The sequence below is a fragment of the Proteiniphilum sp. UBA5384 genome (genome assembly GCF_002410825.1).
Classification (GTDB): Bacteria; Bacteroidota; Bacteroidia; order Bacteroidales; family Dysgonomonadaceae; genus Proteiniphilum.
The window spans coordinates 48736-106406 of sequence record NZ_DHOS01000073.1; the positions used below are offsets into that span (position 1 = coordinate 48736).

A 57671-nucleotide genomic window follows, 5' to 3' on the forward strand; every position below is an offset into this window, starting at 1 on the left:
CCCAACGGCCTTGAAGTAGGAACCTCAGTGATGTCGGGGCCCACAGCGGCTCCTGAAGTTGGAAATGCTCTTCCCTTGTCGGTTATCCCTATCGGTACGGTAGTTCATAACATTGAATTGCGTCCGGGACAAGGAGCAAAGATGGCACGCTCTGCCGGAACATTCGCACAATTGGTATCTCGTGAAGAGAATTATGCCATTATTAAAATGCCTTCCGGTGAAGTTCGCAAAATTTTGTCGGCATGTAAAGCTACTATTGGAAGTGTTGGTAATTCGGACCATGCTCTGGAACAATCAGGTAAAGCCGGTCGTTCTCGTTGGCTCGGACGTCGTCCCCGCACCCGTGGTGTGGTGAAAAACCCGGTCGATCACCCGATGGGTGGTGGAGAAGGTCGCGCGTCGGGAGGCCATCCCAGATCAGCCAAAGGCTTATATTCAAAGGGCTTGAAAACAAGAGCGCCTAAAAAACATTCTTCGAAATACATCGTAGAGAGAAGAAAAAAGAAGTAATCTGATTAATTAATAAACAACTATGAGCAGATCATTAAAAAAGGGTCCGTATATCAATCTGAAATTAGAGAAAAAAGTGAACGCCATGAATGAGAGCGGCAAGAAAACCGTGATCAAGACCTGGGCGCGCGCTTCGATGATATCACCTGATTTTGTGGGACACACCATTGCCGTACATAACGGGAACAAATTTATCCCTGTATATGTCACTGAAAATATGGTGGGACACAAGCTTGGCGAATTTGCCGTAACCCGCACATTCCGTGGTCACGCAGGTAACCGCAAGAAATAATCAGGGCGCTTAACGAAATAAAAAACAGAAAAAGAGATGAGTGCTAGAAAAAGAATATCAGCCGAACAAAGAAAACAAGAGCGTAAAGAAATTTCTTTCGCGGTGTTGAAGAACGTTCCCAGTTCGCCCCGTAAAATGCGTTATGTAGCAGATATGGTACGTGGCATGGAAGTGTTTAGAGCATTGGGCGTTTTGAAATTCTCCAACAAGGAAGCGTCGGGCAAGGTTGAGAAACTATTGCTCTCGGCTATTGCCAACTGGGAACAGAAGAACGAACGTAAGGCCGAAACCGGCGAACTGTATATAAAGACCATATCCGTAGATGAAGGCGCCACGCTGAAACGTCTTCGTCCTGCACCACAGGGACGCGGCTATAGGATCCGCAAACGCTCCAATCACGTGACGATCGTGGTAGATACATTCAAAAAAGAAGAACAAGAACAAAACTAAGAAGATGGGACAAAAAGTAAATCCGATAGCAAATCGTTTAGGGATCATCAAGGGATGGGACTCTAACTGGTACGGCGGAAATAATTATGGTGATATTTTGCTGGAAGACAGCAAGATCCGCAAATATTTGAATGCCCGTCTTGCCAAAGCAAGTGTATCCCGCATCGTGATTGAGAGAACACTGAAACTGGTGACTATCACCATTTGTACGGCCCGTCCCGGGATTATTATCGGTAAGGGTGGACAGGAGGTCGACAAGTTGAAGGAAGAGTTAATGAAGATCACCGATAAAGATATCCAGATCAATATATTCGAAATCAAGAAACCGGAACTTGACGCAGTGATCGTTGCCAACAACGTAGCACGCCAGATCGAAGGTAAGATTGCCTATCGCCGTGCCGTAAAGATGGCCATCGCTTCCACCATGCGGATGGGAGCCGAGGGAATCAAGATTCAGGTGTCAGGCCGTTTGAACGGAGCTGAAATGGCACGTTCGGAAATGTACAAGGAAGGAAGGACTCCGCTCCACACTTTCCGTGCCGACATTGATTATGCACAGGCAGAAGCCCTCACCAAGGTGGGCCTGATCGGGATTAAAGTATGGATCTGTCGCGGTGAAATATATGGCAAGAAAGACCTTGCTCCTTCATTCGCCACTTCCAAGGAAAACCGCGGCGGTGGTAATAGCGGCGGCGGTAATCGTGGCGGCAACCGCAACGAAGGCGGTGGAAGAGGTGGCAGACGCAGAAGAAATAAAAACAATGCTTAATTGAAGAGAATATGTTACAGCCAAAGAAAACAAAATTTAGAAGGCAGCAGAAAGGCCGTATGAAAGGTGTTGCCGGACGGGGCAACCAGCTGGCGTTTGGCTCTTTCGGCATTAAATCACTGGAATCTAAATGGATTACCGGACGTCAGATCGAAGCTGCGCGTATCGCCGTAACACGCTATATGCAGCGTCAGGGACAGGTTTGGGTACGTATTTTCCCCGATAAGCCTATCACCAAAAAGCCTGCCGAAGTGCGTATGGGTAAGGGTAAAGGTAATCCGGAAGGATATGTAGCGCCCGTTACCCCCGGAAGAATTATCTTTGAAATAGAAGGTGTTCCTTTCGACGTGGCAAAGGAGGCTTTGCGTTTAGCGGCTCAGAAATTGCCGGTTACCACTAAGTTCGTGGTGAGAAGAGATTATAATTATGAGCAAAAATCGTAAGCCGAGATGAAGAAACAAGAAGAATTAAAAGAATTATCCGATAAAGACCTGAAGGAAAGATTGGATGCTGAAGTGATTGCACTCACGCAGTTGCGTATCAACCACACCATTACTCCCCTTGACAATTCAGGCTTATTAAAGGACAAGCGCAGGAATATTGCCCGTATTCATACGGAACTGCGTGCAAGAGAATTGAAAAAAGATCAATAATAGACAGAATGGAAACGAGAAATTTAAGGAAAGAAAGAATCGGGGTCGTTTTCAGTAATAAGATGGATAAAACCGTCACTGTTGCTGTAAAATGGAAAGAGAAACACCCTATATATGGGAAGTTCGTTAATAAAACGAAGAAATTTCACGCCCATGATGAGAAGAACGACTGTAATATCGGTGATACAGTGCGTATAATGGAAACCCGTCCTTTGAGTAAAACGAAGAGATGGAGAGTGGTTGAAGTAATGGAAAGGGCCAAGTAAGATGATACAACAAGAATCAAGATTAACAGTAACCGACAATAGTGGAGCCAAAGAAGCGCTCTGTATCCGTGTTCTGGGCGGTACCCGAAGACGTTATGCATCGGTAGGGGATGTGATTGTTGTAGCTATCAAGAGCACAATCCCTTCGAGTGATATTAAGAAAGGCGCTGTTTCAAAAGCAATCATCGTTCGTACGAAGAAAGAAATCCGTCGTGCCGACGGTTCCTATATCCGCTTCGACGACAATGCCTGCGTGCTGCTGAACAATGCCGGTGAGTTAAGAGCAAGCCGTATTTTCGGACCGGTTGCCCGTGAGTTGCGTGCAACCAATATGAAGATTGTTTCCTTAGCTCCCGAAGTATTATAATCTATTAATCAATCACAGGCAATGAGTAAATTACATATAAAGAAAGGCGATACGGTTTACGTCAATTCCGGCGAAGACAAAGGAAAGACCGGCCGCGTGCTTGAGGTTCTGGTAAAAAAGAACCGCGCCGTGGTGGAAGGAGTGAACATGGTATCGAAACATACCAAACCCAACGCCCAGAATCCAAACGGAGGAATTGAGAAGAAAGAAGCATCTGTGCATATTTCAAACCTGAATCCGGTAGATCCCAAAACAGGTAAACCTACCCGCGTTGGACGCAAAGAAGATAGTAAAGGCAAATTGGTTCGTTACGCTAAAAAATCGGGGGAGGAAATTAAATGAGTACTACAACATACGAAGTAAGCTTAAAAAAAGATTATAAAGAACGTATTGTTCCTGCGTTGGTGAAAGAATTCAATTACTCCACCGTCATGCAGGCGCCCAAGCTGGAGAAAATCGTCATCAACCAGGGATTGGGGATCGCTGTGGCCGACAAGAAAATTATCGAGACAGCCATCAACGAACTGACCACCATTACAGGACAAAAGGCGGTAGCTACTGTATCCCGTAAGGATATCTCGAATTTCAAACTGCGTAAGAAAATGCCTATCGGCGTACGGGTAACACTGCGTCACGACAAGATGTATGAATTCCTCGAAAGATTGGTACGGGTGGCATTACCCCGTATTCGTGACTTCAAGGGAATCAATGCCAAACTCGACGGAAGAGGCAATTACACGCTGGGTATCGAAGAGCAGATTATCTTTCCGGAAATCAATATCGACAATATCTCCCGTTTGTTGGGAATGAATATCACATTCGTGACCACAGCTGCTACCGACGAAGAGGGATATGCCCTCCTGAGAGAATTCGGACTACCTTTTAAAAATGCACAACAATCGCAATGAATTAAGTGAGCTAAGTGAGCATAGGGCAAGTTTACTTGTACTATGCCATAGCGAGCGATTGACTAAATGAAATTGAACTAAAAATCAGTAGATAATGGCAAAAGAATCAATGAAAGCCCGCGAGGTGAAGAGAGCCAAAATGGTTGCCCGCTACGCCGAGAAAAGAACTAAATATCTGGCGGAAGGCGATTATGAAGCGCTTCAATCCATACCGAAGAATGCCTCACCGGTACGTCTGCACAACCGTTGCAAACTTACCGGCCGCCCCAAAGGATACATGCGCCAGTTTGGCATCTCACGTATCCAGTTCCGCGAAATGGCATCCAAAGGTTTGATACCAGGGGTGAAGAAAGCAAGCTGGTAAATTGAATAAATATTGTCCCGACAGTCGGGATCAATTTAAATTTTTTATATATGACAGATCCAATAGCAGATTATTTGACGCGGCTAAGAAATGCCATCATGGCCAAGCATAGAGTGGTGGAGATACCCGCATCAAATTTAAAGAAAGATATCACTAAGATACTTTTCGAAAAGGGATATATACTGAACTATAAGTTCGTAGAGGACGGTCCCCAGGGCAGCATCATGATTGCCTTGAAATACGATCCGGTAAACAAAGTGAATGCAATCAAAAAACTGGAACGCATTTCAACTCCCGGTTTGCGCCGCTATGTGGGGTACAAGGACATGCCCCGTGTGCTTAACGGTTTGGGTATTGCCATCCTGTCTACTTCAAATGGAGTAATGACCGATAAAGAAGCCCGCGAACAGAAAGTGGGTGGAGAAGTATTATGTTACGTTTATTAATTTGAAGGAGAGAGAGTATGTCTAGAATAGGAAAATTACCCATCACAGTACCTGCAGGAGTTGCAGTGACTGTAGGAGAAGACAATGTGATTACGCTGAAAGGCCCGAAAGGTGAGCTGAGCCAGCCTGTGGGAAGTAATATGAAGGTTGAAGTAAACGATGGTATACTTACCATTGAACGCCCGGACGATGAAAAGGAAAGTCGTTCATTGCATGGACTTTACCGCTCTTTATTGAATAACATGGTGATTGGTGTTTCGGAAGGTTTCCGTAAGGAACTCGAACTCGTGGGTGTGGGTTATCGTGTATCCAACAACGGCCAGGTACTGGAATTATCATTGGGATATACGCATAGCATTTTCATGCAGCTTCCTGACGAAGTGAAGGTGGAAACCAAAATGGAGAGAAACAAGAATCCGCTTATTATCCTGGAGTCCTGTGACAAGCAATTACTGGGACAAGTTTGTGCCAAGATACGTTCATTCCGTAAACCTGAACCTTACAAAGGGAAAGGAATTCGTTTTGTGGGTGAACAGATACGTCGCAAATCAGGTAAGACGGCATCTAAATAACATGTAAACTGAATTCACTATGTTGACAAAGAACGAAAGAAGATTAAAGATAAAGACCCGTGTACGGGGTAAAGTACACGGTACCCCCGAGAGACCCCGCCTCTCGGTATTCAGAAGCAATAAACAGATTTATGCGCAGGTAATTGACGACACTAACGGTAAGACATTGGCATCGGCATCTTCTCTGAAAATGGAAGAGAAACTTCCCAAGAAAGAGATTGCTGCCAAAGTGGGCGAATTGATTGCTCAGAGTGCGCGGGAAGCCGGGATAGAGTTAGTGATATTCGACAGGAATGGTTACCTTTATCACGGACGTATTAAAGAATTGGCAGATGCAGCCCGTAAAGGCGGACTTAAATTTTAACGATCATGGCAGGAATAATAAATAAAGTAAAATCAACCAACGATATTGAACTGAAAGACCGTTTAGTGGCAATCAACCGTACCACCAAAGTGACAAAAGGAGGTCGTACGTTCACATTTGCTGCAATGGTTGTGGTAGGAAATGAAGACGGCATCATTGGCTGGGGTTTGGGTAAGGCAGGTGAAGTTACTACAGCCATCGCCAAGGGTGTGGAAGCTGCCAAGAAGAACCTTATCAAGGTCCCGGTATATAAGGGAACTATCCCCCATGAACAGGAGGCCCATTACGGTGGAGCTGAAGTATTCCTGAAACCGGCCGTCACAGGTACCGGAGTAAAAGCCGGAGGTGCTATGCGTGCTGTATTGGAGAGTGTAGGTATTACCGACGTGCTGGCCAAATCGAAAGGATCATCCAACCCGCACAATCTCGTGAAAGCAACGATTGTAGCGTTGACCGAACTGAGGGATCCCATCACGGTAGCCCAGAACAGGGGTGTGAGTTTAGAAAAGGTGTTTAACGGATAAATAACGATCTTGAAATGGCAACAATAAAAATTAAACAGACAAAAAGCAGGATAGGGGCTCCTAAAGATCAGAAGAAAACGTTGGACGCATTGGGACTCACCAAAATGCAACGCGTGGTGGAGCATGAAGATACTCCCTCTATCCGGGGACTTGTACGTAAGGTACAGCACCTGGTTACGATTGTGGAATAGTAATTAATTGACAATAAATAAAGATAATATACAATGGATTTATCGAATTTAAAACCGGCTGAAGGTTCAACCAAAACCCGCAAACGGATCGGCCGCGGCCCCGGATCGGGAAAAGGAGGCACTTCTACCAAAGGACATAAAGGACAGAAATCAAGATCGGGTTATTCAAAGAAAGTCGGTTTCGAAGGGGGACAGATGCCTTTGCAGCGGCGCTTACCCAAATTCGGATTCAAACCCCTCAGTAGAATTGAATACAAAGCAATCAATCTGGAAACATTGCAGGCATTGGCTGAGGCAAAAAATCTCACCCAAATTAATCCCGAGGTGTTGATGGAAGCAGGGCTTATCTCCCGCAAGCATTTAGTGAAAATTCTTGGCAGAGGTACGTTGTCAGCTAAGTTGGAAGTATCGGCACACGCCTTTTCCAAGACAGCTGAAGAAGCCATTACTTCAGCAGGTGGAACCGCAGTAAAACTCTAATAAAATGGGATTTGTACAAACAATAAAGAATATATGGAAGATAGAAGACCTTAGGAAAAGGCTTATTATCACCATAGGTTTTGTTGCTATTTACCGGTTTGGCTCGTTCGTCGTACTACCGGGAATCAACCCGGAGCAGCTTGTGGCATTACAAGCAAATGCCAGTACGGGTTTGTTGAGTCTTCTCGACATGTTTTCCGGAGGAGCCTTTTCCAATGCTTCTATCTTTGCATTGGGGATTATGCCTTATATCTCCGCATCCATTGTGATGCAGTTGCTGGGTATTGCCGTACCTGCATTCCAGAAGATGCAACGTGAAGGTGAAAGCGGACGTACAAAAATAAACCAGTATACCCGTTACCTTACAGTGCTTATCCTGTTGATACAAGGACCTGCTTATCTTTATGGAGCGGTAGGTAGTGCTATTCCCGGTGGTTTCTGGAATTGGGTGTTGCCTTCTACAATTATTCTCGCTGGTGGTAGCATGTTTGTGCTGTGGTTGGGAGAACGTATTACTGATAAGGGAGTGGGTAACGGTATTTCGTTTATCATTCTTATCGGGATTATTGCCCGTTTGCCTCATGCCCTGGTAGCTGAATACGACCGGTTGATCGATGCTCCGGGAGGACTCATTCTTCTCTTGCTCGAACTCCTGTTCCTTGTGGCTGTTACTGCCGCAGCTATTATGCTGGTACAAGGCGTAAGGAAAATACCTGTACAATACGCTAAACGGATCGTAGGCAACAGGCAATATGGAGGTGTGAGACAATACATCCCGCTGAAAGTGAATGCCGCTAATGTTATGCCGATCATCTTTGCCCAGGCAATCATGTTTATACCCATCACTATCGCACAGTTCTCCGCACGTGAAGGCGGTGGATTCTGGGCTTCGCTGATGGATTTTACCAGTTTCTGGTATAACTTCATTTTTGCCACGCTGATCATCGCGTTCACTTACTTTTATACGGCAATCACTGTGAATCCCGTGCAAATGGCCGAAGACTTGAAAAGAAACAATGGCTTTATACCGGGTGTGAAACCGGGGAAAAGAACGGCTGAGTATATTGATACTATTATGTCGAGAATTACGCTGCCCGGTTCATTTTTTCTGGCTATAGTGGCCATTTTGCCCGCTTTCGCCGGGTTAATGGGGATCAACTCCCAGTTTGCCGCATTTTTTGGAGGTACGTCATTGCTGATCCTTGTCGGAGTGGTACTCGATACTCTGCAACAGATCGAAAGTCACCTGTTGATGCGTCATTATGACGGGTTCCTGAAATCGGGAGCCAAGATAAAAGGCCGTACCGGCTCAATAGCTGCTTATTAAAAACCAAGGTTTATCTGAATAAATGAATAGCAGAGTGATCATATTGAAAACCGATGAAGAGATTGAGTTTATGCGTGAAGCGAACCGACTGGTGGGAATGACGCTCGGAGAGTTGTCTAAACACATCAGGCCGGGAGTTACCACGCTTGAACTCGACCGGATTGCGGAAGAATTTATCAGGGATCACGGTGCTTATCCCACCTTTCTGGGATATGGAGGTTTTCCCAATTCAATCTGTACTTCCGTCAATGAAAATGTAGTACACGGTATACCTGATAATAAGCCTTTGCAGGAGGGCGATGTCATATCGGTTGATTGCGGTACCAAGCTGCGGGGGTTTTGTGGAGATTCTGCCTATACTTTTTGTGTGGGAGAGGTGAACGAGGAAGTGAAAATGCTTCTTCGTGTAACAAAAGAATCGCTCTACAAAGGTATCGAGCAGGCAAAGGAAGGAAACAGGATTGGAAATATCGGTGAAGCCGTACAGACCTATTGCGAAAAACACGGTTATGGTGTGGTACGCGAACTGGTGGGGCACGGAATCGGAAGGGAAATGCATGAAGCACCCGATGTCCCTAACTATGGTAGGCGTGGAATCGGACCGGTCATCAAGAACGGATTGTGTATTGCTATTGAACCGATGATCAATATGGGTGGCAAAAAGGTGATTTTTGAAAATGACGGATGGACGGTGCGGACCAAAGATCGTAAGCCGTCAGCCCATTTCGAACATACTGTCGCTATCCGTAACGGAAAAGCCGATATATTATCGACATTTGAGTTTATTCAGGAAAATAACTAAAACGGAGTATCGATTCATGGCTAAACAAGCAGCGATAGAGCAAGACGGAACAATTATCGAAGCATTATCCAATGCGATGTTTCGTGTGGAACTGGAAAACGGACATGAGATAACTGCTCATATTTCCGGTAAGATGCGTATGCATTATATACGTATACTTCCCGGGGACAGGGTAAGAGTGGAAATGTCTCCCTATGACCTTTCGAAAGGAAGAATATCATTCAGGTATAAGTAAGACCGGGAGATAAGGCGATAAAGAGCGTATTGTAGTGAAAAATACGTAATTTCGTCTTTGAAACCTGAAACAGTGTAAAAAAAGAATAAAAATATAGATAATTTTCTGATCTTTGTGCTCACGATTCGGGGTAAGTACCCTTCGGGAGCCAAAAAAGGTCTGAAAAAATAAAACAGAAATAATCGTATGAAGGTAAGAGCATCATTGAAAAAACGTACGGCCGATTGCAAAATAGTAAGGAGAAAAGGTCGTTTATATATTATCAATAAGAAGAATCCCAAGTTCAAACAACGTCAGGGATAAATCAAAATAATTAAAAAAATATATGGCAATAAGAATTGTAGGTGTCGATCTGCCGCAAAATAAGAGGGGTGAAATAGCGCTCACATATATCTATGGTATCGGCCGTAGTGCAGCTAACACCATTTTGACAAAAGCAGAAGTTGACAAGAATATCAAAGTGAAAGACTGGACTGACGACCAGGCAGCCCGCATCCGTGAGATCATCTCTAACGAATTTAAAGTAGAGGGAGATCTTCGTTCTGAAGTACAACTGAATATCAAGCGACTGATGGATATCGGTTGCTATCGCGGCATTCGTCATCGTATCGGGTTACCCGTACGCGGACAAAGCACAAAAAATAATGCCCGTACCCGCAAGGGAAGAAAGAAAACCGTTGCTAACAAGAAAAAAGCTACTAAATAACAGATAGGTAACATGGCAAAAAGAACAGTTGCAGCAAAAAAGAGAAATGTGAAAGTGAGTGCTGTCGGACAAGCGCACATTTCATCGTCATTCAACAATATCATTGTTTCGTTGACCAATGAGAACGGTGAAGTGATCAGTTGGTCATCCGCCGGGAAGATGGGTTTCAGAAGTTCTAAAAAGAATACCCCTTATGCAGCACAGATGGTTGCACAAGATTGCTCCAAGGTAGCTTACGATTTAGGGTTGCGCAAAGTAAAGGCTTATGTGAAAGGTCCGGGTAACGGACGTGAATCGGCTATCAGGACCATTCATGGTGCTGGCATTGAAGTGACTGAAATCGTGGATGTGACTCCGCTTCCGCACAATGGATGCCGTCCGCCCAAAGCAAGAAAAGTGTAAGTGTAGAATAATTTAAGTTTCATCTTGAAACTTGAGCTGTGATTTGATTACACCACAACTTCTCTGTAATCGCGGCTGCACAGTTTAGGCTTCAGTTTTAAAAAGTTTAATTTGTAAAATGGCTAGATATACCGGTCCAAAATCAAAAATCGCCCGTAAATTCGGCGAACCTATTTTCGGCCCCGATAAAGTTCTCTCTAAAAAGAACTATCCTCCGGGACAGCATGGTAATTCGCGCAGGAGAAAAACATCTGAATATGGTATCCAGTTGCGTGAAAAACAGCGTGCAAAATATACGTATGGCGTACTTGAAAAACAATTTCGCCTTACATTTGAAAAAGCAGTACGTAGCCGTGGCGTTACCGGTGAAGTATTGTTGCAATTACTGGAATCGCGTTTAGATAATATTGTGTACCGTCTCGGTATTTCTCCCACAAGGGCAGGAGCACGCCAGTTGGTGTCACACCGTCATATTGTAGTAAACGGAAAAATAGTGAATATCCCCTCTTATACAGTAAAACCCGGAGATGTAGTTGGTGTAAGGGAAAAATCCAAATCATTACTGGTCGTGGCAAATGCGCTGGCTGGATTCAATCACAGTAAATATCCTTGGCTGGAATGGGACAAAACTTCTTTAAGCGGTAAGGTGTTGCACATACCCGAAAGAACAGATATCCCCGAAAACATCAAAGAACAACTCATCGTAGAATTATATTCTAAACAATAATTTCATGGCAATATTAGCATTCCAAAAACCCGATAAGGTAATCATGTTACAGGAGGATGCGTTCTCCGGTAAATTTGAATTCCGCCCGCTGGAACCGGGATACGGCATTACCATAGGCAACGCCTTGCGCCGCATTCTGCTCTCTTCGCTGGAAGGATTCGCTATTACATCGGTGAAGATAGAGGGAGTGGATCATGAATTTGCGACCATCCCCGGCGTGATAGAAGATGTAACAGGTATTATCCTCAATCTGAAAAAAGTAAGGTTCAAAAGGATAGTAGAAGAGTTCGAAACGGAAAAAGTAAGCATCGCTATTTCGGGAACGGAAGTGTTTAAAGCCGGAGATATTGGTAAACTGCTGACCGGTTTCGAAGTACTCAACCCCGAACTGGAAATCTGCCGGATGAACAAAAAGGCTGATTTGCGTCTTGAGTTGACTATCAACAAGGGGCGGGGGTATGTGCCGGCCGATGAGAACCGCGACCTGGTGGCACCGGACGATGTGCAGACCTTGGTGATCGACTCTATTTACACTCCGATCCGTAACGTAAGTTTTGATGTGGAAGATTACCGTATAGAACAAAAAACGGACTACGAAAAACTAACCATTGAAATTACGACCGATGGATCCATCCAACCCAAAGAAGCGTTGAAAGAGGCCGCCAAGATATTAATCCAACACTTTGTCTTGTTTTCGGATGAAAACAAGATCATGCTGGAAACATCCGACGCGGAAAGCATTGAGGAATTCGATGAAGAAGTACTTCACATGCGTCAACTCCTGAAGCGTAAACTGTCTGACCTTAACTTGTCGGTAAGGGCATTGAACTGCCTGAAAGCTGCCGACGTGGAAACGCTCGGACAATTGGTTTCACATAATAAGAACGATCTGCTTAAATTCCGTAACTTCGGAAAAAAATCGCTTACCGAGTTGGAAGAACTGCTTAGCAGCCTCAAGCTCCAGTTCGGCATGGATATTTCGAAGTATAAATTAGATAAAGACTAAAAAACTGCAATGAGACATAATAAGAAAAATAATCATTTGGGACGTAAGACTGCGCACCGTTCGGCCATGTTATCCAATATGGCCAGTTCGCTCATCATGCACAAGCGCATTTTTACAACTGTGCCCAAAGCCAAAGAATTGAGAAAATATGTAGAGCCTCTTATCACCAAGAGCAAAGAGGATACCACCCACTCACGCCGTGAAGTATTCAGTAAGCTGCAAAGCAAAACTGCTGTGACGGAATTGTTCCAGACGGTGTCGCAGAAAGTAGCAGACCGTCCGGGAGGATACACCCGTATCATCAAAACCGGATTCCGTTTGGGTGACAACGCCGCCATGTGCTTTATAGAACTGGTCGACTTCAACGAAAACATGTTGGGCGATGGCAAGGCCAAGAAAACAAAAACTCGCCGTTCACGCCGGAAAGCTTCTGACGCTGTAGCTGACGCTACAACTGATAAGCCCAAAGCAAAAGCAGCTTCCAAAACTAAAGAGGTAAAAGAAGCCGAAGAGCACGCGCAGGAAAAAGCCGTGAAGGTGGTAGAAGAAACTCCTGCTGCTGAAACTGCTGAAGTGGTAGAACAGCCTACTGAAGAGAAAACGGAAGAGGTTGTGGCTGAGAAGGAAGCAGAAGAAGCTCCCGCTGAAGAAAAAAATGAGGAGGCAGAGGAGGTCAAGTAAAACCTTCTCTCTCAAGATAAAACGCTGTAGGTACATCGTCGTAAAGACGGAGGCCTAAAAAACTCAGTCGATAATGTATTTGCAGCGAAGCTGTGATTTTTAAAATGTTAAACATTAAAGAAAAGCGCCGCGAGTGATTCGTAGCGCTTTTTTGCTTTTTCCCCCCTTTGGCATCAACTTTTTAAACCGATAACTGTTTACTATACGAATACCCTTACGAAAATGCTCCGGAAAAGGGTGAATTCATGGGGTATTGTATTGAGAAATTTAGAAAATAGGTGCCGGAATTCAGGTAATGATAATAAAATGCATGAAGAAGATTGTTGTAGTAGGTTGTGGATTTGGCGGATTACAATTCGTCAATCATTTGAAAAAGGGGAAGTTCGATATCATTATAATCGATAAAATAAACCATCATCAGTTTCCCCCGTTATTTTATCAGGTAGCTGCATCTCAGATAGAGCCTTCCACCGTTTCATTTCCCATCAGGAAGATATTCCAGAAGAGAAGGGATGTGCGTATACGCCTTGCCAATGTGCTTGCTGTAAATGGCGAGGATAAATATATAGAAACATCGGTAGGCCGGTTCCTTTACGATTATCTGGTGATTGCTACAGGTACGCGTACTAACTTCTACGGCAATGAACAGGTGGAGAATAATTCACTTGTGCTCAAATCCACCTATCAGGCCATCAATGTGCGGAACGCTATCCTTTCCAATTTCGAGAAATTATTGTATTCCGAAAACAAGGACGGGTTGTACAATATTGTAATCGTGGGGGGAGGTGCAACCGGCGTGGAGTTGTCGGGTGCTTTTGCCGAGATGACCAAGGAGATATTGCCGAAAGACTATCCCAATATCGATTCCGACAAGGTAAATGTTTATTTGTTGGAGGGAAGTCCGCACACCCTTCCCAATATGAGTAGTTTTGCACAGAAATATTCGGAGAGTTATCTCCGGTCGATGGGAGTGATCGTGAAAACCGGCATTATCGTAAAAGATTACGATGGAGAGAAGGTTATTTTGAATAATGGGGAGATTATCCCGACTAAGAATGTGATCTGGTCGGCCGGCGTGACGGGAAATGTCATTGAAGGTATTCCTGCGGGTTCGGTATTGCCCAACGGCAGAATCAGAGTCGATCGTGTCAATAGGGTAGAGGGGTTGAATGATGTATTCGCTATTGGTGATGTGGGCTATATGGAAACCGAGAAATATCCCAGAGGGCATCCGCAGCTGGCCAATGTGGCAATCGGACAGGGGAAGAACCTGGCGAAGAACCTGCAAAAGATGGTAAAGGGTGAAACAGGACTGAAACCCTATGAATACCGTAATATGGGTACGATGGCTACCGTGGGAAGGAACAAGGCGGTGGTAGATCTTCCCTTCGTGAAGTTTAAGGGATGGTTTGCCTGGCTTGTATGGATGTTCCTTCACCTGATGCTGATCTTGAGTGTGCGTAATAAACTGGTTGTCTTTATCAACTGGGCATGGAATTATGTTACTAAAAACAACTCGTTGCGGCTGATACTAAAGGACAGTGATTGAAGTACTGAATAAGCCTCCCTTACAACTCAGTTTAGCCTTGAATTTCTTAAAAGAAAAGGGAAAATCCTATTGTACCACCGAAAGTATTATTTATTAACCCATCATAGTCTCCTCTAAGATATTGAAATCCAAGGTTTAATCCGATATTTTTATTGATAAGGTACATGATTCCTGCTCCCGCACCCAGTGCCAAACCTCCTATAGATTCGCCATCCTCACTTAGGCCACCATATCCAATGCCAACTTCGATAAACGGTTTTATATTGCTTTGATTATCAAAATAATAAGAGGCAGAGGGGAGGACGGAATATAGTGTGCTACCTTCTGTGTTTAATATACTTGCAGAAATTCCTACAGATAACCCGTCAGTGACAAAGTATCCCACAGATGGACTGAAGACAACCGTGGTAGTAGATGAGCCCCATCCTTCAACTTTTGAGGAAGAAACTTGGAGTATTGAATTTCCGGAAACGATCCAATTACCTTTGTTTATTTGACCAAAAGATAAAGATGACACGGAAATCACTGCGAATAATAAAATAATTTTTGAGTTCATAACTTCATAAATAAATGTTTCATAAATATATATTAATGCTTGTTGTGTTTTATGGCTTTTTTTACATCGTTTTGTATTAAAAATGCAAAGATAAATTTAAATTAAATAATTGCAAATTAATTGTAATGATTTTTTAAATAATATCCTCTGAATGCTTGGATGTCGATTATCAGAATTCATAAAATTTTGTATATTTGCCACAGCATAATGATTTTTATAATAACCTTCACTCCAGAATGAGAATAAAAGAGATTATTCAGGTAATTGAGCAATTGGCTCCACTGCCGTTGCAGGAGAGTTATGACAATAGCGGATTGCAAGTGGGCGATGTGAACCGGGAAGCAACCGGTATCCTACTATGTATCGATGTAACCGAGGATGTGATAGATGAGGCATTGTCACTGGGTTGTAATCTCATTATTTCACACCATCCCCTCGCCTTCCGGTCTTTCAAATCACTTACCGGAAAAAATTATGTGGAGCGATGTATGATGCGGTCCATCAGGCATGATATCGCACTCTATGCTGCACATACCAATTTGGATAATGCGCGGGGGGGTGTCAACTATAAGTTGGCAGAGATGCTTGAACTGCAAAATGTAAAAATCCTGCAACCCCTTGAGAATGCATTGTTGAAATTTGTCACCACCGTACCGCTCCAGCATGTGGAAAGCGTGAGGAATGCCCTTTTCAATGCAGGGGCAGGACATATCGGGAATTACGATAGTTGCAGTTATAACCTATCAGGGGAAGGTACGTTCCGCGCAAAGGAAGGTGCCCACCCGCACGTGGGTGAGATCGACCGTCTTCATTTTGAATCGGAGGTAAGGATAGAGACTGTTATCCCTGTCATGAAAAGGGATGAGGTATTACGGGCACTCCTGGCGGTGCACCCTTATGAAGAACCTGTATTTGATTTTTATCCTATTGCCAATAACTGGCCCCGGCACGGCAGCGGGGTAGTGGGAGTCCTTCCGGAACCGATGCCTGAACAAGAGTTCCTCTATTTACTCAAAGATATTTTTAATTTGCCTACCATACAACATTCAAAAATGCAGGGGCGGGAAATCCGTGATGTGGCCCTCTGTGGAGGAGCAGGGGCATTTCTTATCCCCAAGGCAATTGCTTATGGAGCTGACGCCTTTATTACCGGCGAAGCAAAATTCAATGATTTTTACGATGTGGAGGGACGAATACTACTTGCAGTAGTAGGACATTATGAATCGGAAATCTGTACAAAAGAGATATTTTTTGATCTTATTTCCGGAAAATTCCCTACCTTTGCATTACATAAATCGGCGTTCGATTCGAATCCGGTGAAATATCTGTAAAAGAAAGCGGTCAGACTTGTTCCCGCAGTTACGGAAAGATGTGGTAATAAGACGATTGTAAAGTCGTTTATTGCTGCATTTTTTGCTGAATAGACAGCATCATCAATAAAAATTATATTTAGATTATGGCGACAAGAAAGAAAAGTGTTGAACAGGAAGTGTCGGTAGAAGATAAGTTGAAGTCCCTTTACAAGCTTCAATCGTATTTATCCGAAATAGACCGGATTAAAACCTTGCGGGGGGAGCTTCCGCTTGAGGTGGCGGACCTCGATGATGAGATTGCAGGGTTGGGGACACGTATCAACAATTTTGAACTGGAACTCAAACAGCTCGATGAAAACTCGAAGTTGCAGAAGGGGAAAATAGAAACCAGTAAATCAAAAATTGAGAAATATAACAAACAGCTTGAAAATGTGCGTAACAGCAAGGAGTATGATCACCTCACAAAGGAGATTGAATTTGAAACCCTTGAAATAGAACTTTCAGAAAAACATATTCGTGAATATGCGCAGCAGTCAACATCCATTAAAGAGCAGATTGAGGCAGCCAACGGCCTTCTGAAAGATAAAACATCGGATTTGGAGCATAAAAAGAAAGAGCTCGACGATATTGTTTCGGAAACCAAAGCTCAGGAAGAAAAAATCCGTGAGAAGTCAAAAAAGACCGAGGCGACCATTGAGCCCCGTTTGTTAACAGCGTTTAAAAGAATTCGCAAGAACGCCCGTAATGGGTTGGGCGTTGTACCTATCCAGCGTGGTGCTTGTGGAGGATGTTTCAATAAGATCCCGCCTCAGAAACAGATGGATATTAAACTGGGCAAGAAAATTATTGTTTGCGAATACTGTGGGAGGATCATGATCGACCCGGAAATGGCTGGTATCTCTGAAAAATAAGTACATTTTGTCATAAAAATCCTTCAAAATCATTTTAGAAAACTTAATTGGAGAATTTTTTCTCCAATTTCTTTTTATTTTTTCTTTTTTTGAAGGGAAAAAATGTATCTTTGCGACACTGAAGGAGGCGCTCCTTTCGTAATCATACACAGCTTATTTCTAACCCTTTGATTTATCATTGGTTAATCAAAAAGATTATATATAATTTTATATGGCTAATCGAATAAAAATTAAGAAAGGCTTACAAATTCCACTGCTTGGCGAAGCTGAAGGGACGCTAAGGGGCAAGGTGACGAGTGAATATGTGAGAATTTGCCCGGAAGATTTTCATGGCGTTACACCCAAATTAACCGTCAAAGTAGATGACACCGTAAAGGCCGGAACTTCCCTGTTCTATGATAAGAATTATCCCGAAATTTCTTTTGCATCACCCGTCAGTGGTATTGTAACGGCTATTGAACGCGGAGAAAAACGGCGCATCCTTTACGTTGAGGTGAAAGCCGACAGTGCCGTGCAATATGAGGATTTTGGTAAAAAAACAGTAGCCTCTCTTTCCGGTGAAGAGGTAAAGAAATCCATTCTTGATGCCGGCATCTGGTTCCTTATCAAACAGCGCCCTTATGATGTGGTAGCTGTCCCGGGAAAAGAACCACGCGATATATTTGTGACCGGATTCGATACGGCGCCGCTGGCTCCTTCCTTCGATTTTATATTGAATGGTCGTGAAGCCGACCTGCAAACCGGATTCGATGCCCTGGCAAAACTGACGCCGGGGAAAGTATACCTCTCTGTCAGTCCAAAAACCACCAACAAGGCATTGCGGGAAGCAGGAAATGTAGTGATTACTGAATTCGGCGGACCGCATCCGGCTGGAAATGTAGGTGTGCAGATCAATCATATTAAGCCGATAAACAGGGGCGAAACCGTATGGACGCTTAGTGCGCCGGATGTAGCGCTGATCGGTCGTCTTTTCAACGAAGGGATTGTGGATCTTACCCGTACAGTGGCGCTCACCGGCTCTGAAGTGAAACAGACCGGATACTACCAGATGTCGGTAGGAACACAGTTGAATTCGATTTTTAAAGACAACGTGACGGAAGGAATCTCATTAAGATACATCAGTGGAAACCCCCTTACAGGCACCAAGATTGATGCGGACGGCGTTCTCCGGGCATATGATGCGCAACTCACCGTTATTCCCGAAGGCGATGATGTGCATGAAGCTTTTGGCTGGGCATCTCTTTCTCCAAAGCGTTACAGTGCCGGATGTACCTATCCTACCTATAACAAGAAGAAATATCGCCTTGATGCCCGTCTGTTAGGTGGACCAAGGGCTATTATCGTATCCAATGAATATGATAAGGTGTTCCCCATGGATATTTATCCTGAACAACTTATCAAATCCATTATCGCATTCAATATCGATAAAATGGAGCAATTGGGTATATACGAAGTGGCACCAGAAGATTTCGCCTTGTGCGAGTTTGTGGATACTTCCAAACTGGAATTGCAGCGTATTGTACGTGTGGGGCTTGACTTGCTGCGTAAAGAGATGGAATAAAATCGAAAAAGAATATATAACTCATAAATAACAGAACTTTGAAAGCGTTAAGAAAGTATCTTGATAAGATCAAACCGAATTTCGAGGAAGGCGGAAAACTGCATTGGCTCTATTCTACATACGATGCATTTGAGACGTTCCTCTTCGTGCCCAACACGACATCGAAATCGGGTGTACATATCCATGATGCGCGTGATTCAAAACGCACGATGATCATTGTGATTCTTGCATTGATCCCCGCATTACTGGTGGGTATGTATAACGTGGGATTACAACATTATATGGCCATCGGTCAGGAAGTAACATTCCTTACCAGATTCTTTTATGGCTTTCTGGCAGTACTGCCCCAGATAGTTGTTTCTTATGTGGTCGGACTCGGAATCGAGTTTGCTATGGCCCAGATGAAAAAAGAAGAGGTGGCTGAAGGATTTCTTGTTACCGGAATACTTATCCCGATGATAGTGCCGGTAGATACTCCCTTGTGGATGATTGCCGTGGCTACAGCCTTCGCTGTGATATTTGCGAAAGAAGTATTCGGCGGTACCGGATATAATATTTTCAATGTGGCATTGATTACGCGCGCATTTCTTTTCTTTTCCTATCCGTCAAAAATGTCGGGTGACCAGGTATGGGTTCGTACTGCCGATACTTTCGGAATGGGGAAAGGTGCTGTAATCGATGGTTATTCGGGAGCCACCCCGTTAGGACAAATTGCTACTACCGAAGCAGGAAATTTTTCCGATTTTGCTTTCAATGGTATTACCGGTCAACCTCTCTCTCTCAGCGATATGTTTTTCGGATTCATTCCGGGGTCTATCGGAGAGGTATCCACCTTGGCCATCTTGCTAGGAGCGGTTATCCTGATAGCCTCCGGAGTCGGGAGCTGGAAGACCATGCTTTCGGTATTTATCGGAGGTCTTGTTGCTGTGTTACTGGTGAACTCGTTCGCACAAAATGCTATTATGGAGATGCCTGTATATTATCATTTTCTATTAGGTGGATTTGCTTTTGGTGCCATATTTATGGCGACTGATCCGGTAACATCCGCGAGGACTGAAAGAGGAAAATGGATTTATGGTTTCCTTATCGGGTTACTCGCAATAACCATCCGGGTGTTCAACCCCGGATATCCTGAAGGAATGATGTTGGCAATCCTTTTTATGAATGCGTTTGCGCCGTTGATCGATTTCTATGTGATCGACGCCAATATCAAACGTCGTATGAAACGGGCAACAGTTACAAAATAAGTTATTCACTTTCGGTTTCGCCGTTATTCATGCTTCACTTTATTTTGTGCTTCGCACGTAAATATCATCGAACAACTGAATAACAATTGAATAACAACTGAAAATCAATTGACTAATAATCGAACAATTATGAACAGAGAAAGTAGTGGATATACGATCATATATGCATCAGTAATGGTGGTTATAGTGGCGCTTGGATTGGCTTTCACTCATCAGGTACTGAGTGATAAGCAGATTGCAAACGAAAATACCGATAAAATGCAGCAGATATTACGTTCTCTCAACTTGGAGGTGACCGCTGCGGATACACAAAATAAATATAGCGAACTGGTAAAGAACGCCTATCTTGTCAATGATGAGGGGAAGAGGCTGGAAGGCACTGAAGGAATTACGCCTGATGATCCGGCTTTTTCAACTGAGTTGGGTGATGCCCAGGCAAAGGGATTGCCGGTCTATGAAGCCGAAGTAGACGGTTCTACCAAGTATATTATTCCTATGAGCGGTACCGGTCTGTGGGGGGCTATCTGGGGTTATCTGGCCATCGAGGCTGATGGAAGTGCCATTTACGGTTCAGAATTTGGTCATGCGGGAGAAACCCCGGGGTTGGGAGCCGAAATCGTAACGCCTCATTTTAGAAATCAGTTTCAGGGTAAGAATCTTTTCAGGGAGAATGAATTCACCTCGGTAGCTGTAGTAAAACCCGGACAAACCAATACCAGAAGAGATTATGTGGATGGTATCTCAGGTGGAACTATTACCAGTAAAGGGGTAGATGATATGTTGTTGAATAGCGTGGGTAGATATAAGAATTTTTTAATGAACTTACGCACTGCCAATCAATAAGGGTGGTACAATTTTGTCAATGAAAATATAATAGAGAAAGAAAATGGCATTATCAAGTAAGACAAAAGCGGTTTTATTGGGACCGTTGAATAAAAATAATCCTGTCATCGTACAGGTATTGGGTATCTGCTCCGCACTGGCAGTAACCTCTAAACTCGAACCTTCGATTGTTATGGCGATTGCTGTGACCATTGTAGTGGCTTTTGCCAATGTGATCATATCGTTGTTGCGCAAATCAATTCCTAACCGTATTCGTATTATTGTGCAGTTAGTGGTTGCGGCGGCATTGGTGACCATTGTCAGTGAAGTTTTAGCAGCATTTGCCTACGATGTGAATAAGCAACTCTCGGTATTCGTCGGATTGATTGTGACAAACTGTATTTTGATGGGGCGCCTTGAAGCATTCGCTCTTGGTAACGGTCCGTGGCCTTCTTTTCTGGATGGAATCGGCAATGGATTAGGTTATGGAGCGATATTGATAGTAGTAGGATTCTTCCGCGAACTTCTGGGATCCGGTACCTTGCTGGGCTACCCGGTAATACCGCAGGGGCTCTATGATGCCGGTTATGAAAACAACGGTTTGATGATGCTTGCTCCAATGGCAATATTGTTAGTGGCTTGTATTATATGGGTACACAGGTCGAAAAATAAGGAATTACAGGAAGAGACCAATTAAATAAAAAAATATTATGGATGCAATTAGTTTGATTGTACGATCGATATTTGTCGACAATATGATTTTCGCCTACTTCCTGGGAATGTGTTCTTTCCTGGCGGTGTCGAAAAACGTGAAAACAGCATTAGGTTTGGGAATTGCAGTTACTTTTGTATTGGTACTTACCTTGCCGGTCAATTATTTGCTGGAAAATTATGTGTTGAAAGCGGGTGCCTTGCAATGGCTGGGAGAAGAGTATGCCGACGTTGATCTGAGTGTCTTTAGTCTGCTCATCTTTATAGCTATCATTGCATCGATTACCCAGCTTGTAGAGATGGTTATTGAGCGTTTCAGTCCCGCCCTCTATAACTCATTGGGGATTTTTCTTCCCCTAATTGCTGTAAACTGTGCGATCCTTGGTGGCTCATTGTTTATGCAACAGCGTGATTTTGCCAATGTAGGGATGGCCACATCCTATGCTTTTGGTTCCGGGATCGGCTGGATGCTGGCTATTGTCGGTATGGCTGCTATCAGGGAAAAGCTGGAGTATTCCAATGTTCCCAAACCTTTGAAGGGATTAGGGATAACCTTTATCGTTACTGCATTGATGGCCATTGGTTTTATGAGTTTTTCAGGGATTGACATTTAATCGACAACAGACAACAATAAATTATTTATTATAATATGAGTGTATTATTGAGCGCGGGTGGATTGACGATATGGGCGAGTGTCATTGTGTTCCTGCTGATCATTTTGGTGCTTGTGGTGATCATTCTTATAGCCAAAGCAAAGTTAATGCCATCAGGTAATGTAAAGGTCACAGTGAATAATGAAAAAGAATTAGATGTGCCGATGGGTAGCACCCTGTTGAATACGTTACAATCACAGAATATTTTTCTCTCTTCCGCTTGCGGAGGTGGGGGAACATGTGGCCAATGCCGCTGTCGCGTAGTAGAAGGGGGAGGCGAAATCCTTCCCACGGAGAAAGGGCATTTCAGCCGCAAGGAGCAGTTGAATGACTGGCGCCTGAGTTGCCAGGTGAAGGTAAAGGAGGATATGTCTATCATTGTGCCTGAAGAGGTCTTTGGTATCAAAGAGTGGGAATGTGAAGTTATCTCCAATCACAACGTGGCATCATTCATCAAGGAATTCGTAGTGAAATTGCCCGAAGGTGAAAAGATCGACTTTAAACCGGGTTCATACAGCCAGATCAGGGTTCCTAAATATGACGAGATCAAGTATTCCGATTTCATCATCGACGAAGAATATAAAGGTGAATGGGATAAGAATAACATGTGGGGACTGGTAGCGAAAAACGATGAGGATACTGTGCGCGCTTATTCTATGGCCAACTATCCTGCCGAAGGGAATATCATTACCCTCAATGTGCGTGTGGCAACACCACCGTTCGACCGGGAAAAAGGTGCCTGGATGAATGTGAATCCCGGTATCGTGTCGTCTTATATCTTTAAACTGAAACCGGGAGACAAGGTGATGATGTCGGGCCCGTATGGAGATTTCCATCCTGTCCTCAACAGTAAACGCGAAATGCTTTGGGTCGGTGGTGGTGCCGGTATGGCTCCCCTGCGCTCGCAAATCATGCACATGACCAAAACGTTGAAAACAACCGACCGCAAGATGTCCTATTACTATGGGGCACGGGCATTGGTTGAAGCCTTCTATCTGGAAGATTTCTACGAACTCGAAAGGGAATTCCCTAACTTCTCGTTCCATTTGGCACTCGACAGGCCTGATCCGGCAGCCGATGCAGCAGGTGTGAAGTACACTCCCGGATTCGTCCATCAGGTGATTTACGATACATATCTGAAAGACCATGATGCTCCTGAAGACATCGAATACTACATGTGCGGTCCCGGCCCGATGGCCGCCGCTGTACAGCGAATGCTCGACAGTCTTGGTGTACCACCCGAAATGATCATGTTCGACGATTTCGGATAACAGCAGATTTTATTACATTTACTATATATAGTCAGGCGGTATTCCTCCATAGAGAGGGATGCCGTTTTTTGATTAATATATGATATTGCAGACAGGGAGGCATACTCCGTCTTCTATATCCAGCATGGCATTGACAAGGTGGATATGGTCATACTCAGGGAGGGAATCGCGGTGGATAACTCTTTCCGATATAATTCCTTGGCGAATAAGATTCTGCCGTTTAGTGCCATTTAAGAGCGAGCTCTCCGGGGTGAAATACTTTTCCCCCTGACTGAACACCACATTGCTATAAGATGTGTCTGTGATAAAACCGTCACGGGTAATAAGGATCTCGTCGCAATCTCCTTTCTTTGCCAGTAAGTCATTAAATGGTTCCCTGTTGGCAAACTTGAGTGGGTAATCGACGAAAGCCTCCATCAACTTTAATGAGGAGATTTTCCTGGGAATATATTTTTCAAATGAAATCTCTTCAATGCTATCATAATAGAGTATCCGGCATTTTACTTTCGTATCTTTGAGTTCAGCCGGGAGTAGTTCCCGGACGTCAGGCAGTGAAGGAGATTTAAATCCGAAATCGGAGGCTGTCCGTTGCATCCGTTCTGCGTGTCCCCGCCCGTTTTGAATCTCACCCTGAAGTATGCAAATGGTCTCTAAAAACATAGCATGTGAAATTTAAAAAGGAAGATATATTTTTTTAATGGATTCTTCATACTCTTTCCGGCAATCACTGTTTGCGGTAATACCGCCGCCGCTGCGGAAAAAGAGTTGTGAACCGCATTGTTCGATAAACCGGATTAGCACGAACGACTCCAGTACTTCTCCGTCGAAATAACCGGCCACCCCTGTATAGTAGCCCCGTGGCTCCTTCTCTGCTTCCTTGATAAGCCGGAGGGTCGCTTCCTTGGGGGCTCCCGATACCGATCCAGCCGGCAATAGTTCAAAGAAAAGCGTACCCAGATGATCGAAATAATCCTCCGGAAGTGCACCTTCGATTTCGGAACTCACCTGTAGTATTGGTCCTTTGTTTGTTTTTAGTTTATCTATATATCTGAAACGGTTTACTTTTACTGAGGTAGCAGTCTTGCTCAGGTCGTTACGTAACAGATCCACGATGGTATTATGTTCAGCCGTCTCTTTCGGATCGTGCAGGATAACTTCACGGGCATGGGGTAAAAGTGCGTCAATTGTTCCCTTCATGGGAAAAGTGAGTATTTTACCCCTTGCTATGCATACAAAGCATTCCGGAGAAAAGCAGACCCATCTGCCGGGGACGCAGAGTTTATAGGTAGCTTTACTGAACCGGAAAATATCTTCCGTCGAAAGTGTGCTCTGCAGCGGGGTCTTGATTGTGAGGTTGGCAAGGTAGGAGTCCCCCCTTTTCAACCCCTCCATCACCACTTTAAAACGTGCCCGGTAGGTATCGTAGTTTTCGGGATTAGCCTCGAACAGGTATCCTTCCGGAAGGGTGGGAAGCGAAGTGTAAGCATTGGAAGTACCTTTTATATCAAACAGGATTTGGAACTGGCACATCGGATCTGAGATAAAGAATCCCTCCTCCATTTCAAAATCGATTGCAAACAGAAACGGTTTTCTCTCTTTTCCCGCTTCGTTCATCTTCACCTTTATATCATTGCATTGGAAAATCATGCTACAAATATAGTGAACTATTTCGTTAAGCTGAATGCGTAAGGTTTATTTCATATCGACTATGCTTACTGCCTTCAATAAGGTGTCACATATTGGTGGAAGGATCGGGGGTATTGAAAATTTCTTGAAGAGATCAGTAAAATATTTTGCGGATATAGATTTTTGCTTTTACTTTGATACATTTCCTCTTTTGTAGACGTTTATATCTGATAATATTGTCTTATTTTTGCCGGGCAAAAAGTGAATTCCCTGATTTAAATGGAAAAAAATAAACAATCCGACACATATCTGTGGGGAAAATTCCTTGAAGGAGATGCCGACGCTTATGCAAAAATTTATAAGCAAACGGTACAGGACCTTTTCCGGTACGGGTTGCTGTTCTCTTCGGACAGGGAATTGGTGAAGGATTGCATTCATGATGTCTTTATAAAAATATATGCCAACAGGGTTTCATTGAGTATGACCGATAATGTAAGTGCCTACCTCAATACTTCACTCAAAAATACAATCATTAATCAACTTAAAAAGAATCGGTCCATTTCTTCCCTCCAGGAAATGGATGAGTGGGGCGAAACCGGCGACGATGCCGAAACGCCTGAATCTTCCTATATCCGTAAAGAATCAGATGGTCAGTTGAACCAAACATGGCAATCCGCCATGTCCGTCTTGAGTTTACGACAACGGGAAATCATGTATTACCGTTTTGTAAAGAACCTGAGTATAGAAGAGATTTGCAAAATTACCAATATCCAATACCAATCGGTGGCAAATTCAATTCAACGATCGCTGATCCGGATCAAAAATTTGATCAAAAAGCAAAGTCTTCCCTAAAAGTTGTCTAATTAATGTTTATTTGCAAAAATTAAGAGTATAAAATGATATACTTTCTGTTGATGTGAATGTAATATAATTGTTATTAGACAAAATATGAAATTCACCCAGAAACATGCCGATTTTTCGGTATACGCTTTTGAAGATTTTTTGCAAGATGAGTTTTTTATCCGGTCCATTCATTCTCCCAATGAAGAGACCGCTCTGTTTTGGCAGGATTTTGAAAAGTCCAATCCTGCCAATATTGATGAGTTCTGTCTGGCAAAGGAGTATCTGGAAACGGTTAAAGCCGGTGACGGGATCCTGTTGGGTGATAATGAAGTGGCCGATTTATGGAACAGGATAGATAAAACCAATCATAAGCGTGTAAGGACCCGGAATTACAGGATCGTAAAATGGTCGGCTGCTGCATCCGTCGCAGCCATACTTGGCATTTTCTTTTTTATGAATTTTCACGGCAATACCAAAAGGGATATCGCTTCATATGCCGTTCATACAAAAGATAGCGTCTCTGATATTGATGGAGATGTTTTATTGGTTTTGTCGGAGGATAACATCATTCGTATCGAAGATAAAGAGGCTTCTGTTATGTATGGAGAACATGAAATCAGGGCGGGCAAAGAAACTGTCAGCAAAGAGGTTGATGATAATTATAACCAACTGATTGTGCCGCACGGTAAGCGCTCTGTTTTGACTCTGGCAGATGGTTCAAGGATTTGGGTAAATTCCGGTACCCGCGTTGTCTATCCTTCCCGGTTCGATAAAAAACAACGGGAAGTTTACGTAGATGGGGAGGCTTATCTGGAGGTTTCCAAAGATCCCGACCGTCCGTTTTTTGTGAAAACAAAAGATATGAACGTGCGGGTGTTGGGGACCAAATTCAATGTGACGGCCTATGAATCGGAAACATTCAGCCAGGTGGTGTTAGCGGAAGGAAAAGTGCAGGTACAGTCGGGAGCCAATGACGCAGTTATTCTGAAGCCTGACGAAAAATATGCCGTGAAAGAGGGTGTCGATGCCGTGAAAAAAGTAGATGCCGGGAAATATATTTCGTGGGTACAGGGATTTTATAATTTCGAGAGTGCCGGTTTTGGTTTTGTGATAAATCGGTTGTCAATGTACTACGGGATTGATATCGAAGTGGATCCTACATTGGAAAAAGTAAAATGCTCCGGAAAGATCGATTTGAATAATCCGTTGGAAACCGTATTGGACGGACTGGATTTCATTATTCCCCTATCTTATCGGTACGAAACCTCAAATGCAACTTATTATATCAATGCCAGATAATGTGAGTTTTTGTATATAAATAACTTTAGTTGAGATGATAATGAAAGTGTTATGAAAAATTTTAACTTTATTGTGAAGAACGCACGAGGGAAAAAATTTCCCTATGTGCTGTATTGCCTCCTTTTTTGGAGTGTGACACTGTCTTTTGCCGGTAATACCGTATATTCGCAAAATGACAAGACTCTATCGATTCGGGCCACCAATGAAACGGTACGTGAAGTGTTGGATCGGATTGAAAAGACCTTCGGGTATGTCTTTTTTTATTTAGACGATACATCAGATTTGGACCGAAAGGTGTCTATCAACCAGAGCGGGAAAAATATAGAAGAGATCCTGACGGAATTATTGTCCGGGACTTCCTGCACTTATCGCATTTCGGACCGTCAGGTATTTATTTCGGAAAAACGAACAGTCGAAAACCGTGAAGTTGCTCAACAAGCACAATTGCGGAGGATTAGTGGACGCGTTACCGATGTCAAAGGTGAACCCCTGATCGGGGTGAATATTACCGTGGAAGGAAAAACCGGCGGTACAATAACCGATTTGGATGGACTGTATGAGTTGCATATCGACCAGAGAAATGCTGTGCTCCTTTTCTCCTACATAGGGTTTACCCCGGTGGAGATCAGGACCAATTCTTCCTCCAGCATTTACGATGTGATTCTCGAAGAACAGGTGAATGAACTGGAAGAGACAGTTATCATCGGTTATGGTACCCAGCGTAAAATCAGTAATATAGGGGCCCAGTCTTCGTTGAAACTCGAAGATATCAAATCGCCTTCGGCAAGTTTGACTACAGTATTGGCCGGACGATTGGCGGGTGTAGTGGCTGTGCAGCGGACAGGTGAACCGGGTAAGGATGCCGCGGATATCTGGATTCGCGGTATTGCCACTCCCAATACGGCAAAACCTTTGATCCTGGTAGATGGCGTGGAACGGTCATTCAATGATATTGACCCGGAAGACATAGAATCACTGACAACCCTGAAAGATGCTTCTGCTACGGCCGTATATGGGGTGCGGGGTGCGAACGGTGTGATCATCATTAAAACAAAACCCGGTAAAATTGGTAAACCGACTATCAGTACCGACTATTACGAGTCATTCACCCGGTTTACGAAAATGGTGGACCTCACCGATGGGGTTTCTTATATGAAAGCCGCCAACGAGGCATTGAGGAATGACGGATTGGCGACAAGGTATACCGAGTCGCAGATACAGAATACAATTCTGGGAAAAGATCCCTATCTGTATCCGAATGTGGATTGGTTGAACGAGATATTCAATGACTGGGGACATAACCGTCGTGTGAATGTCAATGTGCGTGGAGGTAGCGAGAAGGCCTCTTATTATGCCTCTGTCAGCTATTTCAACGAAACAGGCATGACGGTCACCGATAAGAATATAGGTGCGTTTGATTCGAAAATGAAATATAGCCGCTATAATTTCACGACCAACCTGAGCCTTGAGGCCACACCATCCACCAAAGTGGAAATCGGTGCCCAGGGATATCTGGGTGAGGGTAACTATCCGGCTATCTCTTCGGCAAGTTTATATAATGCCGCCATGTCGGTGTCGCCGGTAGAATACCCGAAGATGTTTTTTGTAAATGGTGAGCCATTCGTGCCGGGACGTTCTTCAAATAATAACTTCAATAATCCTTATTCGCAAGCCACACGCCGGGGGTACGATAATTTGACCAAAAACCAGATTTACTCCAACTTACGTGTTACCCAGGATCTGGGCATGTTTATCCAGGGTCTCAATCTGACAGCCATGTATGCATTTGACGTGTACAATGAAATACATGTGCATCAGGATCGTGCCGAATCGACTTACTATTTCCTGGATACCAACGTTCCTTACGACCTGAATGGTCAACCCATCCTGCAAAGGATTTATACGGGTACCAATGTATTAAGCTACAGTCAGGAGACCAGTGGCAATAAGAAAACATATCTCGAAGCTTCGTTGAATTATGACCGGACTTTTAACGATCACCGGGTGAGTGGTCTGTTTCTTTTCAACCAGCAGCAAAGGCTTCTTTACCCGAAAGGTACTTTGGAAGAGGCCATTCCCTATCGCCTGATGGGTATTGCGGGTCGTGCTACCTATTCATGGAAAGACCGTTACTTTGCAGAGTTCAATATCGGCTACAATGGCGCCGAGAACTTCTCACCGAAGAATCGCTATGGAACTTTCCCCGCATTTGGAGTGGGATGGGTGATCTCCAATGAGAAATTCTGGCAACCGTTATCACGGGCGGTATCACTCTTTAAGATTCGTTATACAGATGGAAAAGTAGGTAACAGCGAGGTGTCTGACCGCCGTTTTATGTATCTGGACCAAATGAAAGAAAACGATAGTTATGGGTACAAATTAGGACCTAACGGTACAAAATATTCGGGATATGAGACACTGAATATGGCTGTGGACCTGATATGGGAAGAAGCACGCAAACAAGATCTCGGCATTGACCTGAAGTTGCTTGACGATGATCTTTCTGTTATCTTCGACATTTTTAAAGAACGCCGCGAGAATATCCTTCTGAAACGGGAAAACTCAATACCCTCTTTTCTCGGATACAATACTTCTGCACCTTATGGAAATATCGGTATCGTAGAGAACAAAGGTTTTGATGCTACGGTAGAATATACCAAGCATTTCAATAAGGACTGGATGTTGATGATACGGGGTAACTTTACCTACAATAAAGACAAATGGATCCAGGGCGAGTTACCGGAACAACGGTATGAGTGGATGAACCAGTATGGTCGTAACATCCTCGCCAAGAAAGGTTATATCGCCGAAGGTCTGTTTACGCAGGCTGAAATTGACGATATGGCCCGTTGGAACGCATTGTCCGACGCAAATAAAGCTATTACGCCAAAACCGTTTGCATCCCAGTTCGGCACCGTAAAAGCCGGTGATATCAAGTATAAAGATCTGAATAACGATGGACAGATTGATGCTTATGACCAGACATACATCTGTCGTGGTGATGTGCCGGCAATGGTATATGGTTTCGGATTTACGGTAGGCTGGAAAAGCCTGCAAGTGGGGATGATGTTCCAGGGGGCTCACGATGCTGAACGTATCATGAGTGGAAGCAGTATCCAGCCATTTAATGGCGGTGGTGGTGCCGGCAACCTGTATAGCAACATTGCCGACCGGTGGACGGAAGACAACCCGAACCAGAATGCTTTCTATCCGCGATTGTCATATGGTGCGGAAACTTCCAGTAATATCAATAATTTCCAGCCGAGTACATGGTGGGTACGCGATGTTAGTTTCATGCGCTTGAAAACTATGCAGATATCATATAACCTGCCAAAAGATTGGGTCAATAAATTACACCTGAAAAATGCTGCTGTGTACGTGATGGGGAATAACCTATTTACACTCAGTCGGTTTAAGTTGTGGGATCCGGAATTAAATACGGATAACGGAGCCTCTTATCCCAATACGACGTCCTATTCGGCCGGTATTAATTTTACATTCTAAAAAACAGTGACGATGAAAAAATGCAATTATATATTCTGTGGTATGTTGTCGCTATTCATGGCGGTAACCTCCTGTTCTGACTATTTCGACCAGATACCTGATGACCGTCTGTCGTTGGAAGAGATTTTTACAACAAGAGACGGAGCCTTGAAATATCTTTCTAATGTCTATACATTCCTGCCCGATGAGTTCAATCAGCGACAGGTGCATGAAACAAGCCTTTATCGTACGCCCGGCCCATGGACCGGTGGTTCCGACGAAGCTGAATGGACCTCATCGGGAAATAAAGCCAAGCTGATCAATAACAATACGATCGATGCCACCGAAAATACAATGGTATTATACCGTTGGAAAAGCTGGTATTCGGGGATACATGAGGCCGCTGTATTTACCAAATATGTGGACCAGGCCCCGCTTACAACAGCAGAGAGAACACAATGGAAAGCCGAGGCGCGTGCATTGCGTGCTATCTACTATTTCTATCTGGTACGCACTTATGGTCCTGTACCCATTCTGGAGGACGATTTTCCATTGAATACGCCGAGTGACCAGTTACAATTGCCACGCAGTACCGTAGACAGGTGCTTCGACTTCATCGTTTCGGAATTGAAAGCTGCACAGAATAGCGGTCTGCTGGAAGATGCCTCTTCTGACAGGACTACGGGTGTCGGGCGTATCGATAAAGCTATAGCACAGGCATTTATCATTGAGGTGTTGACATATCGTGCCAGTTGGCTGTTTAATGGTGAGTGCAGTTATTATTCCGATCTGATGAATCCGGACGGAACAAAATTATTTCCTGATCAGCCGGACGCGGCAACCATCAAGGCAAATTGGCAAAAAGTAATTACCGAATGCCGCCAGTTTCTGAATGATTACGAAGGCCGTTTTCAGTTGATGCATACCGATAAGTCAGGAAAACCCGTCGCCGGTCCCGATGCCGAGGGGTTTAACCCCTACGAATCCTATCGTCGCGCCATCAGGACTTTATTTTCGGAGATGGGAAACAACAGGGAGATGATTTTTTATCGGATGGATAATGCTGCAGGAACCATGCAGTACGACCGTATGCCCAATAAATCGGGCAACACATCCAATTACCGGGGAGGAAGTCTGTTGGGCGCTACCCAGGAAATGGTGGATGCCTACTTTATGGCAAATGGGATATCGCCTATCACCGGCTATGCCGCCGATGGCGTGACGCCCATTACCAATCCGCTTTCCGGTTATAAAGAAGACGGCTATTCTGCTTCGGACTATAAAGCTGAAGATGGAACGCTGTATGCACCTACGGGTACGCGTAATATGTACGTGAACCGTGAGCCGCGCTTCTATGCCGATATTACTTTTAGTAATTCAAAATGGTTTTCAGGTACCGAAGGCGATTACATCACCGATTTCACCTATAGTGGAAACTGTGGAAAGGCACAAGGGAACAATGACTTTACCAGTACCGGATACCTGGTACGGAAGAATATGGATTCCGGTGACCGTAACCAAAACCTGGTTTGCGTATTGCTCCGCTTGCCGAATATCTATTTTAATTATATGGAAGCATTGGCACATGCAGACCCTACCCATGAAGATATTTGGAAGTATATGAATCTGATCCGCAGACGTGCCGGCATTCCTGAATACGGAACGTCAAACCTGCCGAAACCGACTACTACGGATGGGATAATGGAATTGATCCGGAAAGAAAAACGCATTGAGTTGAGTTTTGAGAATTGCCGTTATTTCGACGTGCGTCGTTGGGGGCTGACAGCCGAATTTTTCAATAAACCGGTGCACGGCATGAATGTGAACTACGATGGAAACGAGTTCTACAAACGTACGGAAATCACTTCACGCAATTTCGACCGTCAGTATTTTTTCCCGATACCGCAAAGCGAAATAGATATTGACAAAAACCTGATGCAAAATACCGGATTTTAATAAAACTGATTAATCAATAGAATAATGAAACAATATATATTTACCATAATATGTTTGATGTCGGCTGCATTTTTGTCGGCATGCAATGATGACAAGGAAGCCAAACCCTATATTCCGGATTACGAAATCGTACCGCAATATACTGATGCCGATACGTGGATAGCTTACGAGGCTTTTAATCAATATTTGCTGGATAACAACAAATATATCTATAAAGCCAGTACGGCCAATGAAGCCGCCGTGGATCGTAATAATGGAGCGGCAGCGATCTGGTGCCAGCCTATTTATTGGGATATGGCCATTAATGCCTATAAACGCGCCAAGGCCGAAAGTAACACCGAAAGGGAGCAGAAATATAAAACTCTTGCCGATCGACTCTTCGCCGGAAATAAAGCACATTATGCCAATTTCGACTTTGATGATAACAATACCAATACCGGATGGTTTATTTATGATGATATCATGTGGTGGACCATCTCTTTGGCACGTGCTTATGAAGAGTTTGGTGTGGGAGAGTATCTGGACCTGTCGGAAAAAAGTTTCGGCCGTGTTTGGTATGGTTCCGAAAAAGTAGGTGATACAGGATCGTATGCCGATCCCGAAAAAGGACTGGGCGGCGGTATGTTCTGGCAATGGCAACCTATCCAGAACCCGAGACCGAATGAGGCTGACAACGGTAAAATGGCTTGTATCAATTTTCCGACCGTTGTGGCGGCACTTACATTGTATAATAATGTGCCGGAAGGGAGAACCGAATCTTCCGACCTTCGACCTGTCTATCAGACAAAAGAGCAATATCTGGAAAAAGGAAAAGAAATCTACGATTGGGCGGTAAATAATTTGGTGGATATCAGTACCGGACAGGTTGCCGACAGCAGGCATGGAAACGGTAATCCGGCATGGAAAGATCATGTATATAACCAAGCAACATATATCGGTGCTTCCATATTGCTTTATAAAGCGACCAAAGAACAGCAATATCTGGACAATGCCGTTATGGCTGCAGATTATACGATGAAGACTATGTCGGGGACATTCGATCTGCTACCTTTCGAGTCGGGTGTTGAACAAGGTATATATACAGCTATTTTTGCCCAATACATCGCCATGCTGGTATATGATTGCGGACAGGAACAATATATTCCTTTCATCAGGCGCAATATCAATTATGGATGGGCGAACCGTGATAAAACACGGGATATTTGCGGTGGCGACTATACCAAGGCTGTCGTGGAAGGTGATGCAGTAGAAAGTTATGCCGCTTCAGGTATTCCCGCACTGATGTTATTGTTTCCTGTAGATAAATGATTGAATACTAATAAACAAAAAAAATGAATACCGTATATTCGATTTGGAAAATGGGACGCTATACATTGCTATGTGTGGTATTAATGCTGCAATTTATTGCATGCTCAGAAGAGAAGCATGATGAGTATACCGCAGCGCCTGAGATTGAAGATGTATATATCCATCAGTTAGATGAGCTGATTGCCGAAATGCAGGATTTGCAACAAAATTCGGATTATGGGGAAAAGAAAGGTCAATACCCCACTGAAAGCCGGGCGATTCTTTCGGATGCGATAGATGCTGCCAACCGCGCCGTGTTATTGATCAAGTATCAGAACCCGGCTCCTTCAGAAAATGAAAAACAGCGTTATATCATAAATACGGAAGCTGCTATGGAGAAATTCAGGAATTCAGTCCGTACTGAAGATGCCGAGACTATTCCGGCAGAATTGTTTGTCGACGGTAAAGGTGGTAACTCCTTTATTGACTTCGGTCGCAGTGAGGAATATGTGAAGTTCGGCGAACAAGGGAAACAAGCATTTACAGTGGAACTTTGGGTGAAAATTACCGAACGGGGACGATGGGATAACTGCTTGTTCCTCTGCTCATATATATCAAACGATGACTGGCGCAATGGCTGGATGATGTATTGGCGCAAGTCAGATAACGGGATTTATCGTACTACATGGGGCGGACTGAATACGACCAATGGCGATAGGGATCTTTGGGAACCCAGTTTCAGGGTATCGGACGACCTGGATCAATGGCAACACTTTGTAGCTGTGTATAGCGATGAAGGATTGGGCGGCAATTCAACCCTGCGTGCCAAACTTTACCTGAATGGCGAATGGATGAAAGATGAAATTGTTTCTCCCGTGACGAGAGTGTACCAATCGGCACATTATGCCGAGTATTCAAAGCCGATGACCGCTTTCGGACGTTATATGAGGACTACTGACGATTTATTTGAAGAAGGATTCTCGGGATATATGAAGAAAATCCGTATCTGGAAAACTGCCAAAAGTGCCGATTATATCAAAAAGTCTTATGAGGGTGCGGTAGAAGTGACCGGAAAAGAAACCGACCTGGCGGCAGGATGGGATTTTACCTCCAAACCTTCCGGAGCAGACAATGAAATTATTGACCTGACCGGACGGCATACGGCCAAAATTATAGGGACATATAAATGGGAGCGTATTGTGGAATAATAAATATGAAAGCGATGAGACAAATAAATAATAAACAGAGCAATAGTATGTTTCTTGTCCTCCTGATGATATTCTGTTTGGCAGGAGCTTTTTCGGCCTGTTCGGAGGATGATAAAAATGAATATATCACCGATACGCAGTTGAGTATTTTGCAGGAAAACCATGCGTCATTGACTTATTTGCTGAAAAATTCTACTTACGGTACTGCGCCGGGTACTTATCCCGAAGCAAGCAAAACGATCCTCAGTAACGCGATTGCCGAATTGGAGACATCCATTACCAAGGTGAAGTCCGGCGAACTGTTTGATGAGGCTGCATTGGAGGCCATTGTGGCAAAAGCAAACCAGGCAATTGACGAATTTAAAAATTCGAAATATTACAATCTGTCACCTGTAGCACAACAGTTCATCAGCAACCTGATGGCGAAAGCCGATCTGTTACGCGAAATGATTTCCGACGAAGCATTATGGGGAAACCACAAAGGGCAGTATCCCTTGGAGGGGAAAGCTGCACTCGAGAGTGCTGCGGAAGAACTAGAAGCGCTGGCAGACAGGATCAGGACAGGAGCTATTACCGATATGACACAGGAAATCTACGATCAGGCTATTGCCGCGGGCGACAAAAAATTGGACGAAGTGAAAGCTACTGCCTGGCCGGAGGATAACCTGATATGGAACCTGTTTGTGGATGGTAATAACGGGGGATATATTGATTTCGGGTATAAGGAGGATTTTGTGAGGTTTGGTGGAGATGATCATCAGAACTTTACCATTGAACTTTGGGTGAATGTCAAAGAGTTCTGCAGTAAGCCCGGTGAAGATAACAGTACATTCCTGGCTTCATTCGTGAACTCGCCGCGAAGCGGATGGCGTGTGCAATACCGTAAGGTAAACAATGGGAACGAACACTGGCTGAGAGGTTCCATGGCACACTGGCAAAACGAGGGACCAAGTGATCCCCAATGGTGGGAGCCGAGAGCTATCGTTAGTAATCCAAAAGACAAATGGACCCATTTTGCTTTCGCTGTGGCTGACGATGGCGTCCCGGGTTTTGATCCTCCGCAGGAACACACAAAGTCGTGTGTATTTGTGAATGGTTCCCAAACGGGTGAAGTCATCCGGGTAGGAGAGCCATGGCGCACATATATTGAAGACGGTTGTGTAGAGCAGCAAATGCCGATGACAGCCTTCTGCCGCTTAGATGCCGATAAAGCAACCCGTGAAGAATATTTCTCCGGTTATATCAAATATATACGTATCTGGAAAGGAATCAGGAGCCGTGATGATATCCGGACCTCGGCACAAGGTAACAATGACGTTGATCCCAACGATCCGAATCTCGTCGCCGCCTGGGATTTTGAAGTGCATGGTTCACAACCTCAGGGTACAACGATATCGGATGTGACCGGTCGGCATATTGCCACTTTGAAGGGCCCGCAAGGTTCGTCTGAGTGGGTTGAAGCAACCACTATCGCCCAATAAATCTTTATTGGAAAATCAATTTTGAAAAGCGTCCGGTTTCATAAATTGGGCGCTTTTTTACAAAACCGGAATCATTTAAAAACTGGAAAAATTGTATCCGGATATCTCTTTTATAAAATAAAGAAGGTATAAATATAAACAATTCATTATCGAAAGACATTGTATGGAACACGTGGAAGATGAAATGGGGAGGTAGGGATAATTCATTGATTATTTGTTTAGTTTGGGTGATCGATAAGTTTCAAATCGAAAATTTCAGGCTGAAATAATAATCAAAATGAAAATTTTTTGAATAAAATCGTGAAAATATTTTGTTGATATCATTTTTTGCATTTACTTTGCAACCGTCAAACAAGAACAATTTCAAGTTGCCATATGTATTATCAGGTCGGTATTCTAGTCATTTCTATTCTACTTCTGGAAAAATTCGGAGGGTGAGACTGGCATATCTGTGATTTACATTAGGTAAAAAAAATAGGGATAACCTTTCTCACCCGGTGGGAAAGGTTATCTTTTTGTGTAAGGATAAAAAAAAGTGAATAAAATGGAACGTATTTATGTATTTGATACAACATTAAGAGATGGCGAACAGGTGCCGGGTTGTCAATTGAACACTATTGAGAAGATCCAGGTAGCACAAACTCTTGAGTTGTTGGGGGTGGATGTGATTGAAGCCGGTTTTCCCGTATCGAGTCCGGGCGATTTTAATTCGGTGGTAGAAATATCCAAAGCGGTTACATGGCCTACTATCTGTGCGTTGACCCGCGCGGTGGAGAAAGATATAGAAGTGGCTGCCGAAGCACTGAAATATGCCAAAAGAAAAAGAATCCATACCGGCATTGGCACATCCGATTCACATATTAAATACAAATTCAATGCCACCCGTGAAGAAATCATCGAACGAGCTGTCAAAGCCGTAAAATATGCCCGTAATTTCGTGGACGATGTAGAGTTTTATGCCGAAGATGCAGGTCGTACCGAGAATGAATATCTTGCCCGTGTGGTACAGGCTGTGGTGAATGCCGGAGCCACGGTGGTGAATATACCTGATACGACCGGCTATTGTTTCCCCGATGAATATGGTGCAAAAATAAAATACCTTATTGATAACGTAGATCTGAAAGATGCCATCCTCTCCACCCATTGTCACCAGGACCTGGGAATGGCCACCGCCAATACTATCGCGGGAGTGTTGAACGGGGCTCGTCAGATAGAGGTGACCATCAACGGTATCGGTGAACGCGCGGGGAACACCTCCCTCGAAGAGGTGGTGATGGCATTGAAAAGCCATAAAGATCGCGGATTCGATACCAATATTAATACACAGCATATCTATTCCGCCAGCCGGATGGTATCGAGCTTGATGAATATGCCGGTACAACCCAATAAAGCTATTGTGGGGAGAAATGCTTTCGCGCATTCTTCCGGGATTCATCAGGATGGTGTACTCAAAAATGTAGAAACATATGAGATCATCAATCCCCAGGATGTGGGAATCGATGACAATGCCATCGTATTGACAGCTCGCAGCGGACGCGCCGCACTGAAAAACCGTTTAGCTATCCTTGGTGTAAAACTCGAAGGCGAAGAACTCGACGAGGTATATCAGAAGTTTCTGGAAATGGCTGACAGGAAGAAAAGTATCAATGACGATGATATACTGATGTTAGTGGGTAAGGATGGACGCCTGACCAGGATCAAAATAGAATACCTGCAGGTATTGTGTGGTATTGGAGTACGTGACGTGGCCAGCATAGGTCTTGATATTGCAGGGGAGCATTTCGAAGCCACGGCAAGTGGCAACGGACCGGTAGATGCTGCTATCCGTGCTGTAAAAAATATCATCCGGCGAAAAATAAAAATCAAGGAATTCCTTATACAGGCCATCGACCATGGTAGTGATGATATAGGTAAAGTGCATATGCAGGTGGAACATAATGATATACATTATTATGGTTTCTCTGCCAATACCGATATCGTGGCGGCATCCGTGGAAGCATTTATTGATGCGGTGAATAAATTCGTAAATTAACAAATCAATTATATATGAAGACTCTTTTTGATAAGATATGGGATGCACATGTAGTGGCAACCGTGAAAGATGGTCCCACCCAATTATACATCGACAGGCATTTGTGTCATGAAGTAACCAGTCCCCAGGCTTTTGCCGGTATCAGGGCTCGTGGATTGAATGTGTATCGCCCGAAGCAAACCACGTTAACGGCTGACCATAATATCCCCACAATGTGGCAGAACAAGCCTATTCGTGATACCGTTTCCCGTTTTCAGGTGGAAACCCTTGCGAAAAATGCTTCAGATTTCGGATTGACATACTATGGGCTTAATAACCCCAAGAATGGAATTGTGCATGTGATTGGTCCCGAGAATGGTTATACCCAACCCGGAATGACGATTGTCTGCGGTGACAGCCATACCTCCACCCACGGGGCTTTTGGTGCTATTGCTTTCGGTATCGGTACCAGCGAGGTGGAAATGGTGCTGGCATCACAATGTATACTGCAAACCCGTCCCAAGACTATGCGGATCAATTTTGACGGGAAGCTGGAAGAAAATGTAAGCGCCAAGGATATGGCACTTTATATGATTTCTCAATTAACAACAGGAGGTGCGACCGGTTATTTTGTGGAATATGCCGGTGAAGCAGTCCGAAATCTTTCTATGGAGGAACGGATGACCCTTTGTAACCTGAGTATAGAGATGGGGGCACGTGGAGGCTTGGTTGCCCCGGATGAAACCACTTTTAACTATATCAAAGGGCGGGAATTTGCCCCCAAAGGAGATAAATGGGAAAAAGCGGTGGCCTACTGGAAAACGTTGAAGAGTGATGAAGGAGCTGCCTTTGATAAGGAGGTCACTTTCGACGTGGCAAAAATACGCCCGATGATCACTTATGGTACCAATCCCGGAATGGGGATGCCTATCGATGGCACTATTCCTCATCTGGATGATATCGGGGAAGCAGGAAAGATATCATTCGAGAAGTCGTTGAATTATATGGGATTCACTCCGGGAGAGAAGTTAGAAGGAAAACAAATCGATTATGTCTTTCTGGGTAGCTGCACCAACGGCCGTATCGAGGATTTTCGGGTATTCACCCAGTATGTGAAGGGTAAAAAGAAAGCAGGAAATGTTACTGCATGGTTGGTGCCGGGCAGTTGGCAGGTGCGCAAACAGATTGAAGCCGAGGGATTGGACAAGATACTCGAAGAAGCCGGATTTGAACTCCGTCAGCCCGGTTGCTCAGCCTGTCTGGCGATGAATGATGACAAGGTGCCGGCAGGTAAATATGCAGTTTCTACCTCCAATCGTAATTTCGAGGGGAGACAGGGGCCGGGTGCGAGGACTATCCTTGCCGGACCTCTGGTGGCCGCTGCCGCTGCCATAAACGGAAAAATCACGGAACCATAAATGAATGTGATGATGTGCTGATATGCTGATTGGAGAAGGTGAACAATTTATATGTCAGTGTATTGGCGGGAAATTAGGATAAAAAATACTAAAAAAGTAAAGAAATAAAATGGAAAAGTTTCAAACAATAACATCCACATATGTGCCACTTCCGATTGAGAATGTGGATACAGACCAGATCATACCTGCGCGTTTCTTGAAAGCAACCACGCGCGAAGGATTTGGTGATAACCTGTTCGCCGACTGGCGTTATGATAAAGAAGGAAATCCTAAACTCGATTTTGTACTGAACAATCCGGTCTATTCGGGAGAAGTATTGGTAGCAGGAAAAAATTTTGGTAGTGGTAGCAGCCGTGAACATGCCGCATGGGCAATCGGTGGTTACGGATTTAAAGTGGTCGTATCGAGTTTCTTTGCTGATATCTTTCGCAATAACGCCCTCAATAACGGTATCCTGCCCGTGGTAGTGAGTGAGAAGTTCCTGGGCGAGTTGTTTGTCTCGGTGGATAAAAATCCAAAAGCCACGGTGACGGTCAATCTTGAGGAACAGACAATTACGAATAACGGAACAGGGTCAGCAGAATCATTCGAGATCAATCCCTATAAGAAAGAGTGTCTGCTAAAAGGACTGGATGATATAGACTTTCTTCTCTCCAATAAGGATAAGATTGAAGAATATGAGAGAAACCGTGCTTTTGCGTACGAGTAATTAGTCTTATCATTATTACATCAGTAAATCATCACATCAAATATAGGTTGTTTTGGGAGAAGCAAGGAAAATAGAAATCATGGACACCACCCTTCGCGATGGTGAGCAAACCTCGGGAGTCTCTTTTGCCGCGCAGGAAAAGGTTAGTGTGGTACGGCTCTTGCTCGAGGAGTTGAAGGTCGATAGGGTGGAGGTTGCTTCGGCACGAGTTTCCGAAGGTGAATTCCAGTCTGTAAAGAAGATGGCGCAATGGGCACAAGCACACGGATTTATAGATCGTCTCGAGGTGCTCGGATTCGTAGATGGCACTACTTCCCTGGAATGGATTGTAAATGCCGGCTGCAAAGTGGTCAACTTACTATGTAAAGGCTCATTGAAACATTGTACCTACCAGTTATGCAAATCGCAACAGGAGCATCTGGCAGATGTGAAAAACACTATTGTCCATGCGCAACGAATGGGTTTGGCAGTCAATCTTTATCTTGAAGATTGGTCCAATGGGATGCGTGATTCCAAAGAATATGTATTCCAGATGATGGACGGTTTAAAGGATGAGGCTGTCACCCGTTTTATGCTGCCCGATACGTTGGGCGTGCTCAATCCCGACGAAACAAACCGTTTCTGTTCGGAAATGATTGCCCGTTATCCCGGTCTTCATTTCGATTTTCATGCCCATAACGACTATGACCTGGCCGTGGCAAATGTATATGAAGCCATCAAGGCAGGTGTGCATGGCGTGCATGTCACCGTGAACGGATTGGGCGAACGTGCCGGCAACGCACCGATCACCAGTGTGGTGGCGCTTATCCACGATCATATGGGGTTACGTACCAATATAGATGAATCAAAACTCTATAATGTGAGCAAAGTAGTAGAGAGTTACTCCGGTGTGCGTATCCCTAATAACAAACCGGTAATTGGCGACAATGTGTTTACCCAGGTGGCGGGTGTACATGCGGATGGCGACAAAAAGAAAAACCTCTATTTCAATGACTTGATGCCCGAACGGTTCGGCCGTTTCCGTGAATATGCACTGGGTAAAAATGCGGGCCGTTCCAATATTATTAAAAATCTGGAAGCATTGGGGATCGAACTCGATGATGAGTCAACCCGTAAAGTGACCGCACGTATCATTGAACTCGGTGATAGGAAAGAAATCGTAAATCTCGATGAACTACCTTATATCGTTTCGGATGTGCTGAAGAACGGGATTGAAAATCAGGATATCAGGATGCTCAACTATTCACTTACACTGACTGATGGGTTGAGACCGACCGCCACCGTAAAGATATCTATCAAAGGGGAAGTCTATCAGGAGACTGCTGCAGGAGAGGGGCAATACCATGCTTTTTCCAAAGCAATGTACAAGATATACAGGAAATTGAACAAGCCGGCGCCGGAATTGATTGATTATGTGGTAGTGATTCCCCCGGGTGGAAAAACCAACGCTTATGTGCAGACCGTGATTACCTGGAAGTTTGATGACAAGGTTTTCAAGACCCGTGCGCTAGATATCGACCAGACCGTAGCGGCCATCAAAGCGACAATGAAAATGTTGAATATGATTGAGAGCGGGAATATTCCCAATATGAATTATATGAGATTACCTTGATTGATGTGATGATCCTGATGAATTAGGACAACTTGTCCCGACCTTCGGGAAATAGTGATGATTGGTAAATTGTAATCAACAAATCAGTAAATCAATTTTATATGCAATTAAATATAGCTGTACTACCGGGCGACGGAATAGGTCCGGAAATCATGGAACAGGCACTGAATATTACTTTGGCTGTCTGTGAAAAATTTGGTCATTCATTGACCTGTAAAAAAGCTGTCGTGGGTGCTTGTGCCATCGATGCAACCGGTGATCCTTATCCTGCCGAGACGCATAAACTCTGTATGCAGAGTGATGCCGTTCTTTTCGGCGCTATCGGTGATCCCAAATATGATAATGATCCCAATGCGAAAGTACGTCCTGAACAAGGATTGCTACGTATGCGCAAACAGTTGGGGCTCTACGGGAATATCCGTCCTGTAATGACCTTCCCTTCTCTTATCCATAAGTCGCCTCTGCGGGCTGATTTGGTAGAAGGTGCTGATTTTATCTGTATCCGTGAACTGACGGGCGGTATGTATTTCGGTCGCCCGCAGGGAAGGAGCGAAGATGGCAATACAGCTTATGATACTTGTGTATATACCCGAGAAGAGATAGAGCGGGTGTTGCATCTCGCCTATAAATTTGCCGGCCAGCGGCACAAGAAAGTGACGGTGGTAGACAAGGCAAACGTGATTGCTACCTCACGGCTCTGGCGTCAGATTGCACAGGAGATCGCACCTCAATACCCCGATATCGAAACCGATTTCCTCTTTGTGGATAATGCCGCCATGCGTATCATCCAGTGGCCTAAAAGCTTTGATGTGATGGTAACCGAAAACCTGTTCGGTGATATCCTTACCGACGAAGCTTCTGTCATCACCGGATCACTAGGGTTGCTTCCTTCGGCATCAGTAGGATTACATACATCGCTGTTCGAACCGATTCACGGGTCTTATCCGCAGGCTACCGGTAAGAATATCGCCAACCCTGTAGCCATGATCCTCTCTGCGGCCCTCATGTTTGAATATGGCTTTAACCTTATGGAGGAAGGAGCACTTATCCGTGAAGCGGTGAATGCGAGCCTTGAAGCGGGAGTTGTTACTGAAGATATCGCCGATGGCGGAAAAGCATATAGTACCTCTGAAGTAGGGGAGTGGATTGAAAAATATGTAAAAAATGGACGAAAATAAAAATAATTCCGGTTTGCGGAGTGCGACCAGTACGCAAGGGCGTCGGATGGCGGGTGCCCGTGCTCTCTGGCATGCCAACGGGATGACGCGTGAGCAGATGGGCAGGCCCATTATTGCGATCGTCAACTCTTTTACGCAATTTGTGCCCGGCCATGTGCATCTGCATGGAATCGGGCAACTGGTGAAACAGGAAGTCGAGAAATTAGGTTGTTTTGCAGCCGAATTTAACACAATTGCTGTGGATGACGGGATTGCAATGGGACACGACGGTATGTTGTACTCACTGCCGTCACGCGACCTGATCGCCGATTCGGTAGAATATATGGTGAACGCCCACAAGGCCGATGCGATGATCTGTATCAGTAACTGTGACAAGATCACGCCGGGTATGCTGATTGCTGCCATGCGGTTGAACATACCTGCGATCTTTGTATCGGGAGGACCTATGGAAGCAGGAAAAATCGGTGAAGAACAGGTCGACCTGATCGATGCCATGATCGAGTCGGCGGACGAATCAATCTCCGATGAAAGGGTGGAACAACTCGAACAGCTGGCTTGTCCTACCTGTGGATCCTGTTCAGGTATGTTCACTGCCAACTCCATGAACTGCCTCAATGAAGCGATCGGATTGGCCTTACCCGGAAATGGTACCATTTTGGCGACACATGTCAACCGCAAGCAACTGTTTATAGATGCAGCGCATCAGATCGTGGAAAATGCCTTTAAATACTACTTTGATGGTGATGAATCGGTATTGCCTCGGAATATCGCTACCCGTAAAGCATTTCTGAATGCCATGACGCTCGATATCGCCATGGGGGGATCCACGAATACGATCCTCCATACACTGGCTATCGCCCATGAAGGGGAAATAGATTTTACTTTGGATGATATTGATGCCCTTTCACGTAGGGTACCCTGCATCTGCAAGGTGGCGCCTAACTCAAAAAAATACCATATTCAGGATGTAAACCGGGCAGGAGGAATTTTGGGTATACTCAATGAACTCGCCAAATCAGAACTTGTGGATACCTCGGTACACCGTGCCGACGGACATACCCTGGCTGAGGCATTGTCAGCATACGATATTACCAATGGGAGCCCCGGTGTAGAAGCGCTCAGAATCTATTCGTCCGCACCCGGTAACCGGTATAATATTGTAATGGCATCGCAGAACGCACAGTTCAAAGAACTGGATACCGACAGGGAGAATGGTTGTATCAGGAATATAGAACATGCTTATACCAAAGATGGTGGACTGGCCATCCTGAAAGGAAATATTGCAGAAAACGGCTGCGTGGTAAAGACGGCCGGCGTAGATGAGAGCATTTGGAAATTTAGCGGCAAAGCCAAAGTGTTTCATTCTCAGGATGATGCCTGTACAGGTATACTGAATGGTGACGTGCAGGCCGGTGATGTGGTTGTAATCGTGTACGAAGGCCCCAAAGGGGGACCCGGAATGCAGGAGATGCTTTATCCTACGTCCTATATCAAAGCCCGGCATCTGGGTGCCGAATGTGCGTTGATTACCGATGGGCGTTTTTCGGGTGGTACCTCAGGGCTCTCTATCGGCCATGTCTCTCCCGAGGCGGCTGCAGGCGGCAGTATCGGACTGGTACGGGAGGGCGACATCATCGAAATAGATATCCCTTCCCGTTCCATCAATTTAAAAATATCGGACGAAGAACTTCAGGAGAGAAGACGGCAGGAAGAAGCCAAAGGAGAAAATGCCTTTAAACCCCGGCGCGACAGGGTAATTTCGAAGGCATTGAAAGCGTACGCCGCTTTTGTAAGTTCGGCCGACCTTGGGGCAGTAAGAATCATTTAAGATAAGAGATACAATTTTAGGTTCAAGTTTAAAGAGAAGAGTGTATGGACAAAACTATTCAAACGGAAACTATTCCCGGGAGTGAAATACTTATTCGTTCACTGCTCGCCGAAGGAGTAGACACCATATTCGGCTATCCGGGTGGAGCTATCATGCCCGTATTCGATGCCTTGTATGATCATAAGAATGAGATCCGGCACATCCTGGTACGTCATGAACAGGGAGCGCTCCATGCAGCGCAGGGATATGCCAGGGTCTCGGAAAAGGTGGGTGTAGCCCTTGTTACATCCGGTCCCGGTGCAACCAATGCCATCACCGGTATCACCGATGCCATGATGGATAGTACCCCGTTGGTGGTGATCTCGGGACAAGTCAATTCCACCCTGCTGGGTTCAGATGCTTTTCAGGAGGCCGATGTGATCGGCGTCACTCAACCCATTACCAAATGGGCTTACCAGGTACGGCGAGCGGAAGATATCGCATGGGCGGTTTCAAGGGCATTCTATATTGCTTCAAGTGGACGTCCCGGACCGGTGGTGCTTGATATAGCCAAAGACGCACAGGTGCTGAAATGCGGTTTTGTGTATGAGAAAACGACCTTCCTGCGGAGCTATCATCCGCTACCGCAAGTGGAAGAAGATAAGATAAAAAAAGCAGCCGACATTATCAACAATGCCAAAAAGCCGTTGGCCCTGGTAGGACAGGGGGTAATCCTTGGAAAAGCTGAAAAAGAATTATGCGCTTTCCTGGAAAAAGGAGGTATTCCGTTTGGGTCTACTATTCTGGGACTCTCAGCCATGCCTTCCGATCATCCCCTGAATCAGGGTATGCTGGGTATGCACGGCAATGTGGCACCCAACATGAAGACCAATGAGTGTGATGTGCTGATTGCTATAGGAATGCGGTTCGACGACCGGGTGACAGGTGATCTGAAAACCTATGCCAGACAGGCAAAGGTAATCCATTTCGATATAGACTTGGCCGAAATGGACAAGAATGTGAAAACTACTGTAAAAGTACTGGGTGATGCAAAACAAACATTACCAATGGTAACCGCATTGCTCGAAAAGAAATCATACCCCGAATGGACCGGAGAGTTTAAATCCTACGAGCAAAAGGAATTTGACTGTATCATCAAAAATGAACTTTATCCCGAAAATGGGGGAGCAATAAAAATGGGCGAGGTGGTGAACAAAGTGACCGAAGCCACCCACAATAAAGCTGTCTGCGTCACCGATGTAGGACAACACCAGATGATGGCTACCCGCTATTTCAAATACAATCAATCACGCAGTATGGTCACCTCGGGTGGATTAGGTACGATGGGATTTGGCTTGCCTGCCGGTATCGGAGCCAAATATGGTGCTCCCGACAGGACGGTCTGTGTCTTCGTCGGAGATGGTGGGTTACAGATGACGATCCAGGAATTCGGTACTATTATGGAATATGGTATAGATGTGAAAATTATCCTGCTGAACAATAATTTCCTGGGGATGGTGCGCCAATGGCAGGAACTTTTTTTTGACGAGCGCTATTCGGAAACACATCTGAAGAATCCCGACTTTGTAAAGATTGCCGATGCTTATAATATAAAAGGACGCAAAGTGACTCAGCGTGCCGAACTTGATGAAGCTATACAGGAGATGCTGGCACACAAAGGAGCATACCTGCTTGAGGTGTTGGTGGAGACCAAAGGAATGGTCTATCCGATGGTACCTGCGGGTGGAACAATTACCAATATACTGTTGGGGAACGGGCATACTTTGTGAAAGTAAAAGTTAAGAGTGAAAATTAAAAATTAAAAGTAAGCATGGACGGGAATAAAATATTATATACTATCACTATTTTCTCAGAAAATACGGTAGGAGTTCTCAATCAGATTACAACCATCTTTACCCGCAGGCAACTCAATATCGAGACATTGTCGGTATCGCCATCTGCTATCAGGGGAATCCATAAATTCACTATTACTACCTTCTCGGATGACGAAGAGGTGATGAAAAAGCTGGTACGGTTGATCGACAAGCGGGTGGATATATTGAAAGCCTATTTCAATACCGACGAAGATCTGGTACATCAGGAACTGGCACTTTATAAACTTTCGACCGATAAGGTAATGGAACATGGTTCCATTGAATACCTGGTGAGAAAATACAATATCCGTATCTTGGAGGTGAATGAAGATTGTGTGGTCTTTTTAAAGGCGGGACATTATGAAGAGACTCAAAGTCTTTTTGAAGAATTGGCGGAGACCATTGGCGTGTTGCAATTCGTCCGCTCGGGAAGGATTGCCATCACCAAGTCGAAGGTAGAACGCCTGAGTGATATGTTGTCCAAATGGGAACAGCAGAGGATCGACTTGCAAAAAGCGGAAAATGCAGTATAAAATCAATAAAAATAGAAACAAAAATGGCAAAAATGAATTTTGGCGGGGTAGAAGAAAATGTAGTTACCCGCGATGAATTTCCCTTGGAGAAAGCACGGGAAGTATTGAAAGATGAAACAATAGCAGTGATCGGCTATGGAGTGCAAGGCCCCGGACAGTCGCTTAACCTGCGTGATAATGGATTCAATGTAATTATAGGTCAGCGGAAGGAAAGTAAGACCTGGGATAAAGCGGTAGCCGATGGATGGGTGCCTGGTGAAACGCTCTTCGAAATTGAAGAGGCGTGCGAACGGGGTACCATCATTCAGTACTTGCTTTCTGATGCGGCACAAATTGCCCTGTGGCCCACGGTAAAGAAACATCTGACTGCGGGGAAGGCTCTTTATTTCTCTCATGGTTTTGGTATTACCTATAAAGAACGTACCGGTATCATCCCGCCTGCTGACGTGGACGTGATCTTAGTAGCTCCTAAAGGATCGGGGACAAGCCTTCGGAAAATGTTTTTAGAAGGACGTGGCCTTAATTCAAGCTATGCCATCTATCAGGATGCTACGGGAAAAGCATTCGACCGCGTGATCGCCCTTGGGATAGGTGTAGGATCGGGATATCTTTTTGAAACCGACTTCAAACGTGAGGTATATTCCGACCTTACCGGTGAACGGGGTACGCTGATGGGCGCTATCCAAGGCCTGTTGCTGGCTCAGTATGAAGTATTACGTGAAAATGGACATACCCCTTCTGAAGCATTCAACGAAACGGTAGAAGAACTTACCCAGTCATTGATGCCGTTATTCGCCGAGAAAGGGATGGACTGGATGTATGCCAACTGTTCCACTACCGCACAACGGGGTGCGCTCGATTGGATGGGACCGTTCCATGATGCTGCTAAGCCTGTCTTTCAGAAACTCTATGAGGAAGTAGCCTGCGGTAATGAAGCACAACGCTCTATCGATAGTAATTCACAAGCTGATTATCGGGAAAAACTGGAAGAGGAGCTGAAAACCCTTCGCGAAAGTGAAATGTGGCAGACCGGAGCCGTCGTGAGAAAATTGCGTCCGGAGAATAATTGATTACTGCAATACTGAATATAAATACGGTAATTTAAAAAAGAAAGAGCCCGACAGACCGTCAGGCTCTTTCTTTTTATCCCAGATCCTACATCTCTTCTTCTTGGGTAAGATCCAGTTTCTCGTCGTCTTTACCCCGGTCGAAGAACATTTTTTTCAGTGGATTTTTGCGGGCTTCGTCATAAGCCTGCCTGTTCCTGAAAACATCAATACCCATATAAATAGCCTGGCGGAACGACTCATCGGAAGCCATGTTTTTTCCCGCAATATCATAAGCAGTACCATGATCGGGCGAAGTACGCACGATCGGTAAGCCTGCCGTATAATTGACGCCCGAATCCATGGCGAGGGTCTTGAAAGGAATCAGCCCCTGGTCGTGGTACATCGCCAGGATGGCATCGAACTCCTTGAATCGTCCCGATCCAAAGAAACCGTCGGCCGGGAATGGCCCTGCACAGAGTATCCACTGGTCCTGTGCTTCCTTTACTGCGGGCGCAATGATCTCATTTTCCTCTTTTCCCAACAGTCCGTTTTCTCCGGCATGTGGATTTAGTCCCAATACGGCAATACGTGGGTTTTCTACCCTGAAATCACGTTTCAACGTGTAATCAAGGGTTTTCAGTTTTTCCATAATCAATTCCTTGGAGAGTTTTGACGAGACCTCCGAAAGAGGAACATGAGTAGTGGCTAATGCCACGCGCATTGTTTCCGTTGCCATGATCATCAATGCCTTTTCCCGGTTTACGGCAAAACGCTCTTCTAAAAATTCGGTATGTCCGGGAAATTGAAAGCGATCATTTTGAATAGAGTCTTTATTGATGGGAAGCGTGACTAATACGTCTATTTTACCATTGGCCAGATCCTGACAAGCAACATCCAGCGCCGTATAAGCTGCGCCCCCGGACTCGGTGCTTGCCGATCCGAGTTCTATCTTGATTTCTTCCTTGATGCAATTGACCAGATTGATTTTCCCTTCATGGGACTCTTCTACCTTGGAGATAATATGAAAATTAGGTGTATCACTGTTGAGTACTTTGCGGTGATAAGACGCCGATTTGGATGAACCGTACACTATAGGGTGGAACAGCTCGAGTATTCTGGCATCGGAGAAGGTTTTCAGTAGAATCTCATATCCTACGCCATTCACATCACCATGCGTGATGCCCACCTTGATTAAATCTGACATGTATATATGTTAATTAAAAATGTATTATGGATAAAAATCCGTGATGAATTAATGATCAAGATTCCTTTTCTCCTTCTCTTTCAGGAATACTGATAGTGTAGAGGGTCGACTCAAGACTACGCATAAGATTTCTCTTATTCATCTCCGGAGCATATACAAATACCTCGACTACCACCACCATACCTGTATTTTCGTTAGCGAAGGCATGCATCACGAACGGGCCTCCCATCATATCTGAGGACATTTCCCAGAGGCCGCGCAACTCTGCACGGAAAAGGCCGTCTGTTTCCATTTTACGATAATCGGGTGAGTAAACAGTGGTGGTTGTCATTTGCGAATCGAACGAACCCTTGATATATTCTCCTAATACCCTATTCCGGATTCCAATAAGTGAGTCTCTTTCAAAAACAGTCTCGGAAGTATAGGGAAATTGGTATATTACGATGTCCTGACGTCCCCGGGGAGCATTGTTGGTCGCCCAGTAGAAATTCTCATGCTCAGTGATGTTGGGCAATCCTTTGGGAAAATGAATATTAATATCAAAAACCTGTTTAACACGGGCTATCGGTTCTTTCGACTGGGTCATGAGATATTTTGCATTGCGTTCCAGTTCCTTGGAAATAAAGTAGTCTATGATACTTTCCTTGTTTTCTGTTACGAATTGTATAAAACTGGCCGTATCAGGTGCATGAATATTCATGATGACCTGCCCCATGGCATATTTATCGAGATCCGCCGTGAGTTTGGGATAACTGTAAATATCCGATATTTCGGGGATAATCACATTCCTCGCTACTTTGAAAGTACTGGTAAAGTTATCCGGAGTAAGTTGCACTACCCGAAAGTTGGGCTCTGGTTGGGGAATCGCCTTTACATTGGAATTAAGTACACCGAAAAGAGCACGTCCCGCAGCGCCTTCCCATGCGTTTTTGTCCATTATGACGATTACCTCGTTAGTAGATCCTGAAGCGGAAAAAAAACTCCCTCCACCGTCACATGATGTAAACAGCACAAATAAAGCCATAATGGCCGGTAAAACTGCATATTGTTCCTTCATATCGACGTAGTTTAAAAGTTGAAAACAAATATACGATTATTTGGGTGAAATAAAACTGTTGAGGCTAAAATAATCGTTAAAGTCTATTTTACCAGCTTCGCCGTCGACAGCATCCCGCAGGCGGCGAAGATATCCTCTCCCCTTGAGGCGCGGATGGTGCAGATGAATCCTTTCGCGGTAAGGAAGTCGCGAAATTTTACCATATTCTCGTTGGAGGAGGGTTTCAGGTTGCTCATCGGGATCACATGGAAGCGGATCAGGTTGATACGGCAGTCCAGACCGGCAAGCAGTTTGGTCAGTTCCCGTGCATAGAGCAGCGAATCGTTCACGCCGTCAAACATGATATATTCGAAGGAAAGTCTCCGTTGACGGCTCCAGTCGTACTCGCGCAGCATCTCAATTACTGAGGTCGAGGGAGCCGATTTTTCGATCGGCATGATGGTGAGTCGTTCTTCCGGTATCGGGTTGTGGAGGCTCACTGCCAGGTGGCATTTGCTCTCTTCGAGAAACCTTTTCAAGTTGGATGTCAGTCCAATGGTGGAGAGGGTGATGCGCCGTGGGCTCCAGCTGAGTCCATATTCAGCCTGGAGCAGTTCCGACGCCTTCTTTACGTTCTTGTAGTTATCCAGCGGTTCTCCCATTCCCATAAACACTAAATTGGTGATCTCTTCCGAGCCGGGCACCGAGTAGACCTGGTTCAATATTTCATTGGTGCTGAGATTATCATGGAATCCCTGTTTTCCCGTCATGCAGAAGTCGCAGTTCATCCGGCATCCCACCTGCGAAGAGACGCAGATGGTAAGGCGGTCCTCTTCGGGGATGGTCACCGTCTCGATGAATTTTCCGCCCGAAGTCCTGAACAGCATCTTACGCGTACCGTCCACCGATGTCTGTATATCCAACGGTTCCGATCTTCCTATATCGAATTTCTCCGAAAGGAGCTCCCTGTTCCTCAGCGAGATGTTGGTCATATCATCGATCTGCTTCACCCGTTTTTCATAGACCCAGTCGGCAATCTGCTTGCCGGTGAATTTGGGCAATCCCAGTTCCGCTACGCTTTCGGTGATCTCGGCAAGCGTCATCCCCAGAAGATATTGTTTTTGCTCCATTTGCTGCAATTATATTTGAAGTGCAAAGATAAGGTTAATTAGTCATAATAAAGTGGGTTTTGCGAACAAATATTTCAAGGGAAGGGTTTTATATGTAGTTAGTTATCAGTTGAAAGATAAAAAATGCGGGATTATGCAGAAACAAAGCGAAGAAAAAAAATTGCGACCGAAACAAGAGCAGCGTCGCCCCGGAAAAGAGTCGAAGATGAGACCGGTCCCTCAAACAGAGCCTGTAAAACAAGAGAATAAACTCAAAGGAAAAATTGCCCTGATAACCGGGGGTGACAGCGGTATCGGGAAGGCCACGGCATTGCTTTTTGCGACGAACGGCGCAGACATTGCTATCGCTTACTTAAGTGAAACCGATGATGCGAAAGCTACCCAAAAGGAGATTCGGGAAATGGGAAGACAGTGCCTGCTCATAAAGGGGGACCTCTCCAAAGAGTCGAACTGTAAAAAGGCGGTCGCTAAGACGATTGAAAGATTCTCCAAACTCGATATTTTAATCAACAATGCGGCTTTGCATTGGGAAAAGGAAAGCCTGGAGGAGATCTCAACGGAACAGTGGGAGCGTACTTTTGTCAATAATGTATTTTCTTATTTTTGGGTTACCAAGTATGCCCTGAAGCATCTCAAAGAAGGCGCTGCCATAGTCAATACAAGTTCTGTGACCGCTTACCGGGGGAGTGCCAAACTCATCGATTACTCTGCTACCAAGGGTGCTATCGTAAGTTTCACCCGAAGTCTTGCCCAGAACTTGGTTCCAAGGAAAATACGGGTGAACGCCGTAGCACCCGGGCCAATATGGACACCGCTGATTGCTTCCACTTTTGATAAGGAAAAAGTAGCCGGATTTGGCAGTGAAACCCCAATGGGCAGGGCGGGAGAACCTAATGAAGTGGCTACCTGCTTTCTCTTTCTGGCGTCCGGCGACTCGTCCTATATGAGCGGTCAATGCTTGCATCCCAATGGAGGAGAGATAGTGAATGGTTGAAATTCTTATATGCTGAAATATATAGAACATGATACAGAAACAAATGAAGTAGAATAAGCGAAAAAACCCGGATACTTTCACAAGCCTCCGGGTTCGAAATTTTTTGTAATTAAAAGTAGAAGTAGAGTATTTATTGAGTAAGCAAGGGGTTAATTCCCTGCTTTTATTTTTCCTAATCCCTCTTTGTTGAGTTCTTTATCCGCCGGGTTACCATAATACCTGACGCTCCCTATACCCTCGGAACGTACCTTAAGGTGTTCTGAGGCATAGCAGCTAACATTACCTACTCCTTCGGAGGTGACAACGGCACTTCGCGCGGTGAGTTCTGTGGTATTTACGTTGCCCACCCCTTCGGATTGGATTTCCACTTTGTCGGCCTTGCCGCCTAATGTGGTGTTGCCCACTCCCTCTGAAGAGATGTAAATGGAGCCGACATCGAGCCTGTCTGCTGTGAAATTGCCTACTCCTTCCGAGTCAATGGTCAGTTCGGGAGTGGAGAAAGTACCTTCGATCTCAATATTCCCTACGCCGTCGAAATCGAGTTTGCTAAGGGTGGGGGTCGAGATGGAGATCAGCAGTTTGTCGGAATTCTTATTCATTTTTTTCTTTTTTAGCCGGCGGTCGTCCATCGTGAGGATGAGTTTGTCGTTGTCCATCCTTACGTCGAGGATATTGAGCAGTTCTTCACTACCCTCTGCAGTTACGCTGACAGTAGGGGATTGCTTGATGTGAATGTTGGCTATCACCGACGATTCGATGGCCGTAAATTCACTTACTTCAAATTGATCCGCAGCCTGGCGCGATTGGGTACCTACGGATATGCAGGCTGTGAAAAGCACTGCGATGAGGATTAATATAGCTGAAATTTTCATATTTTTTGAACTAAGAACTAAAAGTGAAAAGTTAAGAGTGGAAAATGGACAGTGAAATCAATCCCTTAATAATTCAAGGATTTTGAGGCGGAACGCATATTCGTATTTGGCTTGCGCTTCTTCTCCCAGCACTTGGGTGAGGTTGTTCTTGGCGAGGAACAGTTCATAAGAGTTGGCCCGTCCGCTCTCGTATTTCTCTTCCGCGAAACGGTAGGCTTCCCGACTGGCTTCTATGGATTTCAGTGCGGCGTCCCACCGGCTTTTGGCGCCGGTAGCATTGTAGTAGGCCTGCTCAATCCGTTTGCGCAATTCTACTTTGGCCTTGTCCATCTCGAGTTGTGTGTTGGTGATGGCCAGTTCGGCACTATGGACACTGTTCCTGACCTGAAACCGGTTGAAGATGGGGATACGGAGGCTGAACCCGAGCGAACTGCTCCTGTTGTTGCGCAATTGCGAACCGAAAGAGTCGTTATCCCTGCCGCTCATCTTGTAGTAACCGCTTCCGATATTGGCACCGAACGAGAGGGAAGGGGAGTATTGCGCTTTTGCCATCAGCAGTTCCTTCTCACTACTCTCTAACCGGTAGCGCATTCCCCGGATCTCCGGACGATTCACCAACGCACTTTCGTATACCGCTTCCGACCCGAGAAGGGTGGCTTCATTGATCAGCGTTTCTGCGGGAGGTGCCGTGATGTTGAAATGGTTGAATTCTTCCAATTCCATGATTTGGGCAAGGTCGAGCAACGCCAGTTTGAGGTTGCTTTCCGCCTGTACCCGGTTCAGTTCTTCCTTTGCCACTTGCGCTTCCAGTTCATAGAGTTCACCCTGTGCCATCTTGCCGCTTTTTACCAATTCGCTACGACGTTGCAGGTTGGCCCTGCTGGTCTCGATCTGGTTCTCGGCGATCTGGAGCAGTTCCCGGTTGAGCAAAGCCTGAAGGAAAGCGGTGGAGACGCTCATGACGACGTCGTCGCGCATCTTTTCCAGATCGGCTTCCGAGGCGTACATATCAGCTTTTCTTGCATCGATGTTGTGTTTCATCCGCAAACCGTCGAAAAGGGTGATATCACTCCCGAGATTGAAACTGGTCTGGGACGAGTTGGTGTTCTGATAGACATTGTCGAGGCCGATGGAACGGCCAAATACGAAGTTCTGCCCCGCCGACGCGTTCAGGTTAGGCAGCAGGTCGGCACGAGCCTGGCCATAAGCGATCTCCCGCTGTTGCCGGCTCAGTTCCTGCTGTTTGATATTGCGGTTGTTCTCCAGCGCAATACCAATGCATTCCTGTAATGTATACTTGTGCTGTGCTTTTGCAGGAAACAGGAGGGTGCTGATAAACAGGGCGATGATAATAGTTCTGATATACATGGTAATTACTTTTTCTTATCTTCAATAATCTCCGTGCCACGGATCTTGTCATTCTCTTTCAGTCCTTCGGTCACTTCGATGCGGATTCCGTCCGAAAGTCCGATTTTCACATGTTTCCGTTCGAATTCCTGCGGTTTTTCGCTCTTTACCATATAAACGAACGCAGAGTCGCCACTGAATTCGACTGAACTCTCGGGAATAGTCACCACTTCTTTACGCTGGTCCAGGATAATCTCGGCGTTGGCGCTGTAGCCTGCCCGGATAAAAAGATCTTCCGGTAGTTTCAGGGCAGCTTTCATTTCGAAAAGGATGGCCCCGCTTTCTTCTACACCTTTGGGTGCGACATATTCTAATGAGGCGGGAATCTTCAAGTCCTGGATGGCGCCGATGGTAATCTCCATGGGCATCTCTACCGAAAGTTTGCCTACCTCCGTCTCGTCGATCTTACCCACGAAAAGCATGTCCCCCAGGTCGGCTACCGAGGCCACGGTAGTGCCGTCGTTGAAGTTATTCGACTGGATCACCGAATTACCCGCTTTGACGGGCACGTCGAGGATAGTACCGCTCACTGTGGAACGTACCAGCGTATTGCTGGTCTGTGCTGAACTCTTGGTAATCCCGGTGCGTACCAGACTCAGGTTGTCGTTGGCGGCGCGAAGTTCTTCCTGGTCGTTTTTGTACTGTAGTTCCACCTTCTCGAACTCTTCCCTTGAGATCACGTCATTGTCGAAGAGTTTTTTATCACGCTCATAGTTGATTTTGCTTTGGTTGGCTGCTAACCGGGCCCTTTCGACACGCGACTCGGCACTGCTCTCGTTCACCATGTCGGGCACCACCTGTATCCGGGCAATAATATCTCCCGCCTGCACGGTTTCGCCTGCTTCTTTGTAGACCTCGGCAATAATGCCCGACATCTGTGGTTTGATAAGGATCTCATTACGCGGTTCCACTTTTCCTGTGGCCACGGTTCGTTTTTCGATATCGCCTTTTGTGGCAGCTTCGATCTTGTAAGTCACTGTTTTCGGACGCGATTTCTGCCAGAGAAACACAAAAGTAGATATGACCAGGAGCCCTAACAGGGACAATCCAACAATTCGCAATATTTTCTTCATATTATTTTTTTAGAGCCAAGAGCCAAGAACCAAGATCCAAGACAATTGGGTTATTATTACATTATTCACATTGGCACATTATCATTCCTCACTGATCGCCTCCACGGGTTTGATCATCATGGCACGTTGTGCGGGTATATATCCCGCCATGGCACCAATCACGATAAGGATAATGAGTGAACCCACGGCCATGCCGAAGGAGACTTGTGGGTCTTTAAAGAACTGGTCGCCCTGGCTGAGTACGATCCCCGTTGCCCGTAGCAATCCCACTCCCAGCACAATGCCGAGTAGTCCCGCCAATACGGTGAGTACCACACTCTCACTGAGGATTTGGCCGATGATATTCCTGGGGGTGGCTCCCAGAGCCCGGCGGATACCGATCTCTTTGGTGCGCTCCCGGACAGTGACCAGCATGATGTTACTCACACCGATAGCGCCGGCGAAGAGCGTACCCAATCCTACGATCCATATCAGGGCCGCGATGCCGATGCCGAGGTAGTTGAACATCTTGAATTGTTCCTCTATGTTCAAAGTCCATATTGCATCCTTGTCGTCGGGTGAAACCTGATGCTGCTGTTTCAGTATCTCGGTAACCTGATCCTGCACTTTCTTTACCGGTACTTCGTCCTTGGCAGTGACAGCCAGTAGATGAACGATATTTCCCTGGTTGAATGCCTGCTGCATGGTGGAGAATGGGAGTACGACCGATTCAGTGGTATTACCTCCAATGCTGACACCCGAGGTGCCGCGGGCTACTCCTATTACCTGAAAGTAGATGCCGTTCACACGTACCTGTTTTCCGGTAGGATCTTCCCCTTTCTGGAAGAGCACTTCATAGATTCGCTCACCGATCACACATACTTTTCGTTTTTCCGCAATATCGATATCGTTGATATATCGTCCGTAGACCATTTTGCTTTTCTCTATCAGGTCGTATTCCGGATA

At 45.1% G+C, this 57671-nt stretch carries 61 protein-coding genes and 1 pseudogene (1 of these 62 running past the window's edge); 52 read left to right on the forward strand and 10 right to left on the reverse strand.

Going from position 1 to position 57671, the window contains the following annotated elements; translation table 11 throughout:
- From rplB to B4G81_RS14435, 27 genes and pseudogenes are all read left to right on the forward strand, one after another.
- A partial coding sequence (rplB, locus tag B4G81_RS14305; RefSeq protein WP_294083656.1) for a 50S ribosomal protein L2 occupies window positions 1–510 on the forward strand: 510 nt, incomplete at its 5' end.
- Window positions 511–532: 22 nt separating this feature from the next.
- Complete coding sequence (gene rpsS, locus B4G81_RS14310) at window positions 533–802, forward strand: 30S ribosomal protein S19 (protein ID WP_294083658.1); 270 nt, start codon at window positions 533–535, stop codon at window positions 800–802.
- Between the two features lie 36 nt (window positions 803–838).
- Window positions 839–1252 (forward strand): 50S ribosomal protein L22, encoded by a 414-nt coding sequence (gene rplV, locus B4G81_RS14315; RefSeq protein ID WP_294083660.1) that lies wholly within the window; start codon window positions 839–841, stop codon window positions 1250–1252.
- Between the two features lie 4 nt (window positions 1253–1256).
- Window positions 1257–2021, forward strand: coding sequence for a 30S ribosomal protein S3 (gene rpsC / locus B4G81_RS14320; protein WP_294083662.1), 765 nt, complete (start codon window positions 1257–1259; stop codon window positions 2019–2021).
- 11 nt (window positions 2022–2032) lie between these two features.
- Window positions 2033–2464, forward strand: coding sequence for a 50S ribosomal protein L16 (gene rplP / locus B4G81_RS14325; protein WP_294083664.1), 432 nt, complete (start codon window positions 2033–2035; stop codon window positions 2462–2464).
- A gap of 6 nt (window positions 2465–2470) precedes the next feature.
- Window positions 2471–2674, forward strand: coding sequence for a 50S ribosomal protein L29 (gene rpmC / locus B4G81_RS14330; protein WP_294083666.1), 204 nt, complete (start codon window positions 2471–2473; stop codon window positions 2672–2674).
- Window positions 2675–2682: 8 nt separating this feature from the next.
- Window positions 2683–2940 carry a 30S ribosomal protein S17 gene (rpsQ, locus tag B4G81_RS14335; RefSeq protein ID WP_019541331.1) on the forward strand — a complete coding sequence of 86 codons (258 nt, stop codon included), beginning with the start codon at window positions 2683–2685 and terminating at the stop codon, window positions 2938–2940.
- 1 nt (window position 2941) lies between these two features.
- Window positions 2942–3307, forward strand: coding sequence for a 50S ribosomal protein L14 (gene rplN, locus B4G81_RS14340; RefSeq protein ID WP_122967298.1), 366 nt, complete (start codon window positions 2942–2944; stop codon window positions 3305–3307).
- Between the two features lie 21 nt (window positions 3308–3328).
- Window positions 3329–3649, forward strand: a complete 321-nt coding sequence (rplX, locus tag B4G81_RS14345) for a 50S ribosomal protein L24 (protein WP_294083671.1) — start codon at window positions 3329–3331, stop codon at window positions 3647–3649.
- The gene (gene rplE / locus B4G81_RS14350) at window positions 3646–4215 is read left to right on the forward strand and encodes a 50S ribosomal protein L5 (protein ID WP_294083672.1); all 570 of its coding nucleotides are present in this window, start codon (window positions 3646–3648) and stop codon (window positions 4213–4215) included. The genes rplX and rplE overlap by 4 nt, the downstream gene beginning before the upstream one ends.
- A 94-nt stretch (window positions 4216–4309) precedes the next feature.
- Window positions 4310–4579 carry a 30S ribosomal protein S14 gene (gene rpsN / locus B4G81_RS14355; protein WP_294083675.1) on the forward strand — a complete coding sequence of 90 codons (270 nt, stop codon included), beginning with the start codon at window positions 4310–4312 and terminating at the stop codon, window positions 4577–4579.
- 50 nt (window positions 4580–4629) lie between these two features.
- Window positions 4630–5025 (forward strand): 30S ribosomal protein S8, encoded by a 396-nt coding sequence (gene rpsH, locus B4G81_RS14360; protein WP_294083677.1) that lies wholly within the window; start codon window positions 4630–4632, stop codon window positions 5023–5025.
- Window positions 5026–5042: 17 nt separating this feature from the next.
- Window positions 5043–5597 (forward strand): 50S ribosomal protein L6, encoded by a 555-nt coding sequence (gene rplF, locus B4G81_RS14365; protein ID WP_294083679.1) that lies wholly within the window; start codon window positions 5043–5045, stop codon window positions 5595–5597.
- A 19-nt stretch (window positions 5598–5616) separates the two neighbouring features.
- Window positions 5617–5961: a 50S ribosomal protein L18 gene (rplR, locus tag B4G81_RS14370; protein WP_294083680.1), complete on the forward strand. Its 345-nt coding sequence runs from the start codon at window positions 5617–5619 to the stop codon at window positions 5959–5961.
- Window positions 5962–5966: 5 nt separating this feature from the next.
- A complete protein-coding gene (gene rpsE / locus B4G81_RS14375; RefSeq protein ID WP_294083682.1) occupies window positions 5967–6485 on the forward strand; it encodes a 30S ribosomal protein S5 in 519 nt (172 codons plus the stop codon).
- Window positions 6486–6499: 14 nt separating this feature from the next.
- The gene (gene rpmD / locus B4G81_RS14380; RefSeq protein WP_122967304.1) at window positions 6500–6676 is read left to right on the forward strand and encodes a 50S ribosomal protein L30; all 177 of its coding nucleotides are present in this window, start codon (window positions 6500–6502) and stop codon (window positions 6674–6676) included.
- A gap of 33 nt (window positions 6677–6709) precedes the next feature.
- Complete coding sequence (gene rplO, locus B4G81_RS14385) at window positions 6710–7156, forward strand: 50S ribosomal protein L15 (RefSeq protein ID WP_294083686.1); 447 nt, start codon at window positions 6710–6712, stop codon at window positions 7154–7156.
- Window positions 7157–7160: 4 nt separating this feature from the next.
- Window positions 7161–8483: a preprotein translocase subunit SecY gene (gene secY / locus B4G81_RS14390; RefSeq protein WP_294083688.1), complete on the forward strand. Its 1323-nt coding sequence runs from the start codon at window positions 7161–7163 to the stop codon at window positions 8481–8483.
- Between the two features lie 34 nt (window positions 8484–8517).
- Entirely contained in the window at window positions 8518–9285 is a 768-nt protein-coding gene (gene map / locus B4G81_RS14395; RefSeq protein WP_294083690.1) for a type I methionyl aminopeptidase, read from the forward strand.
- A 16-nt stretch (window positions 9286–9301) separates the two neighbouring features.
- Window positions 9302–9520: a translation initiation factor IF-1 gene (gene infA, locus B4G81_RS14400; protein WP_019541318.1), complete on the forward strand. Its 219-nt coding sequence runs from the start codon at window positions 9302–9304 to the stop codon at window positions 9518–9520.
- A gap of 186 nt (window positions 9521–9706) precedes the next feature.
- A complete protein-coding gene (ykgO, locus tag B4G81_RS14405) occupies window positions 9707–9823 on the forward strand; it encodes a type B 50S ribosomal protein L36 (RefSeq protein WP_076929107.1) in 117 nt (38 codons plus the stop codon).
- 22 nt (window positions 9824–9845) lie between these two features.
- The gene (rpsM, locus tag B4G81_RS14410; RefSeq protein ID WP_294083692.1) at window positions 9846–10226 is read left to right on the forward strand and encodes a 30S ribosomal protein S13; all 381 of its coding nucleotides are present in this window, start codon (window positions 9846–9848) and stop codon (window positions 10224–10226) included.
- Window positions 10227–10238: 12 nt separating this feature from the next.
- The gene (gene rpsK / locus B4G81_RS14415) at window positions 10239–10628 is read left to right on the forward strand and encodes a 30S ribosomal protein S11 (RefSeq protein WP_019541316.1); all 390 of its coding nucleotides are present in this window, start codon (window positions 10239–10241) and stop codon (window positions 10626–10628) included.
- A 118-nt stretch (window positions 10629–10746) separates the two neighbouring features.
- Window positions 10747–11355 carry a 30S ribosomal protein S4 gene (gene rpsD, locus B4G81_RS14420; protein WP_294083695.1) on the forward strand — a complete coding sequence of 203 codons (609 nt, stop codon included), beginning with the start codon at window positions 10747–10749 and terminating at the stop codon, window positions 11353–11355.
- A 4-nt stretch (window positions 11356–11359) separates the two neighbouring features.
- On the forward strand, window positions 11360–12361 hold the full coding sequence (locus B4G81_RS14425) for a DNA-directed RNA polymerase subunit alpha (protein WP_294083697.1): 1002 nt from the start codon (window positions 11360–11362) through the stop codon (window positions 12359–12361).
- A gap of 9 nt (window positions 12362–12370) precedes the next feature.
- A pseudogene (rplQ, locus tag B4G81_RS14430) lies at window positions 12371–12847 on the forward strand (50S ribosomal protein L17); the annotation flags it as partial.
- Window positions 12848–13352: 505 nt separating this feature from the next.
- A complete protein-coding gene (locus tag B4G81_RS14435; protein ID WP_294083701.1) occupies window positions 13353–14591 on the forward strand; it encodes an NAD(P)/FAD-dependent oxidoreductase in 1239 nt (412 codons plus the stop codon).
- Between the two features lie 46 nt (window positions 14592–14637).
- On the opposite strand, the gene B4G81_RS14440 is transcribed toward B4G81_RS14435, so the two are convergent.
- Window positions 14638–15147, reverse strand: a complete 510-nt coding sequence (locus B4G81_RS14440) for an outer membrane beta-barrel protein (protein ID WP_294083704.1) — start codon at window positions 15145–15147, stop codon at window positions 14638–14640.
- A gap of 236 nt (window positions 15148–15383) precedes the next feature.
- On the opposite strand from B4G81_RS14440, the gene B4G81_RS14445 reads away from it, so the two are divergent.
- The 8 genes from B4G81_RS14445 (at window position 15384) to nqrF (ending at window position 23636) form a co-directional block, all read left to right on the forward strand.
- Entirely contained in the window at window positions 15384–16478 is a 1095-nt protein-coding gene (locus B4G81_RS14445; protein ID WP_294083706.1) for a Nif3-like dinuclear metal center hexameric protein, read from the forward strand.
- A gap of 125 nt (window positions 16479–16603) precedes the next feature.
- Complete coding sequence (locus tag B4G81_RS14450) at window positions 16604–17371, forward strand: zinc ribbon domain-containing protein (protein WP_294083708.1); 768 nt, start codon at window positions 16604–16606, stop codon at window positions 17369–17371.
- Window positions 17372–17582: 211 nt separating this feature from the next.
- Entirely contained in the window at window positions 17583–18932 is a 1350-nt protein-coding gene (locus B4G81_RS14455) for a Na(+)-translocating NADH-quinone reductase subunit A (protein WP_294083710.1), read from the forward strand.
- 38 nt (window positions 18933–18970) lie between these two features.
- On the forward strand, window positions 18971–20179 hold the full coding sequence (locus B4G81_RS14460; RefSeq protein WP_294083712.1) for an NADH:ubiquinone reductase (Na(+)-transporting) subunit B: 1209 nt from the start codon (window positions 18971–18973) through the stop codon (window positions 20177–20179).
- 129 nt (window positions 20180–20308) lie between these two features.
- Window positions 20309–21022 (forward strand): NADH:ubiquinone reductase (Na(+)-transporting) subunit C, encoded by a 714-nt coding sequence (gene nqrC, locus B4G81_RS14465; RefSeq protein ID WP_294083714.1) that lies wholly within the window; start codon window positions 20309–20311, stop codon window positions 21020–21022.
- 43 nt (window positions 21023–21065) lie between these two features.
- Complete coding sequence (locus B4G81_RS14470; RefSeq protein WP_294083716.1) at window positions 21066–21698, forward strand: NADH:ubiquinone reductase (Na(+)-transporting) subunit D; 633 nt, start codon at window positions 21066–21068, stop codon at window positions 21696–21698.
- A 13-nt stretch (window positions 21699–21711) separates the two neighbouring features.
- Window positions 21712–22326, forward strand: coding sequence for an NADH:ubiquinone reductase (Na(+)-transporting) subunit E (gene nqrE / locus B4G81_RS14475; protein WP_294083718.1), 615 nt, complete (start codon window positions 21712–21714; stop codon window positions 22324–22326).
- 35 nt (window positions 22327–22361) lie between these two features.
- A complete protein-coding gene (nqrF, locus tag B4G81_RS14480) occupies window positions 22362–23636 on the forward strand; it encodes an NADH:ubiquinone reductase (Na(+)-transporting) subunit F (RefSeq protein WP_294083720.1) in 1275 nt (424 codons plus the stop codon).
- A 72-nt stretch (window positions 23637–23708) separates the two neighbouring features.
- Here the strand turns inward: nqrF and B4G81_RS14485 are convergent, their stop codons facing one another.
- Together B4G81_RS14485 and B4G81_RS14490 are read right to left on the reverse strand one after the other, a co-directional pair.
- Window positions 23709–24296 (reverse strand): aminotransferase class IV, encoded by a 588-nt coding sequence (locus B4G81_RS14485; RefSeq protein ID WP_294083722.1) that lies wholly within the window; start codon window positions 24294–24296, stop codon window positions 23709–23711.
- 12 nt (window positions 24297–24308) lie between these two features.
- Complete coding sequence (locus B4G81_RS14490; protein WP_294083726.1) at window positions 24309–25283, reverse strand: aminodeoxychorismate synthase component I; 975 nt, start codon at window positions 25281–25283, stop codon at window positions 24309–24311.
- 258 nt (window positions 25284–25541) lie between these two features.
- Here B4G81_RS14490 and B4G81_RS14495 point away from each other — a divergent pair, with 258 nt between their 5' ends.
- The 16 genes from B4G81_RS14495 to ilvC all read left to right on the forward strand — a co-directional run bounded on the left by B4G81_RS14495 (window position 25542) and on the right by ilvC (window position 49031).
- Window positions 25542–26114 (forward strand): RNA polymerase sigma factor, encoded by a 573-nt coding sequence (locus B4G81_RS14495; RefSeq protein ID WP_294083728.1) that lies wholly within the window; start codon window positions 25542–25544, stop codon window positions 26112–26114.
- A gap of 96 nt (window positions 26115–26210) precedes the next feature.
- Window positions 26211–27404 carry a FecR family protein gene (locus B4G81_RS14500; protein WP_294083730.1) on the forward strand — a complete coding sequence of 398 codons (1194 nt, stop codon included), beginning with the start codon at window positions 26211–26213 and terminating at the stop codon, window positions 27402–27404.
- Between the two features lie 51 nt (window positions 27405–27455).
- Entirely contained in the window at window positions 27456–30908 is a 3453-nt protein-coding gene (locus B4G81_RS14505; RefSeq protein WP_294083732.1) for a TonB-dependent receptor, read from the forward strand.
- A gap of 12 nt (window positions 30909–30920) precedes the next feature.
- Window positions 30921–32843 (forward strand): RagB/SusD family nutrient uptake outer membrane protein, encoded by a 1923-nt coding sequence (locus tag B4G81_RS14510; protein ID WP_294083734.1) that lies wholly within the window; start codon window positions 30921–30923, stop codon window positions 32841–32843.
- 24 nt (window positions 32844–32867) lie between these two features.
- On the forward strand, window positions 32868–34151 hold the full coding sequence (locus tag B4G81_RS14515) for a glycoside hydrolase family 76 protein (protein WP_294083736.1): 1284 nt from the start codon (window positions 32868–32870) through the stop codon (window positions 34149–34151).
- Between the two features lie 23 nt (window positions 34152–34174).
- A complete protein-coding gene (locus B4G81_RS14520; protein ID WP_294083746.1) occupies window positions 34175–35338 on the forward strand; it encodes a DUF4972 domain-containing protein in 1164 nt (387 codons plus the stop codon).
- A 5-nt stretch (window positions 35339–35343) separates the two neighbouring features.
- The gene (locus tag B4G81_RS14525; RefSeq protein ID WP_349678762.1) at window positions 35344–36819 is read left to right on the forward strand and encodes a DUF4972 domain-containing protein; all 1476 of its coding nucleotides are present in this window, start codon (window positions 35344–35346) and stop codon (window positions 36817–36819) included.
- A 544-nt stretch (window positions 36820–37363) separates the two neighbouring features.
- Window positions 37364–38851 (forward strand): 2-isopropylmalate synthase, encoded by a 1488-nt coding sequence (locus B4G81_RS14530; protein ID WP_294083751.1) that lies wholly within the window; start codon window positions 37364–37366, stop codon window positions 38849–38851.
- A gap of 14 nt (window positions 38852–38865) precedes the next feature.
- Window positions 38866–40248 carry a 3-isopropylmalate dehydratase large subunit gene (leuC, locus tag B4G81_RS14535; RefSeq protein WP_294083753.1) on the forward strand — a complete coding sequence of 461 codons (1383 nt, stop codon included), beginning with the start codon at window positions 38866–38868 and terminating at the stop codon, window positions 40246–40248.
- Window positions 40249–40357: 109 nt separating this feature from the next.
- Window positions 40358–40957, forward strand: a complete 600-nt coding sequence (leuD, locus tag B4G81_RS14540) for a 3-isopropylmalate dehydratase small subunit (RefSeq protein ID WP_294083756.1) — start codon at window positions 40358–40360, stop codon at window positions 40955–40957.
- Window positions 40958–41009: 52 nt separating this feature from the next.
- Window positions 41010–42569 carry an alpha-isopropylmalate synthase regulatory domain-containing protein gene (locus B4G81_RS14545; RefSeq protein WP_294083758.1) on the forward strand — a complete coding sequence of 520 codons (1560 nt, stop codon included), beginning with the start codon at window positions 41010–41012 and terminating at the stop codon, window positions 42567–42569.
- Window positions 42570–42670: 101 nt separating this feature from the next.
- Complete coding sequence (leuB, locus tag B4G81_RS14550) at window positions 42671–43747, forward strand: 3-isopropylmalate dehydrogenase (RefSeq protein WP_294083760.1); 1077 nt, start codon at window positions 42671–42673, stop codon at window positions 43745–43747.
- A complete protein-coding gene (ilvD, locus tag B4G81_RS14555; protein WP_294083762.1) occupies window positions 43734–45575 on the forward strand; it encodes a dihydroxy-acid dehydratase in 1842 nt (613 codons plus the stop codon). Before leuB ends, ilvD begins: the two co-directional genes overlap by 14 nt.
- Before the next feature lie 44 nt (window positions 45576–45619).
- A complete protein-coding gene (gene ilvB / locus B4G81_RS14560; protein ID WP_294083763.1) occupies window positions 45620–47344 on the forward strand; it encodes a biosynthetic-type acetolactate synthase large subunit in 1725 nt (574 codons plus the stop codon).
- Between the two features lie 41 nt (window positions 47345–47385).
- Complete coding sequence (gene ilvN / locus B4G81_RS14565) at window positions 47386–47961, forward strand: acetolactate synthase small subunit (RefSeq protein WP_294083765.1); 576 nt, start codon at window positions 47386–47388, stop codon at window positions 47959–47961.
- Between the two features lie 23 nt (window positions 47962–47984).
- Window positions 47985–49031 (forward strand): ketol-acid reductoisomerase, encoded by a 1047-nt coding sequence (gene ilvC / locus B4G81_RS14570; protein ID WP_294083767.1) that lies wholly within the window; start codon window positions 47985–47987, stop codon window positions 49029–49031.
- Window positions 49032–49116: 85 nt separating this feature from the next.
- Here the strand turns inward: ilvC and pdxA are convergent, their stop codons facing one another.
- The 3 genes from pdxA to rlmN form a co-directional block, all read right to left on the reverse strand.
- A complete protein-coding gene (gene pdxA, locus B4G81_RS14575) occupies window positions 49117–50214 on the reverse strand; it encodes a 4-hydroxythreonine-4-phosphate dehydrogenase PdxA (protein ID WP_294083769.1) in 1098 nt (365 codons plus the stop codon).
- 55 nt (window positions 50215–50269) lie between these two features.
- Window positions 50270–51271, reverse strand: coding sequence for a DUF4837 family protein (locus B4G81_RS14580; RefSeq protein WP_294083771.1), 1002 nt, complete (start codon window positions 51269–51271; stop codon window positions 50270–50272).
- A gap of 83 nt (window positions 51272–51354) precedes the next feature.
- Window positions 51355–52380 carry a 23S rRNA (adenine(2503)-C(2))-methyltransferase RlmN gene (gene rlmN / locus B4G81_RS14585; protein WP_294083774.1) on the reverse strand — a complete coding sequence of 342 codons (1026 nt, stop codon included), beginning with the start codon at window positions 52378–52380 and terminating at the stop codon, window positions 51355–51357.
- A 133-nt stretch (window positions 52381–52513) separates the two neighbouring features.
- Between rlmN and B4G81_RS14590 the strand changes: the two genes are divergently transcribed.
- Window positions 52514–53374: an SDR family oxidoreductase gene (locus B4G81_RS14590; protein ID WP_294083776.1), complete on the forward strand. Its 861-nt coding sequence runs from the start codon at window positions 52514–52516 to the stop codon at window positions 53372–53374.
- A gap of 149 nt (window positions 53375–53523) precedes the next feature.
- On the opposite strand, the gene B4G81_RS14595 is transcribed toward B4G81_RS14590, so the two are convergent.
- The 4 genes from B4G81_RS14595 to B4G81_RS14610 all read right to left on the reverse strand — a co-directional run.
- The gene (locus B4G81_RS14595; RefSeq protein ID WP_294083778.1) at window positions 53524–54246 is read right to left on the reverse strand and encodes a head GIN domain-containing protein; all 723 of its coding nucleotides are present in this window, start codon (window positions 54244–54246) and stop codon (window positions 53524–53526) included.
- A 57-nt stretch (window positions 54247–54303) separates the two neighbouring features.
- On the reverse strand, window positions 54304–55614 hold the full coding sequence (locus B4G81_RS14600) for a TolC family protein (RefSeq protein WP_294083780.1): 1311 nt from the start codon (window positions 55612–55614) through the stop codon (window positions 54304–54306).
- Between the two features lie 5 nt (window positions 55615–55619).
- Window positions 55620–56726, reverse strand: a complete 1107-nt coding sequence (locus B4G81_RS14605; RefSeq protein ID WP_294083782.1) for an efflux RND transporter periplasmic adaptor subunit — start codon at window positions 56724–56726, stop codon at window positions 55620–55622.
- Window positions 56727–56807: 81 nt separating this feature from the next.
- A protein-coding gene (locus B4G81_RS14610; RefSeq protein WP_294083784.1) for an ABC transporter permease crosses the window boundary here: on the reverse strand, window positions 56808–57671 show its 3' portion. Its footprint extends 384 nt past the window's final position; 864 of the gene's 1248 nt are visible here — the last part of the coding sequence; the start codon falls outside the window, past its right edge — the gene reads right to left on this strand; its stop codon occupies window positions 56808–56810.

Excerpts from the sequence above, each read along its gene's own strand:
- rpsS (WP_294083658.1), top strand. The coding sequence starts at position 533 with ATGAGCAGATCATTAAAAAAGGGTCCGTATATCAATCTGAAATTAGAG.
- rplV (WP_294083660.1), top strand. The coding sequence starts at position 839 with ATGAGTGCTAGAAAAAGAATATCAGCCGAACAAAGAAAACAAGAGCGT.
- rpsC (WP_294083662.1), top strand. The coding sequence starts at position 1,257 with ATGGGACAAAAAGTAAATCCGATAGCAAATCGTTTAGGGATCATCAAG.
- rplP (WP_294083664.1), top strand. The coding sequence starts at position 2,033 with ATGTTACAGCCAAAGAAAACAAAATTTAGAAGGCAGCAGAAAGGCCGT.
- rpmC (WP_294083666.1), top strand. The coding sequence starts at position 2,471 with ATGAAGAAACAAGAAGAATTAAAAGAATTATCCGATAAAGACCTGAAG.
- rpsQ (WP_019541331.1), top strand. The coding sequence starts at position 2,683 with ATGGAAACGAGAAATTTAAGGAAAGAAAGAATCGGGGTCGTTTTCAGT.
- rplN (WP_122967298.1), top strand. The coding sequence starts at position 2,942 with ATGATACAACAAGAATCAAGATTAACAGTAACCGACAATAGTGGAGCC.
- rplX (WP_294083671.1), top strand. The coding sequence starts at position 3,329 with ATGAGTAAATTACATATAAAGAAAGGCGATACGGTTTACGTCAATTCC.
- rplE (WP_294083672.1), top strand. The coding sequence starts at position 3,646 with ATGAGTACTACAACATACGAAGTAAGCTTAAAAAAAGATTATAAAGAA.
- rpsN (WP_294083675.1), top strand. The coding sequence starts at position 4,310 with ATGGCAAAAGAATCAATGAAAGCCCGCGAGGTGAAGAGAGCCAAAATG.
- rpsH (WP_294083677.1), top strand. The coding sequence starts at position 4,630 with ATGACAGATCCAATAGCAGATTATTTGACGCGGCTAAGAAATGCCATC.
- rplF (WP_294083679.1), top strand. The coding sequence starts at position 5,043 with ATGTCTAGAATAGGAAAATTACCCATCACAGTACCTGCAGGAGTTGCA.
- rplR (WP_294083680.1), top strand. The coding sequence starts at position 5,617 with ATGTTGACAAAGAACGAAAGAAGATTAAAGATAAAGACCCGTGTACGG.
- rpsE (WP_294083682.1), top strand. The coding sequence starts at position 5,967 with ATGGCAGGAATAATAAATAAAGTAAAATCAACCAACGATATTGAACTG.
- rpmD (WP_122967304.1), top strand. The coding sequence starts at position 6,500 with ATGGCAACAATAAAAATTAAACAGACAAAAAGCAGGATAGGGGCTCCT.
- rplO (WP_294083686.1), top strand. The coding sequence starts at position 6,710 with ATGGATTTATCGAATTTAAAACCGGCTGAAGGTTCAACCAAAACCCGC.
- secY (WP_294083688.1), top strand. The coding sequence starts at position 7,161 with ATGGGATTTGTACAAACAATAAAGAATATATGGAAGATAGAAGACCTT.
- infA (WP_019541318.1), top strand. The coding sequence starts at position 9,302 with ATGGCTAAACAAGCAGCGATAGAGCAAGACGGAACAATTATCGAAGCA.
- ykgO (WP_076929107.1), top strand. The coding sequence starts at position 9,707 with ATGAAGGTAAGAGCATCATTGAAAAAACGTACGGCCGATTGCAAAATA.
- rpsM (WP_294083692.1), top strand. The coding sequence starts at position 9,846 with ATGGCAATAAGAATTGTAGGTGTCGATCTGCCGCAAAATAAGAGGGGT.
- rpsK (WP_019541316.1), top strand. The coding sequence starts at position 10,239 with ATGGCAAAAAGAACAGTTGCAGCAAAAAAGAGAAATGTGAAAGTGAGT.
- rpsD (WP_294083695.1), top strand. The coding sequence starts at position 10,747 with ATGGCTAGATATACCGGTCCAAAATCAAAAATCGCCCGTAAATTCGGC.
- B4G81_RS14425 (WP_294083697.1), top strand. The coding sequence starts at position 11,360 with ATGGCAATATTAGCATTCCAAAAACCCGATAAGGTAATCATGTTACAG.
- B4G81_RS14435 (WP_294083701.1), top strand. The coding sequence starts at position 13,353 with ATGAAGAAGATTGTTGTAGTAGGTTGTGGATTTGGCGGATTACAATTC.
- B4G81_RS14440 (WP_294083704.1), bottom strand. The coding sequence starts at position 15,147 with ATGAACTCAAAAATTATTTTATTATTCGCAGTGATTTCCGTGTCATCT.
- B4G81_RS14445 (WP_294083706.1), top strand. The coding sequence starts at position 15,384 with ATGAGAATAAAAGAGATTATTCAGGTAATTGAGCAATTGGCTCCACTG.
- B4G81_RS14450 (WP_294083708.1), top strand. The coding sequence starts at position 16,604 with ATGGCGACAAGAAAGAAAAGTGTTGAACAGGAAGTGTCGGTAGAAGAT.
- B4G81_RS14455 (WP_294083710.1), top strand. The coding sequence starts at position 17,583 with ATGGCTAATCGAATAAAAATTAAGAAAGGCTTACAAATTCCACTGCTT.
- nqrC (WP_294083714.1), top strand. The coding sequence starts at position 20,309 with ATGAACAGAGAAAGTAGTGGATATACGATCATATATGCATCAGTAATG.
- B4G81_RS14470 (WP_294083716.1), top strand. The coding sequence starts at position 21,066 with ATGGCATTATCAAGTAAGACAAAAGCGGTTTTATTGGGACCGTTGAAT.
- nqrE (WP_294083718.1), top strand. The coding sequence starts at position 21,712 with ATGGATGCAATTAGTTTGATTGTACGATCGATATTTGTCGACAATATG.
- nqrF (WP_294083720.1), top strand. The coding sequence starts at position 22,362 with ATGAGTGTATTATTGAGCGCGGGTGGATTGACGATATGGGCGAGTGTC.
- B4G81_RS14485 (WP_294083722.1), bottom strand. The coding sequence starts at position 24,296 with ATGTTTTTAGAGACCATTTGCATACTTCAGGGTGAGATTCAAAACGGG.
- B4G81_RS14490 (WP_294083726.1), bottom strand. The coding sequence starts at position 25,283 with ATGATTTTCCAATGCAATGATATAAAGGTGAAGATGAACGAAGCGGGA.
- B4G81_RS14495 (WP_294083728.1), top strand. The coding sequence starts at position 25,542 with ATGGAAAAAAATAAACAATCCGACACATATCTGTGGGGAAAATTCCTT.
- B4G81_RS14500 (WP_294083730.1), top strand. The coding sequence starts at position 26,211 with ATGAAATTCACCCAGAAACATGCCGATTTTTCGGTATACGCTTTTGAA.
- B4G81_RS14505 (WP_294083732.1), top strand. The coding sequence starts at position 27,456 with ATGAAAAATTTTAACTTTATTGTGAAGAACGCACGAGGGAAAAAATTT.
- B4G81_RS14510 (WP_294083734.1), top strand. The coding sequence starts at position 30,921 with ATGAAAAAATGCAATTATATATTCTGTGGTATGTTGTCGCTATTCATG.
- B4G81_RS14515 (WP_294083736.1), top strand. The coding sequence starts at position 32,868 with ATGAAACAATATATATTTACCATAATATGTTTGATGTCGGCTGCATTT.
- B4G81_RS14520 (WP_294083746.1), top strand. The coding sequence starts at position 34,175 with ATGAATACCGTATATTCGATTTGGAAAATGGGACGCTATACATTGCTA.
- B4G81_RS14525 (WP_349678762.1), top strand. The coding sequence starts at position 35,344 with ATGAAAGCGATGAGACAAATAAATAATAAACAGAGCAATAGTATGTTT.
- B4G81_RS14530 (WP_294083751.1), top strand. The coding sequence starts at position 37,364 with ATGGAACGTATTTATGTATTTGATACAACATTAAGAGATGGCGAACAG.
- leuC (WP_294083753.1), top strand. The coding sequence starts at position 38,866 with ATGAAGACTCTTTTTGATAAGATATGGGATGCACATGTAGTGGCAACC.
- leuD (WP_294083756.1), top strand. The coding sequence starts at position 40,358 with ATGGAAAAGTTTCAAACAATAACATCCACATATGTGCCACTTCCGATT.
- leuB (WP_294083760.1), top strand. The coding sequence starts at position 42,671 with ATGCAATTAAATATAGCTGTACTACCGGGCGACGGAATAGGTCCGGAA.
- ilvD (WP_294083762.1), top strand. The coding sequence starts at position 43,734 with ATGGACGAAAATAAAAATAATTCCGGTTTGCGGAGTGCGACCAGTACG.
- ilvB (WP_294083763.1), top strand. The coding sequence starts at position 45,620 with ATGGACAAAACTATTCAAACGGAAACTATTCCCGGGAGTGAAATACTT.
- ilvN (WP_294083765.1), top strand. The coding sequence starts at position 47,386 with ATGGACGGGAATAAAATATTATATACTATCACTATTTTCTCAGAAAAT.
- ilvC (WP_294083767.1), top strand. The coding sequence starts at position 47,985 with ATGGCAAAAATGAATTTTGGCGGGGTAGAAGAAAATGTAGTTACCCGC.
- pdxA (WP_294083769.1), bottom strand. The coding sequence starts at position 50,214 with ATGTCAGATTTAATCAAGGTGGGCATCACGCATGGTGATGTGAATGGC.
- B4G81_RS14580 (WP_294083771.1), bottom strand. The coding sequence starts at position 51,271 with ATGAAGGAACAATATGCAGTTTTACCGGCCATTATGGCTTTATTTGTG.
- rlmN (WP_294083774.1), bottom strand. The coding sequence starts at position 52,380 with ATGGAGCAAAAACAATATCTTCTGGGGATGACGCTTGCCGAGATCACC.
- B4G81_RS14590 (WP_294083776.1), top strand. The coding sequence starts at position 52,514 with ATGCAGAAACAAAGCGAAGAAAAAAAATTGCGACCGAAACAAGAGCAG.
- B4G81_RS14595 (WP_294083778.1), bottom strand. The coding sequence starts at position 54,246 with ATGAAAATTTCAGCTATATTAATCCTCATCGCAGTGCTTTTCACAGCC.
- B4G81_RS14600 (WP_294083780.1), bottom strand. The coding sequence starts at position 55,614 with ATGTATATCAGAACTATTATCATCGCCCTGTTTATCAGCACCCTCCTG.
- B4G81_RS14605 (WP_294083782.1), bottom strand. The coding sequence starts at position 56,726 with ATGAAGAAAATATTGCGAATTGTTGGATTGTCCCTGTTAGGGCTCCTG.